At 45.6% G+C, this 57,671-nt stretch carries 62 protein-coding genes, 1 riboswitch and 1 other annotated feature (2 of these 64 cut by a window edge); of the genes, 53 read left to right on the top strand and 9 right to left on the bottom strand.

Going from position 1 to position 57,671, the window contains the following annotated elements:
* Positions 1–243, top strand: partial view of a DNA repair protein RecN gene (gene recN / locus HFE01_RS08580; RefSeq protein ID WP_107733394.1) — the 3' end only. Its footprint begins 1,476 nt before the window's first position; 243 of the gene's 1,719 nt are visible here — the last part of the coding sequence; its start codon lies beyond the left edge, outside the window; the stop codon is at positions 241–243.
* Between the two features lie 21 nt (positions 244–264).
* Here the strand turns inward: recN and HFE01_RS27065 are convergent, their stop codons facing one another.
* Positions 265–444 (bottom strand): hypothetical protein, encoded by a 180-nt coding sequence (locus tag HFE01_RS27065; protein WP_177189509.1) that lies wholly within the window; start codon positions 442–444, stop codon positions 265–267.
* On the opposite strand from HFE01_RS27065, the gene spoIVB reads away from it, so the two are divergent.
* From spoIVB to HFE01_RS08550, 6 genes are all read left to right on the top strand, one after another.
* Entirely contained in the window at positions 367–1,527 is a 1,161-nt protein-coding gene (spoIVB, locus tag HFE01_RS08575; RefSeq protein ID WP_016822280.1) for a SpoIVB peptidase, read from the top strand. The two genes, HFE01_RS27065 and spoIVB, sit on opposite strands and share 78 nt — an antisense overlap.
* Before the next feature lie 216 nt (positions 1,528–1,743).
* Positions 1,744–2,547 (top strand): sporulation transcription factor Spo0A, encoded by an 804-nt coding sequence (gene spo0A / locus HFE01_RS08570; RefSeq protein ID WP_013371763.1) that lies wholly within the window; start codon positions 1,744–1,746, stop codon positions 2,545–2,547.
* A gap of 562 nt (positions 2,548–3,109) precedes the next feature.
* Positions 3,110–3,859, top strand: a complete 750-nt coding sequence (locus HFE01_RS08565; protein WP_107733395.1) for a class I SAM-dependent methyltransferase — start codon at positions 3,110–3,112, stop codon at positions 3,857–3,859.
* 246 nt (positions 3,860–4,105) lie between these two features.
* On the top strand, positions 4,106–5,806 hold the full coding sequence (locus HFE01_RS08560) for a methyl-accepting chemotaxis protein (protein ID WP_107733396.1): 1,701 nt from the start codon (positions 4,106–4,108) through the stop codon (positions 5,804–5,806).
* A 169-nt stretch (positions 5,807–5,975) separates the two neighbouring features.
* Entirely contained in the window at positions 5,976–6,479 is a 504-nt protein-coding gene (locus tag HFE01_RS08555) for a hypothetical protein (RefSeq protein WP_107733397.1), read from the top strand.
* A gap of 359 nt (positions 6,480–6,838) precedes the next feature.
* Positions 6,839–7,243 (top strand): hypothetical protein, encoded by a 405-nt coding sequence (locus HFE01_RS08550; RefSeq protein ID WP_107733398.1) that lies wholly within the window; start codon positions 6,839–6,841, stop codon positions 7,241–7,243.
* A gap of 121 nt (positions 7,244–7,364) precedes the next feature.
* On the opposite strand, the gene HFE01_RS08545 is transcribed toward HFE01_RS08550, so the two are convergent.
* Positions 7,365–8,141, bottom strand: a complete 777-nt coding sequence (locus tag HFE01_RS08545) for a sporulation protein (RefSeq protein WP_031461691.1) — start codon at positions 8,139–8,141, stop codon at positions 7,365–7,367.
* Positions 8,142–8,310: 169 nt separating this feature from the next.
* Positions 8,311–8,907 (bottom strand): thymidine kinase, encoded by a 597-nt coding sequence (locus tag HFE01_RS08540; protein WP_026065459.1) that lies wholly within the window; start codon positions 8,905–8,907, stop codon positions 8,311–8,313.
* A gap of 207 nt (positions 8,908–9,114) precedes the next feature.
* Here HFE01_RS08540 and HFE01_RS08535 point away from each other — a divergent pair, with 207 nt between their 5' ends.
* The 6 genes from HFE01_RS08535 to lipB all read left to right on the top strand — a co-directional run bounded on the left by HFE01_RS08535 (position 9,115) and on the right by lipB (position 15,274).
* Positions 9,115–9,348: a hypothetical protein gene (locus tag HFE01_RS08535; RefSeq protein WP_017427510.1), complete on the top strand. Its 234-nt coding sequence runs from the start codon at positions 9,115–9,117 to the stop codon at positions 9,346–9,348.
* 121 nt (positions 9,349–9,469) lie between these two features.
* Complete coding sequence (gene lpdA, locus HFE01_RS08530) at positions 9,470–10,891, top strand: dihydrolipoyl dehydrogenase (protein WP_031461689.1); 1,422 nt, start codon at positions 9,470–9,472, stop codon at positions 10,889–10,891.
* A 140-nt stretch (positions 10,892–11,031) separates the two neighbouring features.
* The gene (locus tag HFE01_RS08525; RefSeq protein ID WP_013371751.1) at positions 11,032–12,060 is read left to right on the top strand and encodes a thiamine pyrophosphate-dependent dehydrogenase E1 component subunit alpha; all 1,029 of its coding nucleotides are present in this window, start codon (positions 11,032–11,034) and stop codon (positions 12,058–12,060) included.
* Positions 12,061–12,062: 2 nt separating this feature from the next.
* Entirely contained in the window at positions 12,063–13,049 is a 987-nt protein-coding gene (locus HFE01_RS08520; protein ID WP_107733399.1) for an alpha-ketoacid dehydrogenase subunit beta, read from the top strand.
* Positions 13,050–13,138: 89 nt separating this feature from the next.
* Positions 13,139–14,533, top strand: coding sequence for a dihydrolipoamide acetyltransferase family protein (locus tag HFE01_RS08515; protein ID WP_107733400.1), 1,395 nt, complete (start codon positions 13,139–13,141; stop codon positions 14,531–14,533).
* A gap of 45 nt (positions 14,534–14,578) precedes the next feature.
* Positions 14,579–15,274 carry a lipoyl(octanoyl) transferase LipB gene (lipB, locus tag HFE01_RS08510; protein ID WP_107733401.1) on the top strand — a complete coding sequence of 232 codons (696 nt, stop codon included), beginning with the start codon at positions 14,579–14,581 and terminating at the stop codon, positions 15,272–15,274.
* 126 nt (positions 15,275–15,400) lie between these two features.
* Here lipB and prli42 read toward each other — a convergent pair whose 3' ends face one another.
* Complete coding sequence (prli42, locus tag HFE01_RS08505; protein WP_016822268.1) at positions 15,401–15,505, bottom strand: stressosome-associated protein Prli42; 105 nt, start codon at positions 15,503–15,505, stop codon at positions 15,401–15,403.
* A gap of 85 nt (positions 15,506–15,590) precedes the next feature.
* Here prli42 and HFE01_RS08500 point away from each other — a divergent pair, with 85 nt between their 5' ends.
* A complete protein-coding gene (locus tag HFE01_RS08500; protein WP_107733402.1) occupies positions 15,591–16,724 on the top strand; it encodes a tripeptidase T in 1,134 nt (377 codons plus the stop codon).
* Positions 16,725–16,792: 68 nt separating this feature from the next.
* Here the strand turns inward: HFE01_RS08500 and mciZ are convergent, their stop codons facing one another.
* On the bottom strand, positions 16,793–16,936 hold the full coding sequence (mciZ, locus tag HFE01_RS08495; RefSeq protein WP_016822266.1) for a Z-ring formation inhibitor MciZ: 144 nt from the start codon (positions 16,934–16,936) through the stop codon (positions 16,793–16,795).
* 133 nt (positions 16,937–17,069) lie between these two features.
* Here mciZ and HFE01_RS08490 point away from each other — a divergent pair, with 133 nt between their 5' ends.
* The 7 genes from HFE01_RS08490 to HFE01_RS08460 all read left to right on the top strand — a co-directional run bounded on the left by HFE01_RS08490 (position 17,070) and on the right by HFE01_RS08460 (position 22,691).
* Complete coding sequence (locus HFE01_RS08490) at positions 17,070–17,681, top strand: NUDIX domain-containing protein (RefSeq protein WP_107733403.1); 612 nt, start codon at positions 17,070–17,072, stop codon at positions 17,679–17,681.
* Between the two features lie 4 nt (positions 17,682–17,685).
* Positions 17,686–18,882, top strand: coding sequence for an endonuclease Q family protein (locus tag HFE01_RS08485; protein WP_107733404.1), 1,197 nt, complete (start codon positions 17,686–17,688; stop codon positions 18,880–18,882).
* 200 nt (positions 18,883–19,082) lie between these two features.
* Complete coding sequence (gene spoIIM / locus HFE01_RS08480) at positions 19,083–19,736, top strand: stage II sporulation protein M (RefSeq protein ID WP_016822263.1); 654 nt, start codon at positions 19,083–19,085, stop codon at positions 19,734–19,736.
* A gap of 101 nt (positions 19,737–19,837) precedes the next feature.
* Positions 19,838–20,335 (top strand): ferric iron uptake transcriptional regulator, encoded by a 498-nt coding sequence (fur, locus tag HFE01_RS08475; RefSeq protein WP_016822262.1) that lies wholly within the window; start codon positions 19,838–19,840, stop codon positions 20,333–20,335.
* 167 nt (positions 20,336–20,502) lie between these two features.
* The gene (locus HFE01_RS08470; RefSeq protein WP_017427515.1) at positions 20,503–20,745 is read left to right on the top strand and encodes a YqzK family protein; all 243 of its coding nucleotides are present in this window, start codon (positions 20,503–20,505) and stop codon (positions 20,743–20,745) included.
* 104 nt (positions 20,746–20,849) lie between these two features.
* Complete coding sequence (gene xerD / locus HFE01_RS08465) at positions 20,850–21,788, top strand: site-specific tyrosine recombinase XerD (protein WP_167437958.1); 939 nt, start codon at positions 20,850–20,852, stop codon at positions 21,786–21,788.
* A gap of 78 nt (positions 21,789–21,866) precedes the next feature.
* Positions 21,867–22,691: a purine-nucleoside phosphorylase gene (locus HFE01_RS08460; protein ID WP_090890146.1), complete on the top strand. Its 825-nt coding sequence runs from the start codon at positions 21,867–21,869 to the stop codon at positions 22,689–22,691.
* 123 nt (positions 22,692–22,814) lie between these two features.
* On the opposite strand, the gene HFE01_RS08455 is transcribed toward HFE01_RS08460, so the two are convergent.
* Complete coding sequence (locus HFE01_RS08455) at positions 22,815–24,026, bottom strand: O-antigen ligase family protein (protein ID WP_025365148.1); 1,212 nt, start codon at positions 24,024–24,026, stop codon at positions 22,815–22,817.
* Between the two features lie 201 nt (positions 24,027–24,227).
* On the opposite strand from HFE01_RS08455, the gene HFE01_RS08450 reads away from it, so the two are divergent.
* The 20 genes from HFE01_RS08450 (at position 24,228) to ytfJ (ending at position 43,711) form a co-directional block, all read left to right on the top strand.
* A complete protein-coding gene (locus HFE01_RS08450) occupies positions 24,228–25,868 on the top strand; it encodes a glycosyl hydrolase family 28-related protein (protein WP_107733406.1) in 1,641 nt (546 codons plus the stop codon).
* Between the two features lie 223 nt (positions 25,869–26,091).
* A complete protein-coding gene (locus HFE01_RS08445; protein ID WP_016822256.1) occupies positions 26,092–27,285 on the top strand; it encodes a D-alanyl-D-alanine carboxypeptidase family protein in 1,194 nt (397 codons plus the stop codon).
* Positions 27,286–27,381: 96 nt separating this feature from the next.
* Positions 27,382–27,735: an anti-sigma F factor antagonist gene (spoIIAA, locus tag HFE01_RS08440; RefSeq protein ID WP_107733407.1), complete on the top strand. Its 354-nt coding sequence runs from the start codon at positions 27,382–27,384 to the stop codon at positions 27,733–27,735.
* Positions 27,732–28,187: an anti-sigma F factor gene (gene spoIIAB, locus HFE01_RS08435; protein WP_013310781.1), complete on the top strand. Its 456-nt coding sequence runs from the start codon at positions 27,732–27,734 to the stop codon at positions 28,185–28,187. Before spoIIAA ends, spoIIAB begins: the two co-directional genes overlap by 4 nt.
* Before the next feature lie 11 nt (positions 28,188–28,198).
* Positions 28,199–28,954 (top strand): RNA polymerase sporulation sigma factor SigF, encoded by a 756-nt coding sequence (gene sigF / locus HFE01_RS08430; RefSeq protein ID WP_107733408.1) that lies wholly within the window; start codon positions 28,199–28,201, stop codon positions 28,952–28,954.
* A gap of 178 nt (positions 28,955–29,132) precedes the next feature.
* On the top strand, positions 29,133–29,774 hold the full coding sequence (locus tag HFE01_RS08425) for a stage V sporulation protein AA (RefSeq protein ID WP_016822253.1): 642 nt from the start codon (positions 29,133–29,135) through the stop codon (positions 29,772–29,774).
* Entirely contained in the window at positions 29,771–30,193 is a 423-nt protein-coding gene (locus tag HFE01_RS08420) for a stage V sporulation protein AB (protein WP_107733409.1), read from the top strand. The genes HFE01_RS08425 and HFE01_RS08420 overlap by 4 nt, the downstream gene beginning before the upstream one ends.
* Before the next feature lie 26 nt (positions 30,194–30,219).
* Entirely contained in the window at positions 30,220–31,914 is a 1,695-nt protein-coding gene (locus HFE01_RS08415) for a spore germination protein (protein WP_107733410.1), read from the top strand.
* A gap of 110 nt (positions 31,915–32,024) precedes the next feature.
* Entirely contained in the window at positions 32,025–33,392 is a 1,368-nt protein-coding gene (gene lysA / locus HFE01_RS08410) for a diaminopimelate decarboxylase (protein ID WP_016822250.1), read from the top strand.
* Between the two features lie 162 nt (positions 33,393–33,554).
* Complete coding sequence (locus tag HFE01_RS08405) at positions 33,555–33,989, top strand: peptidylprolyl isomerase (RefSeq protein WP_013310775.1); 435 nt, start codon at positions 33,555–33,557, stop codon at positions 33,987–33,989.
* Between the two features lie 255 nt (positions 33,990–34,244).
* A complete protein-coding gene (locus tag HFE01_RS08400; RefSeq protein WP_107733411.1) occupies positions 34,245–35,258 on the top strand; it encodes a 2-oxoacid:acceptor oxidoreductase family protein in 1,014 nt (337 codons plus the stop codon).
* On the top strand, positions 35,258–37,546 hold the full coding sequence (locus HFE01_RS08395; protein WP_107733412.1) for a thiamine pyrophosphate-dependent enzyme: 2,289 nt from the start codon (positions 35,258–35,260) through the stop codon (positions 37,544–37,546). The genes HFE01_RS08400 and HFE01_RS08395 overlap by 1 nt, the downstream gene beginning before the upstream one ends.
* 219 nt (positions 37,547–37,765) lie before the next feature.
* Positions 37,766–38,233 (top strand): IDEAL domain-containing protein, encoded by a 468-nt coding sequence (locus tag HFE01_RS08390; protein WP_016822245.1) that lies wholly within the window; start codon positions 37,766–37,768, stop codon positions 38,231–38,233.
* A 68-nt stretch (positions 38,234–38,301) separates the two neighbouring features.
* A riboswitch (FMN riboswitch) is annotated at positions 38,302–38,474 on the top strand.
* Between the two features lie 330 nt (positions 38,475–38,804).
* Positions 38,805–39,470 (top strand): riboflavin synthase, encoded by a 666-nt coding sequence (gene ribE, locus HFE01_RS08385; protein WP_016822244.1) that lies wholly within the window; start codon positions 38,805–38,807, stop codon positions 39,468–39,470.
* Between the two features lie 74 nt (positions 39,471–39,544).
* Entirely contained in the window at positions 39,545–40,228 is a 684-nt protein-coding gene (ribB, locus tag HFE01_RS08380; RefSeq protein ID WP_016822243.1) for a 3,4-dihydroxy-2-butanone-4-phosphate synthase, read from the top strand.
* Between the two features lie 29 nt (positions 40,229–40,257).
* Complete coding sequence (ribH, locus tag HFE01_RS08375; protein WP_025366264.1) at positions 40,258–40,722, top strand: 6,7-dimethyl-8-ribityllumazine synthase; 465 nt, start codon at positions 40,258–40,260, stop codon at positions 40,720–40,722.
* 173 nt (positions 40,723–40,895) lie between these two features.
* On the top strand, positions 40,896–41,690 hold the full coding sequence (locus HFE01_RS08370) for a segregation and condensation protein A (RefSeq protein ID WP_017427525.1): 795 nt from the start codon (positions 40,896–40,898) through the stop codon (positions 41,688–41,690).
* Positions 41,659–42,267, top strand: a complete 609-nt coding sequence (gene scpB / locus HFE01_RS08365; protein ID WP_019687880.1) for an SMC-Scp complex subunit ScpB — start codon at positions 41,659–41,661, stop codon at positions 42,265–42,267. The genes HFE01_RS08370 and scpB overlap by 32 nt, the downstream gene beginning before the upstream one ends.
* 142 nt (positions 42,268–42,409) lie before the next feature.
* Positions 42,410–43,123: a DUF2953 domain-containing protein gene (locus HFE01_RS08360; RefSeq protein ID WP_107733413.1), complete on the top strand. Its 714-nt coding sequence runs from the start codon at positions 42,410–42,412 to the stop codon at positions 43,121–43,123.
* Between the two features lie 99 nt (positions 43,124–43,222).
* Positions 43,223–43,711: a GerW family sporulation protein gene (gene ytfJ / locus HFE01_RS08355; protein ID WP_016822238.1), complete on the top strand. Its 489-nt coding sequence runs from the start codon at positions 43,223–43,225 to the stop codon at positions 43,709–43,711.
* Positions 43,712–43,802: 91 nt separating this feature from the next.
* On the opposite strand, the gene HFE01_RS08350 is transcribed toward ytfJ, so the two are convergent.
* Positions 43,803–44,525 (bottom strand): protein-glutamine gamma-glutamyltransferase, encoded by a 723-nt coding sequence (locus HFE01_RS08350; protein ID WP_107733414.1) that lies wholly within the window; start codon positions 44,523–44,525, stop codon positions 43,803–43,805.
* Positions 44,526–44,736: 211 nt separating this feature from the next.
* Here HFE01_RS08350 and HFE01_RS08345 point away from each other — a divergent pair, with 211 nt between their 5' ends.
* The 6 genes from HFE01_RS08345 (at position 44,737) to HFE01_RS08320 (ending at position 50,464) form a co-directional block, all read left to right on the top strand.
* Positions 44,737–45,999: a D-alanyl-D-alanine carboxypeptidase family protein gene (locus HFE01_RS08345; RefSeq protein WP_107733415.1), complete on the top strand. Its 1,263-nt coding sequence runs from the start codon at positions 44,737–44,739 to the stop codon at positions 45,997–45,999.
* A gap of 64 nt (positions 46,000–46,063) precedes the next feature.
* The gene (locus HFE01_RS08340; RefSeq protein ID WP_044785216.1) at positions 46,064–46,807 is read left to right on the top strand and encodes a nucleoside recognition domain-containing protein; all 744 of its coding nucleotides are present in this window, start codon (positions 46,064–46,066) and stop codon (positions 46,805–46,807) included.
* Between the two features lie 7 nt (positions 46,808–46,814).
* The gene (locus HFE01_RS08335) at positions 46,815–47,345 is read left to right on the top strand and encodes a spore maturation protein (protein ID WP_014599983.1); all 531 of its coding nucleotides are present in this window, start codon (positions 46,815–46,817) and stop codon (positions 47,343–47,345) included.
* A 78-nt stretch (positions 47,346–47,423) separates the two neighbouring features.
* Entirely contained in the window at positions 47,424–48,182 is a 759-nt protein-coding gene (locus HFE01_RS08330; RefSeq protein ID WP_013371714.1) for a pseudouridine synthase, read from the top strand.
* Between the two features lie 109 nt (positions 48,183–48,291).
* The gene (locus HFE01_RS08325; protein ID WP_013371713.1) at positions 48,292–49,008 is read left to right on the top strand and encodes a response regulator transcription factor; all 717 of its coding nucleotides are present in this window, start codon (positions 48,292–48,294) and stop codon (positions 49,006–49,008) included.
* Position 49,009: 1 nt separating this feature from the next.
* A complete protein-coding gene (locus HFE01_RS08320; RefSeq protein WP_016822235.1) occupies positions 49,010–50,464 on the top strand; it encodes an ATP-binding protein in 1,455 nt (484 codons plus the stop codon).
* Positions 50,465–50,668: 204 nt separating this feature from the next.
* Here HFE01_RS08320 and serA read toward each other — a convergent pair whose 3' ends face one another.
* Positions 50,669–52,261 (bottom strand): phosphoglycerate dehydrogenase, encoded by a 1,593-nt coding sequence (gene serA, locus HFE01_RS08315; RefSeq protein ID WP_013371711.1) that lies wholly within the window; start codon positions 52,259–52,261, stop codon positions 50,669–50,671.
* A gap of 262 nt (positions 52,262–52,523) precedes the next feature.
* Positions 52,524–52,774: a binding site (T-box leader), on the bottom strand.
* Positions 52,775–52,960: 186 nt separating this feature from the next.
* Here serA and HFE01_RS08310 point away from each other — a divergent pair.
* Together HFE01_RS08310 and HFE01_RS08305 are read left to right on the top strand one after the other, a co-directional pair.
* Entirely contained in the window at positions 52,961–53,548 is a 588-nt protein-coding gene (locus HFE01_RS08310) for a type II CAAX endopeptidase family protein (protein WP_107733416.1), read from the top strand.
* A complete protein-coding gene (locus tag HFE01_RS08305) occupies positions 53,545–53,886 on the top strand; it encodes a hypothetical protein (RefSeq protein WP_017427534.1) in 342 nt (113 codons plus the stop codon). Before HFE01_RS08310 ends, HFE01_RS08305 begins: the two co-directional genes overlap by 4 nt.
* Before the next feature lie 149 nt (positions 53,887–54,035).
* Here HFE01_RS08305 and HFE01_RS08300 read toward each other — a convergent pair whose 3' ends face one another.
* Entirely contained in the window at positions 54,036–54,962 is a 927-nt protein-coding gene (locus HFE01_RS08300) for a polysaccharide deacetylase family protein (RefSeq protein ID WP_107733417.1), read from the bottom strand.
* A 93-nt stretch (positions 54,963–55,055) separates the two neighbouring features.
* Between HFE01_RS08300 and HFE01_RS08295 the strand changes: the two genes are divergently transcribed.
* The 4 genes from HFE01_RS08295 to ypeB all read left to right on the top strand — a co-directional run.
* Positions 55,056–55,433, top strand: a complete 378-nt coding sequence (locus tag HFE01_RS08295) for a hypothetical protein (protein WP_013371707.1) — start codon at positions 55,056–55,058, stop codon at positions 55,431–55,433.
* Between the two features lie 196 nt (positions 55,434–55,629).
* Positions 55,630–56,244: a genetic competence negative regulator gene (locus HFE01_RS08290; RefSeq protein WP_107733418.1), complete on the top strand. Its 615-nt coding sequence runs from the start codon at positions 55,630–55,632 to the stop codon at positions 56,242–56,244.
* A gap of 84 nt (positions 56,245–56,328) precedes the next feature.
* Entirely contained in the window at positions 56,329–57,024 is a 696-nt protein-coding gene (gene prsW / locus HFE01_RS08285) for a glutamic-type intramembrane protease PrsW (protein ID WP_016822228.1), read from the top strand.
* A 263-nt stretch (positions 57,025–57,287) separates the two neighbouring features.
* Positions 57,288–57,671: the beginning of a germination protein YpeB gene (gene ypeB / locus HFE01_RS08280; protein ID WP_107733419.1), read on the top strand. Its footprint extends 1,002 nt past the window's final position; the window shows 384 of its 1,386 coding nt (coding positions 1–384); it begins with the start codon at positions 57,288–57,290; the stop codon falls past the right edge of the window.

Here is a 57,671-nt window from a genome sequence, read left to right as displayed (position 1 = left end):
TTGTCTTCCGTTTGTCAGGTGTTTTCCATTACTCATTTGCCGCAGGTGGCGTGTATGGCAGATCATCAGTACCTGATTGAAAAAAATGTGCATGACGGACGAACCATGACTCAAATTGAGGGACTAACGGAGGAAGGTCGGGTTAAGGAATTGGCACGGATGCTGGGCGGCGTAGAAATTACCGAAAAAACATTGCATCACGCACAGGAAATGCTGAATTTGGCGGAAGGAAAGAAAGCCTGAAAAGAGCGGCTGGCGTAATGATTAACAGTTATAAAAGCCTGGGGGCAAGGTTACCTTATAGGTACGCAATTGGCGACCACCTTTACTCGTCAAGCGAAAGAAGCAAAGGGAGCGTGACAGCCATTGAATTTTTTCTCCAGGATCAAATTGCTCGGTCTTTTGCTTGTTTTTCTTATGTGTTCTCTCGGTAACGCTCAGCATGTGCAAGCAGCGCTGCCTCTACAGGCTTCTTTGGATTTGTTCGGCTCTAAAAGCATGAAAACAACCCAGGAAAGCGTTGTTCCCGATTTGAAAGTATACCCAGGGGGCCAGACGATCGGGGTCAAAGTAAAATCTTCAGGAGTGCTTGTCGTTGGTCACCATATCATTCAGGAAAGCAATGATCGTAAGGTGTCACCTGGTGAGACAGCTGGTATTCGCCTAGGGGACCGTATTACACACATGAACGGCAAACCCCTCAATAGTCTCGCCAGGGTAGCGGAAGCTGTGGACGAGGCAGGTAAAAACAAAAAGCCGCTTGACATCACGCTTTGTCGAGGCGAACAGACGATCTCCACCAAGTTAACCCCAGCATATGATCAAGAGGATAAAGCGTGGCGGCTCGGGTTATATATTAGAGACTCGGCTGCAGGCGTAGGTACATTAACGTTTTATGCACCGGATCAGGGGGTTTACGGGGCCTTGGGTCATGTAATTACTGATATGAATACTCAAACTCCCATTGTCGTGGGCAGCGGAGAGATTGTGCAATCCAATGTGACGTCAATTGCGAAAAGCCAGAGTGGGGAACCCGGAGAGAAACGTGCTCATTTTCTCAAGGATCATCGGATCTTAGGAAATATTGAACGAAATACGAGCTTTGGAATATTTGGGAAAATGTCAGATGAGCCGCAAAATGGATTGTATTCGACGCCCATTCCGGTGGGACTTGCGAATGAAGTAAAAGAAGGACCAGCAGAAATTTTGACTGTACTGGAAGGTCAACAAATTCAGCGTTTTCAGGCAGAAATTGTACACATTTCTCAGCAGGATAAACCAGCAACCAAAGGGCTTGTGATTCGGGTTGTAGATCCAAAGCTATTAGATAAGACCGGCGGAATCGTGCAAGGAATGAGTGGTAGTCCGATTATCCAAAATGGTAAGCTGATCGGAGCTGTAACGCATGTATTTGTTAATGATCCTAAATCAGGTTACGGATGTTTTATCGAATGGATGTTGCGTGACGCAGGAATCATGCATAATAAACTGAGCTTGAAGTCATCCTCTAATCTTAAGGCGAGCTAGTGGCCTTAAGATTTTTTTGTCGAAAAGGAGAGGAATAACTCAGATTTGCAAGATAAAAATTCAATTATAATTGAATTTATAAAAAAAATAAATAAAAATAATTTTCGACAGAAGGAATTCATAATTCGATGTCGAAATCATATACTCCGACAAGAAATATTTATTTAATGGAAACAGATGTCCCAATGGAATAACACTCACTAAGGAGGAAGTACATTGCAAAAAATTGAGGTATTGTTGGCTGATGACAACCGGGAATTTACGAATTTGCTTGCTGAATATATTTCCGATCAGGAGGATATGGAAGTTACAGGAATCGCCTTCAATGGTGAAGAAGTACTCCAACGCATCGCAGAATCCCGCAACATACCTGATGTACTTATTTTAGATATTATTATGCCTCATCTGGATGGTCTCGGTGTATTGGAGCGTTTGAGAGAAATGAACCTGACTCCACAACCGAAAATCATTATGCTGACTGCATTCGGTCAAGAAAATATTACACAAAGGGCCGTTCAACTCGGGGCATCTTATTATATTTTGAAGCCGTTTGATATGGAAGTGCTTGCGAACCGTATACGCCAATTGGTAGGACCGCAATTAGTCAGCAACAGCCCGGTAACCGTTTCATCTATGCGGTCCAACGTTGTGCCTATGGGTAAGACGAAAAACCTGGATGCCAGCATCACTGCTATCATCCATGAGATTGGTGTACCAGCTCACATCAAGGGTTATCAATATCTACGTGAAGCCATTACGATGGTGTACAATAATATCGAAATTTTGGGAGCCATCACTAAAACTCTATATCCGGCAATTGCCGAAAAGTTCAAAACGACGGCATCCCGCGTAGAACGCGCCATTCGTCATGCTATTGAGGTAGCATGGACCCGTGGAAATATCGACAGCATCTCTCACCTGTTCGGCTACACTATTAATATCAGCAAGTCCAAACCAACGAACTCAGAATTTATAGCGATGGTCGCAGACAAATTGCGGATTGAGAATAAAGTGTCCTGAAAGGATCAGGATGATTAATGGATTCCGACTTTGACATTTGTCAGTGTTAGAATGAAGGGATGGCTAATAATGTCCCCAACAACCGTCCTTATACGAATAAGCTTTTGAATTGTAAAATCAGCAAATACCGCTTATTTATTGGTTCATCCATGACCGATAAATAAGCGGTATTTTTTACGAACAATTTTGAATTTTAACCTAACAATCTATTTGCCTCTACCTGTACTGCTGTCTGCTACCCTTAAATTAAGTCTCTAACACTAAGCAGGGCTTTAATTCTAGTGGATATACGCTTTCCCTATAGGGAGAAGGGGGCAAAGAAGTTTAGCGACTAACCATTCTTGATTGGTATGCCTGATTAGAAATATAATAAAAGCAAACTTTCAAATGAGGTGAATCGGATGTCTTTCCATATTGTTCGAAGTATTTAGTTTCCGGGCTGGAAAAAAACGCGTACCAGCTGTTAAGGGGGGAGTCTACCCTGTTGACTACAAAACTAAAATTTTGAATAAATTCGGTTTGCCATTCTGTAGTTTATTATCTTATTTGAAGGTGGATAAAAATGAAATCAATTGAATATAAAGAGTTTTATGATAAGGTTGGAAAAACTAACGGATGGAATTTCAGTAATGTGAAATGTATCTCGGAAGGAGTAAAATGGGACTTCTACAATGAAGTATCAAAGACGTGCGAGAAGTCGGACATATTGCTTGATATCGGCACGGGTGGTGGGGAAGCTATTTTAGCAATAGCAAATTCTGCATTACTTTTAGTCGGGATTGACCAATCTACTGGAATGATTGAAACGGCAACAAAGAACTCTATCAAATCTGATATAGCGAATGTTCGTTTTCTTCAGATGGATGCTGAAAATCTGAATTTTCCCAAGGAATTCTTTAATGTAGTCTCTTCTCGACATTCGTGTTTCTGTGCAAAAGAAATAGTTAAGGTGTTAGTTAAGGGTGGTATATTTTTAACACAGCAAGTAAGCGAAAATGACAAATTAAACATTAAAGAAGCGTTTGGAAGAGGGCAGGCATTGGGTAATAAGAAAGATTCGTTGAAAACTCAATGTATTACAGAACTAAATGAAGCGGGCTTTAACGACATTCAGTCATTCGAATTTAATGCAACCGAATATTATCAGACTCCTGCAGACTTAGTTTTCCTTTTAAAACACACTCCCATTATTCCTGACTTTGGACAAAAACAAAATGATTTTGAAATACTCCAACAATTCATTCTGGACAACCAAACTCCAAAAGGAATTAGGACAAATGCAGAGCGATTTATGATTGTGGCTAGGAAGTAAAACATAAAGGGATACCCGCTTTGGGGTATCTCTTTTTTGCTTGCAATGCTTCAACAGATGAATTAGATGGTTGAAAAATAATACTCTCACGCGGCTTATAATATGCCTCAATCAGTTATATAACAATCACGAAGAAAAGTTTTCCTTTTGTAAACAGTTCTGAAATTCTCTTTAATTTTGATATAAACAATGTGTCGATTCTTGTCGATATAATATCTATTATATAGAGAACTAAGGAGCGAATATATGAAATTTAACATTCGAACAAAATTGTTATTGGGTTTCCTTGCGGTAATAATCCTGTTGGTTGTGATTAGTACAGTATCGATCTCGAGAATGAAAAAATTAGGCGATACTTCAATGGAAATTGATAGCCATTGGATGCCAAGTGTGACCATCCTCGGAACACTAAATGGTGATGTATCTGATGTAGAGCGGCTTTCATTAAATATTATTGTAGAACGTGACCCGGAGGAAATGGAGAAGGTTCAGGCCGAATATGATAAGGTTTTAAAAAAAGTTGAAGAAGGCCGAAAAACTTACGAAAAATTAATTGCTACCCCTAAGGAACGTGAAATGTATGAAAAATTCTCCAAAGCGTATACAGAGTATTTGGATAAGTTGCCAGAAGTGATTGCAGCCGGGAGAGCTAATGATTACACTCAGTCAAGCATCCTTCACCAGGAATCCTATAAGTTATGGTATAGTTCAAACGATATGATCGCTCAGCTTATTAAGTTGAATGCAGATGGATCAAAACTGACTACAAAAGAAGCTGTTGATAACTTTATTTTAGGTAGACAATTAGTAATTGTTTTGAGCATTGCAGCCGTTATCCTAGCATTGATCATGGCGATCATTATAGCCCAAATTATTTCTAAGCCTATTTTGCGCATCAGTCGTGCTGCTGAAAGCATTGCGTCCGGTGACCTTACTGGGGAAGCTATTGTCGTGAAGGGCAAGGATGAGATTAGCACGCTGACGCGTTCCTTTAATACTATGGTTGAAAACCTTCGTCAACTGATTCAGTCTGTAAGTAATACGACTGAGTTGGTTACCACTTCCTCGGAAGAATTGACGGCCAGCGCAGAGCAAAATAGCCAAGCAACTGCACAAATCACCGAAACAGTGCAAGAAGTAGCTACAGGGACGGGCGATCAAGTAGATATGGTGACCAAGTCATCCCAGGCTATTGAGGAAATGTCCATTGGTGTGGAACAAATTGCAATCCGTGCGCAAAATGTTTTTGCATCAGCTCAGGATGCAGCTCACAAATCAGCTGAAGGCAATCAGTTGATCCAGCAGGCAGTTGTCCAGATGAATAGCGTGAATGACTCTATGAATAGCTTGGCTGATCTTATGGCTGGATTGGGAGAGCGTTCAGATGAAATTGGGAAGATTATTGATGTCATCACCAATATTTCAAGTCAGACCAATCTTCTTGCCCTGAACGCTGCCATTGAAGCAGCCCGCGCAGGAGACCACGGTAGCGGCTTTGCTGTAGTTGCAGGTGAAGTGCGTAAGCTGGCTGAACAATCGGCTCATTCTGCTCAACAAATTACGGAGCTGGTGGGATTGATACAGAAGGACACCTCGCATGCTATTGAGGCGGTAGCATCCAATGGGCGAGATGTCATGACAGGTCGGGAAGTCGTGCAAAATGCAGGTGCATCCTTTGAGCTTATTCAGGAAACTGTTAATAAAGTGGCCAGTGAAATTGAAGAGGTCTCTGCTGGATCGGAGCAAATGTCTGCAAGTACCGATGAGATTGTTGGCTTTGTTAAACAAATTTCAGCGATTGCTGAAGAGGCTGCAGCCGGGACACAGCACGTATCTGCCGCGACTCAAGAACAACTGGCATCGATGGAGGAAATTGCTTCCTCTGCAAGAAATCTGTCCAAAATGGCAGAAGATCTACAAGGACAAATTGGTAAATTCAAGGTATAAATCGTATACCGTTTCTATATTTCAGGGGAAAAAGCCGCTCTATTGTGAGGGGCTTTTTTCCTATTCATTTTTAATTAATATATTGCGATTTTACCGTGGAGATATGCGGGGTCTGTAATTGGAAAGATATGATATAATGGTGGGAAATTCTTTGAGTTGGAGTGATATCATGGACAATAAGACTGAACTTAAAGCAAGTGACCTGCGTCAGTTAGCGATAGACAAAATCATAGCTGTACCATTTTTGAATGGTTTTAAATATCTGAAAAGCAGAAAAGTTTTGAAAAAAGAAAACAAGGAATTTTTATTTGAAATTTGTTTTGGCGCGATCAAATATAGTGCATTAAAAGTTTACATTAACGTGGAATCTAAAAGTATAAAAAAGAAGTATAGTACAGGGGCTTGTTTTCACAGTGAGTTGATCGCTTTAACCAAAAAATATACGGGCAACAGGGATTACCTTGTATCCACAGAAGCAGAAAGAGAACGAGTGATCCAAGAGATTACTGAAGATATCTACACTTTTGCGCTGCCCTTTTTCAAGCGATTTGAACATGTAGAAACACCAGCAGAACAAGTACATAAGTCAGGCTTTTTACCACATCGCAAACGTTTTGATAAATTTAATCCGTTGACGAAAAGATTCATTGATTTTTATTATCAAGGGGAGTAATGTAGCCATCTGAGACATTTTTGTGCTCATCATCGGGAAGTAGATAAGCATTATGATAAGGAGCACGATGTCCATAGAGTGGATATTATCGTTTTTCAAAAGGATGATGTACAATTTGTAAAAAGGCTCAAACTACTCCTCGGCATAACATGTTTTACCTAACATGATCAATGTCTCGTTAAGAGGCGAGTCGGATGTTTCACTGGAGGGTAGATTTTTACATGGGTAGCAATCGAATGACCAACATAGAGGCTGTATACACGGATATATACAATCATATGTTATAGGCTAAGTCATCGTATTGAACGGGCTAGTGGTATGGATGCAAAAGATTCTAAAGCAAAGGCGGGGATGAGAGCATGTGGAATAGTCTGACTTGGGTGATCGTCGGCGTGTTGTTAGTGGCGTTGGGTTGGATTGTTATGGCATGGCGTGGACGTAGCAGCAATAAACAAGCGAATGAACATCGGGGCAATAATGTCATTGAATTTCGTCCTCGTAAGCCTGCCCGACAATCCCGCACCGCAAATGAAATGAAGTCTAAAATGTCTTCTGAAACACGCACAAATACAAAAGTGGCAGATATTAAGACTCAAGCTGGGTTTGGACTGTCTGACTCAATCCAGAGCACAGGCAAGCAAAAATGCTCCTTTTGTAAAAAAGAAGAAAAATTAACCTTTTATGCTGATGATAATGGTTCGCTATATGGAGTATGTAAAGAGTGTAAGCATAAGGCGGAAAGACAGGATATGCTGCCACTTTAGTCTATGCAAACTATTGAGGACCATCATTAAAGAATTCTTATAATTCATAAAAACTCCCAGCCATATGTAAATAAATTGGTTGGGAGTTTTTTGTTAGTATTTTGCTATATTTACTACATTGTTAGCGAAGTTGCCTGTCAATCAATTCCTCTAGCGCATCAGCTATATGATCTGGTCCATAGGATAGTTCTTCCCTGCTTAAGCTCAACCAGGCATGACGCTCATCCATATCGAAGGCAGTCTCAAGCCAACCGGACAAGCCTCTGCCTCTACGATCTACTTCTACAAGCACATGTACCCCCTCGGGTTCCAACTGCATAATCAGCTCTAGCTCCTCGATATCCCGTGCATACTCCGAGCCAGGCGTAAACTCAAACTCCTGCACAAATGGAACACCGCGTCCAAGCTTGGGGTGACGTTCGCAGGTGGAGGAACGGAATCGGAAGCCTAACAGGTGAACCGCCTCAAACACCGTACTCATATAAGGATGCGGCTCGATTTTAAGTGAATCACGATCGGTCGGGTCCAAAGCCATGCCAATATCCAATGCTGTTTCCAGCCAGACAGGCTGTTTGGCATGAGTAACAGGGGTTTCCAAAGGCAATCTGAAGGAAAAGGGGATTTCAAGCTCCTGTCCTTGCTTTAGATGAAAGCCATCAGATACCTTGATCCGCGCAATGCAGCAGGTGGTGACGGTTTTTTTATCATCGTGCTCTACGATATATTCAGTCTTGAGCTCAATATCAATTTTGCCGATTTCCTGATCAATTTTACCGCCCTTGATACGTATGATGCCGCTAAGTTCTTCTCCAGGCACATATACAGTTTGATCCACTAACGTATCGACTTTGGCTGAACCGATTCCTGCACTTGCTAAGATCTTGTTAAAGAAACTCATCATTCCGTCCCCCCGATAATCTTATGGTTATGGTAAACACACGAAAACTAAAAACCTGTACAGCTTAACCGGATATACGGGGAAATAGCTTAAACCGTTCCAAAAAAATGCAAGAAAAAAGTAATGGAAAACAAGTAGGCTCATAGAGTTTGCTGACCCATGTAGCTTACTAATCGCAGTTCACTTTATGGGGAGGTATAAAACATTTACGACAACGAGGCTCATAAGCCTCAGAGTCACCGATCATCACGATAGGTCCTACAGTGGAAGGTTTTCCATTGACCATACGCTGTGTAAATACTGCTTCCGAACTGCCGCATACAGCGCAGAAGGAAGTCAGCTTTTCGATGTCATCCGCCATAGCGAGCAGACCACCGACATAGCCAAACTCCTTGCCTCGGTAATCCAGATTCAGCCCATCGGCAATGACATGCTTTCCGCAATAAGCTAACTCTTGTATGAGCGACATAATATGTCGACTGAAAAACTGGACTTCGTCAAAGGCAACCACATCGGCATCTTTCGTTTCTTGCAAAATATGCTGAACGAGCTCATCCGTAAGTTTTCTTGGAATAGAGATAGCGGGTAGCCGATATCCGATCCGACTTACAATTTCGTCCTCGGCATAACGGTTATCTTCAGCTGGTTTGTAAGCGACCACCTTGCGATGCCCGTATTGGATTAGTTTCTGACAACGGCGAATTAATTCGCCGGATTTTTCACTGAACATGGGGCCTGTAATTATCGTAATTCGTCCTGTAGGCAAAGCGAATTCCCCTCTCTTAACATGTACATTACGCTGTAAATCTTCATCTCCGAAAGAAAACGCCATTATAGATTACCATAACGAGCCACATACAGACTAGAGAAAATATATTGTTTTTCGACATGTTTTTGTATGTCTATTCTTAAAACGTAAATGTGGTCGTCATTGCTCTGCCGCCGTGGGCATGATATGGTGAAGCGTAGTGGAATGAAGGGAAGAGTGGAAGGCATGGACGAAAAAAACACGGATTATAGTGCCAAAAGAAGAGCATTACTGGAACAAGGACTGATCAGCCCGCAAGCTCTGGAGCTAATCATTGAGCTGGAGACAGAGCTAGATCTTCTGAACAAGCAAAATGAATCGTTCCGCAAGGCGTTACGAGCCAAATCAGCACAAAGTCCAAGAATGTCTACCAAATTACGAGATGCGCTGTATGAATGATATGGAGAGATATCTAGATTAGGTAGATGATTTGCAGCCTATGCCTAAACGCTATATTTTGTACAGTGAAATAAAGAGAGTACAATAAGCTATATATAATCAATGTTAATGGAGGAGAAACATGACTATACATTGTGATGTCGCTATTTTGGGTGGAGGAACCGGAGGGTATGTAGCAGCAATTCGCGCAGCTCAGCTCGGCAAGGAAGTGGTTATCATCGAAAAGGACAAGCTTGGCGGAACCTGTCTGCACCGAGGTTGTATACCAAGCAAGGCTTTGCTGCGCAGTGCGGAAGTATATGCAACGATTAAAGAAAGTGCGCAATATGGTATCGAGACATCGGGAGCACAGCTTGTATTTCCCAAGGTTCAGGAACGTAAGGAAGCCGTTGTGGAGCAGTTACACCAGGGCGTTCAATTTTTGATGCGTAAAAATAAAATTACGGTGCTGAGCGGTAAGGGACGCGTGATTGGACCGTCTATATTTTCTCCTAAAAGCGGAGCAGTGGCTGTGGAGCTAGAAGATGGTGAGATGGAGACGATTGTTCCTACACATCTCATTATTGCAACAGGATCACGTCCGCGTGTGCTGCCTGGATTGGAGCCAGATGGCGAATTTATTCTGAGCAGTGACGAAGCATTGACTATGGAGAAGCTGCCAGCATCTCTGATTATCGTAGGTGGTGGTGTCATTGGCGTGGAATGGGCTTCCATGCTGAATGATTTTGGCGTGGAGGTTACAGTGGTTGAGGCCGCAAATCGACTTATTCCTACGGAGGACGAGGACGTTTCGCGTGAAATGCAGCGCTTGTTAACCAAGCGTGGTGTCAAGGTGCTGACGGGGGCACAAGTGTTGGCCGAAACCTATGGCAAGGATGAGGAAGGCGTACAGATTGACGTGCAAAAAGGAGAAGAAACCGAAACTCTCAGTGCTTCCAAACTGCTCATTTCTGTAGGTCGTCAGGCGAATGTGGAGAATATCGGGCTGGAAAATACAGATATCCGCGTGGAGCGTGGCTTTATCTCGGTTAATGAGCATTTGCAGACAAATGAGCCACATATCTACGCCATCGGGGATTGCATCGGCGGCTTACAACTGGCCCATGCAGCAAGTCATGAAGGTTTGCAGGCAGTTCATCATTTGGCGGGCGAAGAATTTCACAGCGTACCCAACTATATGATTCCGCGGTGTATTTACACACGTCCTGAAGCCGCAAGCGTCGGCTTGACGGAGCAAGAAGCCCGTGAACGTGGACACCAGGTGAAAACAGGGAAGTTCCCTTTCCAAGCGATCGGGAAATCGCTAGTATACGGTAGTCGGGACGGCTTCGTTAAAGTGGTGGCGGACCAGACAACTAATGATATTCTCGGTGTACATATGATCGGTACGCATGTAACGGATCTGATCAGCGAGGCCGCTCTTGCGCAATTGCTGGATGCTACGCCGTGGGAAGTCGGACAGCTTATTCATCCGCATCCAACGTTGTCGGAGATTTTGGGAGAAGCGATGCTGGCCGTTGATGGACAAGCGATAGGCATATAAACGTTTCAAATAAATCGGTACTTTTCTTTTTGGGGCGAAAAGGATTATAATGGGGTTAGTCAGAGTTTAGTACCAGGTTTTAAGACAAGATGGTACTAGGTGCTGAAAGTAGGATGTTTGATATTTAAGGAGGTGCCTCAATGAGTTCTAAAGGCGCTGTAGACGCTGGCTTCAGACATGAACAGCTGGGACTTACTCACGGACAAGTAATTGATATGTACAGATATATGTTGCTCGCAAGAAGATTTGACGAGCGCAACATGCTCCTGCAACGGGCAGGAAAAATTAACTTTCACGTTTCCGGTATTGGGCAGGAGGCGGCACAAGTAGGTGCAGCTTTTGCTTTAGATCGGGAAAAGGACTATTTCCTTCCCTATTACCGGGATTACGGATTCGTGCTTGCAGTCGGCATGACACCGCGCGAATTGATGTTGTCGGCATTTGCCAAGGCAGATGACCCTAATAGCGGCGGTCGCCAGATGCCGGGGCATTTTGGTAGTAAACGACTGCGTATTGTGACAGGCTCCAGCCCAGTGACGACACAGGTTCCACATGCAGTCGGTGTAGCGCTGGCCGCCAAGATGCAGAAAAAGGATTTTGTATCGTTTGTTACGTTTGGGGAAGGCTCCAGCAATCAGGGGGATTTTCACGAAGGCTGTAACTTTGCGGGTGTACAGAAGCTGCCAGTCATCATTATGTGCGAGAACAATCAATATGCGATATCGGTTCCGATTCATAAGCAGTTGGCAGGCAAGGTAAGCGACCGAGCATTGGGTTACGGATTCCCTGGTATTCGTGTCGATGGTAATGATGCGCTAGCCGTATATGCCGCAGTGAAGGAAGCACGTGAACGTGCTGTCCGCGGTGAAGGTCCTACGCTAATCGAAGCCATGATGTACCGTCTGTCCCCTCACTCCACTTCGGATAATGATCTGGCTTACCGGACCAAGGAGGAAGTGGATGAGAACTGGGCCAAGGATGGCGTAGCCCGCATGAAGAGTTACTTGATTGAATGCGGCATTTGGGATGAGGCCAAAGATGCAGATCTGTCGGCCGAACTGCTGCTCGAAGTCAAGGAAGCCATTGAATATGCAGATAATGCGCCTTTTCCTAAGCCCGAAGATACGCTACTGCATGTGTATGCTGATAGCGATGGGGAGGGTCGGTAATTATGGCGATGATGGAATATATTGATGCGATACGTCTTGCTATGAAGGAAGAAATGGAGCAGGATGAAACGGTTTTTATATTAGGTGAGGACGTCGGCGTAAAAGGCGGTGTTTTTACAACGACTAAGGGGCTCATGGACCAATTTGGTGAGCAACGTGTCATGGATACACCATTGGCAGAGTCGGCGATTGCAGGGGTTGCAATTGGTGCGGCAATGTACGGAATGAAGCCGATTGCCGAAATGCAATATTCGGACTTCATGCTGCCAGCGACGAATCAGATTATTAGTGAAGCTGCTAAAATCCGCTACCGCTCTAACAACGATTGGAATTGTCCGGTGGTGATCCGCGCACCTATCGGTGGCGGTATTTTTGGTGGTTTGTATCACTCTCAGTGTCCGGAATCTATCTTTTTTGGTACACCGGGTCTAAAAATTGTTGCTCCATTTACACCTTATGACGCCAAAGGATTGCTGAAAGCAGCCATTCGTGACCCTGACCCAGTGCTGTTTTTTGAAAATAAAAAATCCTACAAGCTGATTAAGGGTGAAGTGCCTGAGGATGATTATATCGTTCCAATCGGCAAGGCTAATCTACTGCGTGAGGGTGACGATATTACGGTCATCGGTTATAGCCAGCCATTGCATTTTGTTATGCAGGCAGCTGAGGAATTGGAGAAGGAAGAGGGCATTACCGCACATGTTGTGGATTTGCGCACACTCCAGCCATTGGATCGCGAAGCCATTATCGAGGCTGCACGACATACAGGTAAGGTCTTAATCGTTCATGAGGACAACAAAACGGGCGGTATCGGTGCCGAGGTATCAGCTATTATTAATGAAGAGTGTCTGTTCGAACTGGATGCACCGATTGAGCGTCTGTGCGCTCCTGATGTGCCAGCCATGCCGATCAGTCCACCAATGGAGAAGTTTTATATGTTAAACAAGGATAAAGTGAAGGAAGCCATGCGCCGTCTCGCCATGTATTAATATAGAGCAGATTCGGGCGAAAGTATTCCAAAAGAGTAGTGGGGCAGCGATAAAACGCGCCCTTCTATGATGTTAAGGAGTTGAAAAAAATGTCAGACCAAACACAATGGAACGACGTGACCATGCCGCAATTGGCTGAATCACTCGTATCGGCAACAATTGCCAAATGGCTGAAACAACCTGGTGACCCAGTAGAGCAATTTGAGCCAATTTGCGAGGTCATTACAGATAAAGTGAACGCTGAAATCCCATCCACATTGGATGGCATTATGGGTGACCTGTTGGCGGAGGAAGGTCAGACGGTAGCGGTAGGCGAGTTGATTTGCCGTATTCAGACGAAGTCGGCTGCACCTACAGCATCAACAGGAGGAGCGGCACCAGCGGCATCAGCATCTCAAGGCAACGTACAAGCACAATCCCAGCAGAGTGCTGGATCGGATCAGTCCATGCGCGGACGTTTTTCTCCAGCAGTTCAAACTCTGGCTGCTGAGCACAATGTGGACCTAAGCAGGGTGCCAGGCACAGGCATGGGGGGAAGAATTACTCGCAAAGACGTGCTGAATTTTGTTCAGCAGGGCGGCTCAGCTCCAACTGGAGTGACTGACCAAACGACTGGGACGACCCAAGGTCAAGGATCTCCTTTTGCAGGAATACAGCAGTCCGCCGCTCAGCATAGTGCACCAGTTCAAAATATGGACCCTACAATTCCGGTGCGCAACAGCGGCATTCATTTAACGGAAGCACCGAAAGTTCCTATGATTGAAGTTGAGGGTGGGAACAATAACAGATCCGAGTATTTTATTGATGTTACACCTATTCGTAGTGCAATTGCCCGTAATATGCGGCAAAGTGTTTCGGAGATTCCTCATGCCTGGACGACGATTGAAGTGGATGTGACCAATCTGGTGATGCTCCGCAACAAGATCAAAAACGAGTTCAAGCAAAAAGAAGGCATCAATATTACGTATCTGGCTTTTCTCATGAAAGCAGTCGTGAATGCAATCAAAGAATATCCGATCATGAATTCGGTGTGGGCAGTCGATAAAATTATCATCAAAAGAGACATCAATATTTCGTTGGCCGTAGGCACGGAGGACTCTGTTCTTACTCCTGTTATTAAAAAAGCCGACCAAAAAAATATTGCTGGTTTAGCTCGTGAAATTGACGATTTGGCACGTAAAACTCGCGAAGGTACACTCAAACTGGACGACATGCAGGGTGGAACGTTCACCGTCAACAACACCGGTTCCTTTGGTTCCATTTTATCTTATCCGGTGATTAACTATCCGCAGGCTGCAATTCTTACCTTTGAATCCATTGTCAAAAGACCAGTGGTCATTGATGATATGATTGCGGTGCGCTCGATGGCTAATCTGTGTCTGTCGCTGGATCATCGTATTTTAGACGGAGTGATTTGCGGACGATTCCTGCAACGGGTTAAAGAAAATCTAGAAGGCTACACCTTGGATACGAAGCTGTACTAATCATCCGAACAGTTAGGTAAATGGACGGAGAGGAAGTGACAGGCCGTGAACAGACGACCGCTTGATGTAACCTATACGAATAGGATGGAATATGCCCATGCTTGGGATGTTCAGAAGGAGATTGTGGGAAAGCTGGATGCGGGGGAGGCGAGAGAAACGCTTATGCTTCTCCAGCATCCGCCAACCTACACCATTGGTTCCCAGAGGCATCCTGAGCATCTGCTCCTCACACCAGAGCAACTGAAAGAGCAGGGCATCAGCGTCTTTCAAATTGATCGTGGGGGAGACATTACATATCATGGACCAGGGCAACTTGTCGGATATCCCTTACTTGTGCTTGGCAACCGAGAGGCGTTAAATCTGCACGGATACCTTCGAAGTTTGGAAGAAGTGATCATTCAGTTGCTGGCATCTTATGGGATTGAAGGGAGTCGTAAGCCTGAATATACGGGGGTATGGATCGGGAATCTTAAAATTGCGGCCATTGGTGTCAAATTTAACAAGTGTAAGCACCGTCGGGGCTTCGTAACCAGCCATGGCTTTGCCTTTAACATCAAGTCAGGAATACAGCATGAAGGTTTTGAAGGCATTGTTCCATGCGGAATTCAGGAATACGGTGTGACATCATTAGAGGACTGTACACAGCAGTCTTTTTCGGTAGAGCAGATTGCGAGGGAAATTGTGCCGTACTTTGAACAGCAATTTTCATTTGCTGCGCAATGGCAGACGCATTCCTTCTAATAAAAGGTCAGGCGGGCAATTGTGTGATTGACACGGGAGCCCGCCTGTTTGTTTGCTTGTGCAGCAGCTCGTCCACACATAGCTTGTAACGGATCTTGGGTAGCCCAAACTTGAGCGGTGTAGTTGTTATAGTGGCATAATAAACGGCTCAATCACCATGAACAGCGTAGAACCAATCATAGCTGCGAGCATAACGTAGACGAAAAAACGAACCCATTTTTTGTTAGACATGTGTAACTCCTTTAGGATAGGTTTAAGTCATAGATAAGAACATCTATCCGTATTGTAACGTAATCGGGAAAGAGAGGAAAGTTTAATGACAGTAGAGATAGTAAAAGATCGAATCGTACAGGAATTTATGGAACTCGTACAGGTGGACAGTGAAACAAAGCATGAACAGGAAATATCACGTGTTCTGAAAGAAAAGTTTAATGCACTTGGACTGGAAGTCGTAGAAGACGATTCCCGCGAAAGAACGGGACATGGTTCGGGTAATTTGATTGTTACCTGGAAAGCGGAAGGTGTGGAGCAAGCACCCAAAATATTTTTTACCTGTCACATGGATACCGTAACTCCAGGTAAGGGTATCAAGCCGCAGTTGGGTGAGGATGGCTGGATTCGCAGTGATGGTTCAACAATTTTGGGTTCGGACGACAAGGCTGGGATTGCTGCTTTGTTCGAGGCGATTCGTGTCGTGCGCGAGCAGAACATTCCCCATGGTCAAATTCAGTTCGTGATTACGGCTGGAGAGGAATCTGGTTTGATGGGTGCACGGGCGATGAAGCCGGAAGTGCTGGATTCTGACTTCGGATACGCTTTGGATTCGAACGGTGAGGTGGGTTCTATTTGTATAGCTGCTCCCACACAGGCACGTATTGAGATGAGAATTACTGGGAAGTCTGCACATGCGGGAGTCAATCCTGAAGACGGCATCAGTGCCATTCAAGTCGCTTCTAAAGCAATTTCTAAAATGAAATTGGGACGCATTGACAAGGAGACGACCGCTAACATCGGCAGTTTCGAAGGCGGCGGGGCGACGAATGTGGTCTGCGATTTTGTATTGATCCGTGCGGAGGCTCGCAGTATTGTACAGGAAAAGGTTAATCATCAAATTCAGCATATGCGTGAAGCGCTCGAAACCACTACGCGTGAATTTGGTGCCCAGGGAGAGTTCCGTAGTGAAGTCATCTATCCAGCATTCAGCTTTACGGAGCATGATGAAGTTGTACAGGTTGCTCAGCGTGCTATTCAAGGGCTGGGACTGGCAACATCAACCTTCCATTCGGGTGGCGGCTCAGATGCTAATGTATTCAACGGGCTTGGAATTCCAACGGTGAATTTGGCGGTGGGCTACCAGAACATCCACACAACAGAGGAAAAGATCAAGGCCGATGATCTAGTGAAGGTTGCTGAAGTAATCGTAGCTCTGATCCAAGAAACTACAAAGTAAGACTTACTTTTTACATCTACAATATACGAAAAAGGGTTCAGGCTAAAGAAAGGAACGGTGTTCCTCCTTTAGATCTGAACCTTTTTTGGAACAATTAGCGAAGCAATAGTAGCTGTAGGTCCATATTCCTTTTGCCATTGACGCAGGAGGGCTTGAATCTGCCAGGCTTTGCCGACGATATGGAGAGTGGTTTCAGTCCGGTAGCTTTTCATGTTCTGAAATCTCCTTATAACAGAAGTTTTGATATACTACCCCCAGCATATGTTCCAAGTGGACAAGTTAGACTAATGTTGGAGATAATTAATAATGAAAGAAAGATAGAAGACGAAGGAGGAAACATGCCTGATGAACGACCAAACGAACGAACAAGTGAACAATCCAACAAGCCATGCACTTCGCAAGCCTTATTCCAATCCTGCGCTGGAGGAAAAGACCGTATCCACACAGCCTATCTTTGAAGGAAAGGTCATTACGGTACAGGTAGACACGGTAGAGCTTCCCGACGGCTCAACTGGAAAGCGTGAAATCGTCAAGCATCCAGGTGCAGTGGCAATTTTGGCTCTGCACGAGGGGAAAATGCTGGTGGTGGACCAGTACAGACAAGCTATGGGGCGCTGTGAGGTTGAAATCCCCGCAGGCAAGCTGGAGCGAGGTGAAGACCCGATGGAAGCAGCGGGACGTGAATTGAGAGAAGAAACAGGCTATACAGCCAAATCGTTGAAGCTGCTTCACTCTTTTTATACTTCTCCTGGCTTTGCGGATGAAATCATACATTTGTATGTGGCCGAAGAACTGGAGCGAGGTGCGATGGAACCAGATGAGGATGAATTTCTGGAGCTATTTGAGGTGACGCTGGAAGAAGCACACACACTTATTCGTGAAGGGCGCATTAGTGATGCCAAAACGATTCTGGCCGTCTATGCGTGGCAACTCCGCCAACAAACAGGGAGCTTCTAAGCGGATGGACACCAACATAATAGAACTTAACAACTACTTTGCAGACCTGCATATTCATATTGGCAGAACGGAGAATGGAGCTCCAGTCAAAATTAGTGGTAGCCGTGACCTAACGTTTGCCAATATAGCCAAGGAAGCCTCCGGTCGCAAAGGGATTGGGCTCATTGGGATTATTGACTGCCATGCCCCTAATGTACAGGAGGATATTCGTCGCTATTTGTATACAGGTGAAATGGAAGAAATCAGCGGTGGTGGTATCGCATACGGGGATACAGTGATTCTACTTGGCACGGAGCTGGAAATACGGGCTGAAGGTCGTCCCGAAGCACACGTACTGGCCTATTTTCCTGATCTGGCGGCGATGGAGGATTTTACCCAATGGCTGACGAAGCATATGAAAAATGTCAATCTCAGCTCACAACGGATCTACGCACCGCCACGTGAGTTGCAGCAGCAAATTTACGGACGTGGAGGCATTATGGTGCCTGCGCACGTGTTCACTCCGCATAAGGGCATTTATGGCAGTTCTGCAGCCCGTATGGAGGAACTGCTGGATATGGAGTTCATTAGTGGGGTGGAACTGGGGCTGAGCGCAGATTCATCTATGGCAGGCTTGATTTCGGAACTGGATCGCTTCAGCTTCCTCACGAATTCAGATGCCCATTCACTTGGGAAAATTGGACGAGAATACAACAAATTATCACTGGCGAAGCCAAGTTTTAATGAATTCAGGATGGCTTTGGAGCGACGTGAAGGACGACGTGTGTGTGCCAACTACGGTTTGAATCCCAAACTTGGAAAATACCATCGCTCTTACTGTCAGAGCTGCGGTACGATTATTGATGAGCAACAGATGGCGGACGAACGCTGCCCTAACTGTGGCCATACCAAGCTGGTGCGGGGTGTGCTTGATCGAATCTGGAGCATCGCCGACCGTGAACAGCCCGTAATTCCCTCCCATCGTCCTCCGTACATTTACCAGATTCCGCTGGAATTTATTCCAGGCTTGGGTAAAGCCAAGCTGAACCAGCTGTTAGCAGCCTTCGGAACAGAAATGAATATTTTACATGAGGTTACGCAGGAGGAACTGTCAGGGGTCGTCGGTAAAGTGTTGGCAGAGCAGATTGTGCTTTCACGCGAAGGACGCCTGGCGCTTGTATCCGGTGGTGGTGGAACATACGGAAAAATAGCAAAATCCTAGTAAAGTTTCCTAGTCAAGTCTTGTCTCCGTAAAAGGCATATCAGCGTCTGCTTGTTCATAACCATAAAATATCTCTGCCGTTGGCTTGGCGCATCATTCGTGATGTTAGATTTGCAGCGGAAGCTGCCCCATTCTAGCCATCAGCCGTCGGATTACGGTTGTTTTTTGGACAAACAAGCAGATGAAAGGGGCAGGACTCGATGCAATGGTTTCGTCATACGTTAAAGGATCAGACGTCATATTACGTTTTCTTGGCTGTGCTGTTTCTTGTAGGAGTTGTCTTTGGCGCACTCATGGTAAATGCACTCTCCCTAGAACAGTTACAGGATTTGTCCCGTTACCTGAAGGATTTTTTTGTGACGGTCAACCAAAACAAGCAGGGCTTTGCTGATTCGCAGGCGGCCTCAACCTTTTGGGACAGCGTATCTCTACATCTTAAATGGGTGGGCCTCATTTGGGTATGCGGGCTTTCGGTCATTGGACTCCCAGGTATTCTTGTGCTGAATTTTCTCAAGGGTGTGCTGATCGGATTTTCTGTAGGTTATATGGTAGGGCAATATTCGTGGAAAGGACTATTATTTTCATTGGTTTCCGTTGCCCCACATAACCTGCTCGTGATTCCGATACTGCTCGTCTGTAGTGTGGCTGCGATGACTTTTTCCATTCATATGATCAAAACTAAAATACTTGCTACTCGGCCATCAGACGGGATGTTGCGTCCGTTGCTTTCTTACGCAGGATTGACTGCTGTGATGATGGTGCTGCTTATCGGCAGCGCGTCCTTTGAAACTTGGGTCACCCCGGTTATGATGCAATGGGTCACTCCTATGCTGACGGCTTCCGTGACATCTTGATCTCATTTCAAAATGTTTGACTTTATTTGTATAGACCCCCTATAATAATAGGAGTGAAAAAAAGTGCAGTAGGCAGTAGCTTTGCAGGGGGAGGGAGACACATGGAAGCACGGATCGAAAAAATTAAGCAGCAGTTGCAATCCCAGGGCTACAAACTAACGCCTCAGCGGGAAGCCACCGTCAGAGTTTTACTTGAGAACGAAGATGATCATCTGAGTGCGGAAGATGTATTTATGCTCGTCAAAGAGAAAGCTCCCGAAATCGGTCTGGCAACCGTATACCGTACCCTAGAACTGCTAAGTGAACTGCATGTCGTGGAGAAAATTAATTTTGGCGATGGCGTTGCGCGGTATGATTTGCGCGGCGATACAACCAAACATCACCACCACCATTTGATATGTGTGCAGTGCGGCAGTGTAGATGAAATACTGGAAGATTGGCTTGGACCGTTAGAGGAGCGTTTGGAACGGGAATATAATTTTACTGTAGTGGACCATCGTTTGGACTTCCACGGTATTTGTTATCGTTGTAAGGCGAAGAACGATACGACCGCCCAAAAATCCTTGGGTAAAACCAAGAAAAACAAATCACAGGATTAATAAGCTGACTACCCAAGCTCTCACCGACGAAGACGCGTTCGGGAGAGCTTTTTTGGTTCGGAATTTGCTGTATGGGATCATGTGGTATAAAACAGAATAGCTTGTCATACCCTTCCATAGAGAGCCCTAAATAGGGACTACATTTTGGGAAAAGGCGGCTGATCCACATGGTACTATCATTGCGGAGAGGGCTACAATGGCTGCGCTTGCTGATCTTGTTCGGGGTGTTGGCATGTATGTTCTTTTATAGCCTCAGGCTGTTTACAGATTGGATATCACCTGTAGATCATTACCGAATACCGGAAGGACATGCAGTTAAGGTATTTGGCGGACAAACAGTGAATGATGGGTCCGAGCAACGAGTAGCGGTGTTGGAACGTTTACGTTTCTTTTATTGGTATGGTGAGTAGTTTATGTAATCATCTTAATGAGATGATGATATGAAGGTCGCACACGAAGAAGCAGGCGCAACAACGGAATCGCTGTATGCAGGACAAGGAGAGTTTTGGAACTCATGAAAATGTATATTCAACCTTTCGTTCAATATATGGAAGAGGAAAAGGGATTGTCACGCAGCACATTGGAAGCGTATCAACGGGACGTACAGCAGTTTACTGAGTTTGCAGAAAGCTGTGGTCTTGAGCAGCCGGATAATGTACAGCGGTCACATCTAGTGCTGTATTTGGGGCGTCTGAAGGAACAGGGAAAAGCCGCGGCGACAATTTCACGTAGCGTCGCCTCTATACGCTCCTTTTTTCATTTTCTCATTCGGGAGGGAATCGCGATCCATGATCCTTCCGTTCTGGTGGAACTGCCCAAAGCCGCTAAAAAGAAGCCCTCGGTGTTATCGCAGGATGAAATAGATCGTTTGCTGGCAGCGCCGGATGTGAGTGCCCCGCAAGGGGGACGAGATAAGGCGATGCTAGAGTTGCTGTACGCGACGGGCATCCGCGTATCAGAACTGATTGCCCTGAACGTCTGTGATGTGCGCATCGATTTGCGCTTTGTGCACTGTGGCGGCGAGGCGGGCAAGGAGCGTGTTGTACCGATCAGTCGTGAGGCATCACAGTGGGCACAAGCCTACTTGGACGAGCAGCGTCCAGCGTTGCTGCGACCCGGGCAGGGTGAAGAGGCTCAAGCAGAGCAGGGAGCCTTGTTCTTGAATGTATCGGGTCAGCGGCTCAGTAGACAGGGCTTTTGGAAAATAATTAAGAAGTACGCTCAGGAAGCAGGCATAAGCAAGGATATCACGCCCCATACGCTGCGACACTCCTTTGCGGTACATATGCTGGAGGGCGGAGCGGACTTACGCTCTGTACAGGAAATGCTGGGTCATGCTGATCTGTCAACGACGCAGGTATATGCGCAGACAGCTAGACGGAACATGAAGGAAGTATATGAATTGCATCACCCGCACGGCGGTAACCGCACTTCTCATGAAAGCAATGATTAAACGTAACGTCGCTTTGCTGTCATAGAAATTGTGATAATGACTATAACTTTACGATTGTACAAGTCAGGAGAGATATGAATGTCAACAGCCAACCAAGCTACAATTCAGGAAGCAGCAGACTATATCCGTGCTAAGAGCGGAATAAGCCCAGAGATTGGTCTTATTCTGGGATCGGGCCTCGGTATTTTGGCCGATTTGATTCAAGATGGAGTTAGTATTCCTTATCAGGATATTCCCCATTTTCCCGTATCAACGGTAGAAGGCCACGAGGGGGAGTTACTGTTAGGCACAATTGAAGGTCGCGCCGTTGTCATGATGAAGGGGCGCTTTCATATGTATGAGGGCTATGGTCCACAGCTGACAGCTTTCCCTGTTCGGGTAATGAAGCAGTTGGGGATTCAAAGCCTGCTGGTGACGAATGCCGCAGGTGGTGTAAATACTTCCTACAAAGCAGGCGATCTGATGGTCATCTCGGATCATCTGAATTTAACCGGACAAAATCCGTTGATTGGCCCGAACGATGCTGCTCTGGGTGTTCGTTTCCCAGATATGTCGGAGGCGTACAGCCGCCGCTTACGTGAAATTGCCAAACAAACGGCTACCCGACAAGGCTTCAGCCTGCAGGAAGGTGTATATGCCGGATTGCTGGGACCCAACTATGAGACGCCTGCTGAAATCGTTATGCTGCGTACACTGGGAGCAGACGCAGTAGGGATGTCGACCGTGTCTGAGGTTATTGTAGCTCGTCATGCGGGGATTGAGGTACTAGGCTTCTCCTGTATCACCAATATGGCTGCAGGCATTCTCGACCAGCCTTTGTCTCATGGTGAAGTGATGGAGACGGCAGAGAAGGTACGTGAACAATTTTTGAAATTGGTACTGGCGATTATTCCACAAATGTAGATGGAGTATAATTTTCCATTCGAAACGGTGGGCATCTCCAAAGAACCCCATATCCGAGCGCCTTTTAATGGCGTGGGATACGGGGTTCTTTTTACATACCATGGTTGAGCTGAGTATGATCGCCTAGTGAAGAGGGCGCGTGCTCCAAGTAGCTGTATTCGCTTTTTCTGCTACAGTTAGTCTATGTCGCTCTTGCACCTTGATCACAATGACCATGAAAATAATCCAGTAAATGGCTAATGAGTTTAGAAAACGGCTATCCGTTATATTGTTCAATACGATGAACAGGAAAAAAACAGCTGCCGTCAGCCATGTATACATATCTGTTTTGCCGATTCTGATTTTAAATAAGGTAGTTACGACGAGTATAACCGTTGCGAGTAGTCCTATAAGACCCACATCGATCCACAGATCTCGAAAGCCGCTATGGCTGCTTGTCAGATCAAAGCGGATGCCGTTCGCATAAATGCTGGGCCGGGCTGCCCAGAAGGAACCATAACCATGTCCGAACCAGTAGTGGCTCTGAATAGCACCATCAATTCCCTGCCAAATTTCCGTTCTTCCGGTTAAGGTTGTTGTTTTTCCGAATTCCGAGGCAATCGCATCTCCATAGGTAAAGGTAAGTGCCAAACCCAACAGAACAAGTAAGCAGGAACAGCTAACAAAGAACCCCCGCAACGCGATGCTTCGAATTCTTTTAAATAACAATATAAATAAAATAAATACGAAGAGTGAAGATGTCAGCACCAATGAGGTGGTAGACTGGCATTCGATGAGCAATAAGGCATTGAGTAAGATGAAGCCAGTATGTAAGGCTTTGCGTGTGCCCCTGAAAAAATATATGACATGTGAAACAAAACTTAACAGCGAGAGGGTTCCAAGTGTATTTTTATGACCAGAGATTCCCTTCCACAGTCCAGTATGCTCTACGCCGCCATGAATGGCAAAGGAAGGAACGAGTACGACGGCAAGTAGATTGAGTACGCTCAGGATACTTAATGTAACGACTAAGAGGCGTATGCAGCCCTGTGCTGTATAATGGGTGACCAGATAGAATCCAAAGGTAGAGAAGGCAAGAAATTTAACAACCATTAGTACAGAAGAAGTTTGCTCTTGTTCAGCCCATAAACAGGAAGCGGCGATGTACATCATAAGTAAGGTCAGCAACGGATTATCAGCTAGGATTGCGATTAATGACTTGAGTGAAGGCAGAAGCATGGTGTAGCTGAACAACAAGATAAGCAGGGAAATCGTGATCACTCTGGGAGACAAACCCTGACAGGCAAAGGGAATCGAGAAAGCCAGTAAACCGGCTACTGTGAGTATGTGTTTCACGGTTTCACCGCCTAGATACGTTATGTATCTATAATATACAAAATGTATCTTCTTGTACAATCATAATAAAATATTTATTTTCATTTTTCGCGACCTAGAGCAAGCCTTATTGTGCATATACTCAGTCCATGCTAAGAAAATGAAGAATTCTTCGGTATAGTTTGAAAGTATTTTCACGTTTTTAACAATGGGGGTGTTTGGATGGCGGATTTTACAGACCGTTTGAAGTTGAATTTGAGTGGAACGGGCAAAGAGTTAACGCCTCAGCAATTAAATGACAATTTTAAAGCCATTGAAAAAGAATTCCTGGAACGCAGTGTAAACGTAAGCTGGTTTGGAGCTGCTGGTGATGGTATTCAGGACGACACGGCAGCTTTGCAAGAATTGATTAACAAGACTCCCGATTACTCCATTCTTCACATCCCCAGTGGTCGATACAAAATAACATCTACCCTTCAGATTCGCAAGCAGGGTATGCGCATTTTTGGGATTCATAAGGGCAGATACCGACAGGGTAAGGGAGTTACTTCGATTGAATATTATGGCACGGGTCCTTGTTTCCAAATTGGAGACGAAAGTCTGCCATCGTTTAGTGGCTTTCAAAATGTGCAGTTCCATGACTTATCGATCCGGTACGAAGGGACCGGCAGAGCCACCTTAAATAATCCGTTTTCGCAGTCAGTGAAGCGCGGGTATTATGGCAAAGGGACTATGGGCATTCAGGACTGGAAGGGCGGCGGCGTTGTCCTGGATAACGTGTTGATTGAGCATTTTGAAACGGCTTTTTGGGGCTATGAAAGTGATGTGAACTTATTTAAATGCACGGAGATAAATTACAATAAAATAGGGATTCACTTGCAGAACAGAAGTTCACAGTTTACAAGCATTGCGCTTTTTACGCTCGGGAACGATACGGCGCTGGATCTGAATAGTTCTAACGGGGCGAGATTCATGGCTAGTCAGCACATTAAGGATGGGAGCTCCAGTGATATTCCCATTTTAATAAATGATTTTATGAATGCAGAATTTTTAGGCTGCTGGTTCGAAGGACTAAGCAGAGAACACAAGATGACAGTACCTTCTTTTATTCAAATTGGTGCTACGAAAGAAACCAAAAATGTTGCCCTGCGCGACTCTATTTTGGCGATAGCAGACAAATACGATGACACCCAATCGGTGTGCAATTATTTTGTGGATGTGGTCATTGGCAAAAAAGTTTTGGTGGACGAGGTGGGCGGATATCCCCGTAATCTCAAACAGCTTATTTGTTTCTCTGGCAGCTCCTCCACACAACAGGTGACACTTCGCTCACATTTGGATTTTAGCTATAGCAATCATCGTTATGACGAGAATCATGGGACAGGGCAAGCTTTGTTGCTCGTAGAAAAATATTCGAATAACGGTATAGAACATTTGAATGAAACCTTTGTCAAAGCCTATCTTGGTTCAAGGCAAAATATCCCTGCAGGTAACTGGCAGAAAGTAAGGTTTAATCAAATCAATCATGATGAGTTGACCGAATTCGATGGTTCGAATAGCCGATGGCGAGCCAAGCGAGCTGGGAAATACAGAATACAAGTCTACATTTCGACCGATCCCCAAATAGATAGTAACCGGACACGGCTGGCACTTCACTTGAATGATGAGCAGCTAACCGGAAGTTCTGCCTATGCTTATCTCGATGACAGGGTGATTGGCGGACTGAACTATGGTGCATTGAGTGGAGCAATGGAACTTAGACTCGAAGCGAATTCTTTTATTGATATACGGGTGTTTAGTCAAAATGCAGTGGATATTTTACCGGGTGGGGGTATTACCTATCTTACCGTTAGCCGGATTTAGACGATTTTTATAGGTCATTTTTACAGACGATAGATGTTATGTCGTATATATATCGGGAAATACGCACCATGCTGGCTCAGCTTGGTGCTATTTGATGTTTTTATTCATATGGAATATTTTTCTTTCATTCTGACGACAATGGTTAGCAGCACGCGAATAGACCGGAGAGATCAGTAAATGGGCTCCGGCTCTTTACGCCAATATGTTGAGGAGGGGACCGATTGTGAAGAAAAAAGTGGTGGCGTTCATCCTGGCTTGTCTGGTAGCCTTGACTGCCGTCCCTGTCGGCGGTTGGGCCGAAGAAAGCAGACCTGAAAGCAAAACCAAAGTAGGTTCAGCAGCTGAGCTGGCTCCCGAGGCCCTTTCAGCGATCTTGATGGATGCAGATACAGGCACAGTCATCTATGAAAAAAACAGTCGTGAAAAGCTTCCTCCAGCAAGCATCACTAAGATCATGACGATGCTGCTAACAATGGAGGCCATTCATGATGGCAAGCTCAAGCTGACCGATAAAGTGCGGGCCAGTGAGTATGCGTCTTCAATGGGAGGCTCGCAAATTTTCTTAGAGCCGGGAGAAGAAATGACGGTCGATGAGATGCTGAAGGGAATTGCGATGGCTTCGGGCAACGACGCCTCTGTAGCGATGGCTGAGAAAATTGCAGGTTCTGAACAGGCTTTTGTCGAGATGATGAACGCCAAGGTGCAGCAGCTTGGACTCAAAGATACGCATTTTGCCAATTGTAACGGTTTACCCGTAGAAAATCACTATTCCTCTGCGCATGATATTGCGGTTATGAGCCGGGAACTGTTGAAATATCCGCACATTACGAAATATACGGGAGCCTATCAGGACTATTTGCGCAAATCCTCGGTCAAGCCCTTTTGGCTGGTGAATACGAATAAGCTTGTTCGCTTCTATACCGGAGCAGATGGTCTGAAAACGGGCTATACGTCAGAAGCAAAGTTCTGTCTTTCCGCTACGGCGAAGCGTGATGGCTTACGTGTCGTAGCTGTCGTACTCGGTGAGCCGAACACGAAGATACGCAATAATGAGGTTTCTTCCATGTTCGACTATGCATTTTCTCAATATACAATGAAATCCATATATAAGCCAGGCGAAAAGCTGGGCAGTGTAAAAGTTGAAAAAGGTGTATTGCCAGAGCTGGAAATTCAGGCTGACCGTTCTTACAGTGTGCTGGTGAAAAAAGGCGGCAACAAACAAACGCTGCGTCACGAGCTACAGTTGACCCCAAGCCTTAAAGCTCCTGTCCGGGTGGGTGACCCCGTTGGTAAGCTGGTCGTCTATCAGAATGGACAACGTCTTAAGGAGTTTAATATCACTTCGCCTGTGGCTATCGAGAAGGCCGGCTGGTGGAAATTGTTTAAACGTACCATGTCGAACCTATTTTCTTTGTAGATTTAACGGGGTTTTCTTCTAGTTTTGTCGGAGGGCAGGAATCGTCTGCGACTACGTAGAAATCCTTGTCCAAGACCGGGAGGAGAGTGAGTAAGCATGAACCTGCAAATTGAAATGGAGCATCACCGGGGAGTACTTATTGTAAGGCTGTCTGGTGAACTTGATCACCATACGTCGGATATGGTCCGTATGCAAATGGATGAGGCGATTCAGCGCCGGCAATGCGAGCATATCGTGCTCAGTCTGAAGAATCTTCAGTTTATGGATAGTTCCGGCCTTGGCGTTATCTTGGGACGATACAAACTGATCAAGCAAAAGGGCGGGAAAATGGCAGTCTGTGATGTCAATCCGCCGGTACATCGACTGCTGGATATGTCAGGCTTGTTTAAAATCATGCCCATTTATGACAACGAGGTAAATGCGCTCATGGAACTGGAGGTTGTGTCATGAGAGAAGGCACGGGGAACAATTTCATGAGCTTGCAGTTTGCCGCAAAATCGGAAAATGAAGCATTTGCCCGCGTGGCTGTGGCAGCCTTCATTTCCAGGCTTGATCCCACGATGGATGAGCTTAGCGATTTGAAGACCGTTGTGTCTGAAGCGGTGACAAACAGTATTATTCACGGCTATGACAGTGATCCGTCAGGTGTCGTAACGATTAAAGTCGGAATTGAAGCGGACGTGATCACGTTGGTCGTTGAGGACGCAGGACGGGGAATTGAGGATCTGGAGCTGGCCAAGCAGCCTCTCTATACGTCCAAGCCTGAATTGGAACGTTCCGGCATGGGCTTTACGATTATGGAAAATTTCATGGATGAGTTCGAAGCAGTCAGTGAGCCGGGCGGAGGCACGTCGGTCCGGATGAAGAAAAGGATTGAATCCAAGAAAGCTTTATATAATTAGGAGTTGATCCTATGGAAGCAGGAGGAAAAAAAACTTCGCACAGCTATTTGGAGGATACAGAAGTCAAGCGGCTTATCGCACTGAGTCAATCTGGTGATAATGAGGCTCGTGAGACACTGGTCAATAGTAATATCCGGCTCGTCTGGTCTGTCGTGCAGCGCTTTATGAACCGGGGGTATGAACCTGACGATCTTTTTCAAATTGGTTGCATCGGATTGTTAAAATCGGTGGATAAATTCGATCTCAGCTACGAAGTCAAATTTTCAACATATGCAGTACCAATGATTATTGGTGAGATTCAACGCTTCCTTCGAGACGATGGTACACTCAAGGTTAGCCGTTCCTTGAAGGAAACAGCCAATAAGGTCCGCAAAATGAAGGACGAACTGTCCAAACGGCTCAATCGCCTGCCTACAGTCAAGGAGGTTGCTGATGAGCTGGGAGTGACACCGGAGGATGTTGTTTTTGCGCAGGAGGCCAATAAGCCACCTACCTCCATTCACGAAACAGTGTTTGAAAATGATGGAGACCCGATTACACTTATGGATCAGATTGCCGACGAATCGCAGGAAAGATGGTTCGACAAGCTGGCGCTGAATGAGGCCATTGACGGATTATCTGAACGGGAGCGATTGATTGTGTACCTGCGTTATTACCGGGATCAGACTCAGTCAGAGGTTGCAAGTCGTCTTGGCATTTCTCAGGTGCAGGTATCACGATTGGAAAAAAAGATTTTACAACTGATCCGCGATCAGATTGCCCAATAATGAAGACAGGATTTTAGTGAGTGAAATCCTTATACTAACGCATTCTAAAGAGTATTCCAAAGCCATTTTAATGGCCAGGAGTACTCTTTTTTGCGTGTGACAAAAGACAATACACAGAATAGGTTTGCTTGCTTCGCCCCATACTAATCGGTAATTACGAGGATAAGGAGGGAATCGGATGAATCATAGTCCGGCTCCTATTGTCTACTTGCGGCTCCGCAGCCGTGTGCGTATGATCCAAGGGCAGGATTTACATTTGGGCGATGTAGCCCACCTGCTGACGGAGCCCGAATGGGAAAAGGATCTGCTTGAGCTTGTTCTCAAGCGGCCGCAGAAGCAGGACGGTAACCTGATACTGGTGGACATGCTACAAATCATATCAAAAATTAGAGATCATATTCCGGGAGTCGTAGTTGAATCTCTCGGGAAACCGCATGTACTTGTGGAACTCGTGGAAAGACCCCGTAAGCCATCCAAAATACTGTTCGTGTTAGTATGGTTGCTGCTGTTTTTTGGCTCTGCGCTGACGATTATGAACTTTCATGCTGACGTTAGCATGATGGAGGTACAGGTTCGGATTGTGGAGATGATTACGGGACAAAAGGATGAGCATCCGTACTTGTTCCAAATTGCTTACTCGATCGGCATCGGCTTTGGCATGATCGTATTTTTTAATCACTTGTTCAAGAAAAAATGGAATGAGGAGCCGACCCCCCTGGAGGTGGAAATGTATCTGTATCAGGAAAATGTGGATCAGTATGTTGTTGCAGAGGAGTATGAAAAGATGGCTCGTTTGCAGACAAAGGATAAGAAACCATGATATTTGTACAGGGTGCACTTCAGATTATTTTGGGTATCGCTGGGGGGCTGGCGGTAGGTAGCGGTGTGATTGCTTTTTTTATTGTGCTGGATATCATGCCGCGATTAGCACAACTCACCCGGACGTATAAAAAATCACGTGCATACGAAAAGGCGATGATTTTAGGTTCAGTGGTGGGAACCGTGGCCGATTTTTGGAACATTTGCTTGCCATTACCGGGCATGTTTACATGGATACCCGGGCTATTTTGCGGAGTGTTTATTGGCTTGCTCGCCGCGGCTCTGACAGAGGTGCTGAATCTCCTGCCCATACTGGCCAAGCGACTCCATATGACTGTATACATGTTCGGTCTGTTAATGGCAATGGTGCTTGGCAAGGTAACGGGTTCCTTATTTGATTGGTTTGTATACAACCGTTAATAGCGAAGAAGAAGGGGGCAAGAGATATGGATCACAGAACGGATCAGGATCAGCAGGAGCATTATCATGGAGACGGAGCAATAGGAAGGGAAAATAAGACTGATGGGGAAAGTTCGGGCTCCTGGAAGCAAAAGCAGGAGCAGGAAGCCGCTCGTCTTAAGCACAAAAAAGAAAGCGAGCGTTCTGATAATGTAGAGGAATCCATTCGTTATTGGCAGGTTGAGGATGATATTTCGCCAAAGATGAAGGAAAATCGTGAAACTCTTAAAATGGTATTGGGTTTGGGAGAAACCTTTGATGTTGTGTTCAGGGAAATGACAACAGGTGGCCGCCATATTGGGTATCTGTTCCTGAATACCTTTGCCAAGGATCAGATCATGCTTGAGGTGCTAAAGCGGCTTACCTATCTGACGCCGGATGACATGACTTCAGCTGGACTCCAAGCGTATTTTGAAAATTTTATTCCACATATACAGGTGGAGAAGACGGATAAGATGTCCGTCGTCATAAACAAGGTGTTGACGGGAATGAGTGCTCTCTTCATGGAAGGCGAGCGTTTTTCTGTTATTCTGGATACTCGTAATTACCCGGTACGGAGTCCAGAAGAACCTTCCTTGGAGAGAGTCGTGCGCGGTGCACGCGATGGTTTTACGGAAACGATGCTTACGAATGTAGGTTTAGTGCGTCGGCGTTTGCGAGACCCCGGACTTAAATTTGAGGCTATGCAGGTCGGACGCCGAACCCGAACAGATGTATGCTTGGGCTACATTGATGATATTGTGGATAAGGTCATGGTGGATACGGTACGAGACAAAATTAAAAATGTTAATCTGGATGGTATTCCTCTGGCCGATAAGCAATTAGAGGAGACAATTATCAATAAAGGTTGGAATCCATATCCATTAGTACGATATTCAGAGCGACCAGATGTTGTGGCTTCGCATATTATGGAAGGAAGGCTCGTTATTTTCGTTGATACCTCACCCAGCGTAATGATTTTGCCTACCACTTTTTTTGACCTGTGCCAGCATGCAGAAGAGAATCGGCAAACCGCTTTTATGGGTAGCTATTTACGCTGGGTGCGTTTTTTAGGCATATTCGCCTCAATGTTTCTGCTTCCGATGTGGCTGCTAATGGTCATCAATCCCGAGTTAAAACCGGCGTTTCTCGATTTTATTGGTCCTCAGAAGGAAGCTCATCTTCCGCTGATTGCCCAATTTATCATTGTGGAACTAGGGGTCGATCTTATGCGAATGGCAGCTGTGCATACCCCGACACCACTGGCTTCCGCTATGGGATTGATTGCAGCCATTCTGGTTGGTGATATAGCGGTTAAGACAGGACTGTTCGTAAATGAGGTCGTCTTGTACATGGCTGTTGCTGCCATAGGGATGTTCGCAACACCGAGCTATGAGTTGGGACTGGCGAATAGACTGATTCGACTATTCCTGCTGGTTGCTGTTGCTATTTTTCACGTACCAGGCTTTGTCGTCGGCACGACACTGATCATTTTGATGCTGACGCTGCATCGGTCATATAATTCTTCATATTTGTGGCCGTTCATTCCTTTTAATGCTAAAGCGTTAGCTTCCATCTTGTTCCGTATGCCTGTACTTGATGCGCCTAACCGCCCGTCATTTAATAAAACGAGGGACAATACGCGTATGCCCCATACGGATGCCAACACAGATTCGAACTCAGGCAATGGACAGGAGCATTAATATAAATGATCTGCATAAAAATCCATTGTTCTTGATGTTTTTTTTGCTATACTGGTGTAAACATTCGATGGAATATGACTAGCTTGTTCCAGAAAGAGAGGCGCCAGAACATGTATTTGCATGGAAGCAGTAAAATTAACAGCAATGGACATTTGGAGATTGGTGGATGTGATACCACGCTTTTGAAAGAGCGTTTTGGCACGCCGCTATATATTGTAGACGAACAGTTAGTCCGCCGGCGTTGCCGGGAATTTATAGAAGCATTTCGTGAGACCGGTTTAAAGTTTCAAGTGGCTTATGCAAGCAAAGCATTTTGTGTTATGGCCATGTGCGCTTTAGCTGCTGAAGAAGGAATGTCGCTTGACGTTGTTTCCAGCGGAGAGCTGTTCACAGCGCTGCAAGCAGGATTCCCGGCAGAACGAATCCATTTTCATGGCAATAACAAGACGCCGGAAGAAATTGAAATGGCGTTAGAGGCGCACATTGGCTGCTTCGTCGTTGATAGCAAGATGGAATTGCATTTGTTACAGGCTCTCGCCTCTGAAAAAGGACAACAGGTCAATATTTTACTGCGGGTTACGCCGGGGGTTGAAGCGCATACGCATGAATATATGGCCACAGGTCAAGAAGATTCAAAATTTGGCTTTGACATTGCGAATGGTACAGCCCGTCAAGCGGTGGAACAGGCTATCAAGCTGGATCATCTTAATCTGCTGGGAGTACATTCTCATATCGGTTCGCAAATCTTCGAAGTCAATGGCTTCCAAATGGCTGCCGAGCGGGTCGCAGCTTTTTGCAGAGAGATTAAGGAGCAGCTTCAGTTTTCCTTCAAGGTGATTAATCTTGGTGGTGGATTTGGCATCCGTTATACAGAGGAGGACACACCGCTGAAACTATCCACCTATGTACAGGCTATCGGCGAAGCGGTGAAAACTCATTTTTCAGGACTTTACGATGAGCTTCCAGAAATTTGGATAGAGCCGGGACGAAGTATTGTAGGTGATTCAGGTACAACCTTGTATACGGTAGGAAGCATCAAGGATATTCCGCAGGTTCGTAAATATGTTTCCGTAGACGGCGGAATGACAGATAATCCACGTCCTGCACTGTATCAGGCCAAGTATGAAGCGATGCTGGCTAATCGAGCACAAGATGCGAACGAAGAAACAGTGTCTATTGCAGGCAAATGCTGTGAGAGCGGCGATATGCTTATTTGGGATGTAGAACTGCCTCGCCCGAATAGCGGAGACTTGCTCGCTGTAGCCTCAACCGGAGCTTATAATTACTCCATGGCGAGCAATTATAACCGGATACGCCGACCAGCAGTTGTATTTGTCAACAACGGTGAGGCTGAGCTGGTAGTGCGTCGGGAAACCTACGAGGATATTGTTCGCAACGATGTTTTGCCACAGCGCTTGGTTCGTGATCAAGCCAGCTCAGTGGTTCAGCCCAATGCCAAGATTACGGTTTCGTCCTGATTGTGGAATTCTAAAATCAAGCAGGCCATTGCGTCGGTAATCATAGACCGGGGACAATGGCCCCTTTTTTTGGACAAGGCTTTGCTAAGCGCGCCAATTCATAGTAAACTGGAACTTGATGTTATTTAGTTCTCAAAACAGGTTGAAAAGGAGATACAAACAATGAAAAAAGGTAGAATAGATCTTGAAAACGGCGGTATCGTCGAAATTGACTTTTTCCCAGAAGAAGCTCCAAACACCGTTGCTAACTTTGAAAAGCTGGCAAACAGCGGTTACTACAACGGATTGAGCTTCCACCGCGTCATCCCGGGCTTTGTTGCTCAAGGTGGTTGTCCGATCGGTAATGGTACAGGCGGTCCTGGCTACACCATTGACTGTGAAACAGCTACGAATACAACCAAGCATGCCAAAGGCGTTCTGTCCATGGCTCATGCAGGTCGCAACACAGGTGGCAGCCAATTCTTTATTTGCTACGCTCCACAGCCGCATTTAGATGGAGTACATACTGTATTTGGTAAAGTAACCAAAGGTATGGAATTCATTGATGCTGTAAAACAAGGCGACAAAATGAAAGAGGTTAAAGTATTTGACGTGTAATTTACGATTACATGTATGATATGAATTCCTTTAAATAGCGTTGCATCTAAGCCGTTCTGTCTTTGGACAGAGCGGCTTTTGTTGTCTTTTGTTTGACGGTTTGCTGATTTTTACAATCACGTAGGTATTACAGTGCGTAAGATCACATTCGAAAAGTAAGTGTTGTGATAGCCTTTTCATAAGAATGCATTTTCCATTTATTTTATATGAGTATTCAAGCTCAGTAAGAGTTGGAAAAGAAGGGGGCTTATCACATTGTCTATTTTAACGCGCACAAATCGACTCGGATTTTTTGAAATCCGGCTGGAATCCATTGGTGGACTCGGCGCTAATCTGGCTGGCAAAATGTTAGCCGAAACCGGGGTGCTTGGTCTAGGGCTGAATGCTTCAAATTTCTCATCCTATGGTTCGGAAAAGAAGGGAAGTCCGGTTAAAAGCTTTGTTCGCTTTTGTGAGCCGGAGGTGGATATTCGGGATCACAGTCCGATTGAGCAACCGCATGTGGTAGGCATTTTCCATGAAACATTATACAAAACGGTAAATGTGATCAGCGGACTGCCAGCGGATGGGATTGTAGTGGTCAATTCCACACGTCCGGCAGAAGAAATACGGGCTGATTTGGGACTGGTATCCGGTACATTAGCAGTGGTCGATGCAATGGGGATCGCACTGGAAGAGCGAACCAAATTGAATACGTCCATGCTGGGGGCCTTGTTCCGTGTCTGTGATTTCTTAGATCCGGAAGCAATGAGATCGGTTATACGCAGTACCTTTGAAAAGAAAAATCCACAGTTGGTAGAACCTAATCTGCGTACGTTTAACCGTGGATTTGAGGAAATGGAACTACACGTATATCCGGTTACGGATGACGCGCAGGATCGGGTTTTTGAACGTCCGCAGCCTTTGCTGGGGTACGAAACGCAATTACTGGGAGGCGTTATTGCGACTCAGGGAAACAGTATGACGAGAGATGTTAGTGGTTCACGTCAGGGTTATGTGCCTGAATATGAAGCTGATAAATGTACCCATTGTGCCAAGTGTGATTCGATCTGCCCGGATTACTGTTTTGTATGGGAAGAGCGAGCAGACAAACGCGGAAGAATGATGCCGTTTTTGCAAGGGATTGATTACCAGTATTGCAAAGGATGTCTGAAATGTGTAGATATTTGCCCATCGGGGGCGTTAAGCTCGCGTCGCGAGCAATGGGGCTGGGCGGAGCAGCATCGTGTTGCCCACCAATTTCCGGTATATGAAGGAGGGCGTGCGTAATGGCAAAACTGGAGGAGGAACTCAAACAGACGGGCGCCGCACAAGTGACAACGTTCGAATCCGGTAATGAAATGGCAGCTACGGCGGCTGCGCAGATCAATTATCATATGATGGGATATTTCCCGATCACTCCATCGACCGAGGTAGCGCAGTATCTGGATCAAATGAAAACGCGTGGTCAGCATAATATTAAACTGGTTGCAGCCGATGGAGAACACGGATCGGCAGGGATTTGTTATGGAGCTGCGGCAGCTGGAGCGCGGGTTGTGAACGCCACCAGTTCGCAAGGTTTCCTGTACATGCTGGAGCAGTTGCCTGTTCAGTCAGGTACCCGTTTCCCTATGGTTATGAACCTGGTGACAAGAGCTGTCAGTGGTCCCTTGGATATTCGGGGGGATCATTCGGACCTGTATTATGGTTTGAATACAGGCTGGGTCATTTTGACGGCAAGTACGCCGCAGGCTGTGTATGATATGAACATCATAGCCCTGAAAATCGCAGAGCATAGCGATGTACGGTTGCCTGTAATGGTCGCATACGACGGTTTTTATACATCTCATCAAAAACGTAAAGTGCAATATTTTGCCGATGCAGAGACCGTGCGCGATTTTGTAGGCCCCAATCCGAACCTGAATTATCCGAATATTACGGATTTTGATCATCCTGTCACTGTGGGTGCGCATATGAACGGTGATGACCTGACGAATAATCACGTTCAACTGTCCGAAGCGTTGAGGCTTTCAGAAGGAGTATATGAGCAGGTAGCAGCAGAATATGCTGCTTTATCCGGTCGGGAATATCCGATTTTGGACCTGTATCATATGGAGGATGCTGAGGTTGCGGTATTTCTGCTGAATTCGGCGGCTGAATCGGCCAAGGATGTGGCGGATCAACTCCGTGCGCGTGGCATTAAAGCTGGTGTGATTCGTCCGAATATTATCCGGCCGTTTCCAGCCGCACAACTGCGGGAGGCGTTGCGCCATGTCAAGGCGTTGTTGGTGGGTGAACGTGCAGATTCGTACGGATCAGATGGCGGTAATTTGACGCACGAAATTAAGGCGGCGTTGCAGGAGGACCCACTGAATCAAACCCTCGTATTGAGCCGTATCTTTGGCTTGGGAGGAAAGGATTTTTATGCGGAAGATGCAGAGGCGTTCTTCCAGCTTGCGATTGAGGCGGCAGAGGCTGGACGAGCGGAGAAGCCCTTTGATTATTACGGGATTAATCCGGGTTCAGCGGACAAGGTGATGCCGCAAGTCATGCAGCCACCACGTGGCAATGCATACCGTACGGGTCTGATTCAGGTTACGCCGGACGAGGCAACCGGGAAGCTCAAAGTCAAGGTACCACCTCTGCGTTCGTTAACAACCAAACCACGCCGTCTTACTCCGGGTCATGGGGCTTGTCCTGGTTGTGGAGCCTTGTCTGCACTAGAACTGTTTTTTAAAGGGATTGAAGGCGACATTGTTGTACTGTTCCAGACTGGCTGCGTATATGTGGTGACGACAGGGTACCCATACACATCACACAAGCAACCGATGATCCATAATCTTTTTCAAAACGGGGCCGCTACCCTTTCAGGAGCGCTGGAAGCTTATATGGAGATGAAGCGACGTAATGAAATTGAGATGTCGGATGATCCGACCTTTATCATGATCAGTGGTGACGGCGGGATGGATATTGGTATGGGTTCTGCGATTGGTGCGGCTCTGCGTAACCATAAACTGATCATGCTAGAATATGATAACGAGGGATACATGAATACAGGCTCTCAGCAATCGTACTCCACTCCAATGGGGCATATGACGAGTACGTCGGGTGTAGGGAAAATGCAAAAAGGGAAACAAGGGCATCATAAGGATACTGTGCAAATTATGGCCGCCTGTAACATCCCGTATGCCTTTACAGCAGCCGAAAGTCATCCGCAGGATATGCTGCGCAAAGCCGCCAAGGCTCAATGGTACGCCAACAACGTGGGTACGGCATATGGTAAAATTCTGTGCGCCTGCCCACTCAACTGGAAATCCGAAGACAGATTGGGTACTAGCATCGTGGGCGCCGCAGTCGAGTCTTGCTTCTTTCCCTTGTACGAAATCGAGCAAGGGAGCACGACGATTACGTACAATCCGGAAGACAAGGGAAAACGGATTCCAGCCGCAGAATGGCTAAAATTAATGGGTAAAACGAAGCATCTTCTCAAAGAGGAAGCAACGCTGGCTACCTTTGAGCAGGAGATTGAGCGTCGCTGGACTATCCTGAAAAAGAAACATGAAATTTCGGAGTTGTAATTCTGTTTTTTGCATAATAATTGTGTAACATTGTTAGCCGCTGTTTCGGCACCGGTTCGATTGAGATTCCTAGCGCTTGCTGCGCCAGGAATCTTTTTTTGCGTTTATGGGTTGAAGCATAAAAAAACAGGTAATGATTTCCGATATAGGAGTGGAGGCCTATAGAAGGTATGTTATAAAGTCTTCTTCTGAATTTTAAGATGCAATGAGGTGCAGGTAATGATTAAGCTGAACACAGTTGAAATAATTGAAATTATAAAGAAGCAAATCCCCAAGGTTATGAACATCACGCCAGTGGAACTCAAGTTTACGGATGATTTTGGACGGGCATCGCTGGCGGCAACAGAACACAAATTCACGCTGACGAACCAGCATTATTCTGCCAAGGTGATGGATTGCGTGTTAGAAACACAAGTGCGCCCTATTTTAATGTGTGAAATTATTTATTTTCTAAAATGCGAGTTTATTGATGGGCATGTGGATGTAAGACTGGATTATGAAGCATGTTCTGAGGGAGAGCGAGGACCTGTTGCTTCAGCTGTCATTACCTTTGATCATGATACGCAGCTTGGAGTCGACGAACTGGCCGATCTGATTGACCTGGCGCTTCATATGAATGATAAAACCTGGTTTGAGGAACTCTCCACTCAATATGTCAAAAGCAAAGCAGGAGCTTCGATTAGATAACTTGCTTTTTTTAGAAGTCGGTGCTAATATACGTAACAAGTTTAATGTTAATTCAATTAAATAAGAGCAAGATCCTTCGGGGCGGGGCGAAATTCCCCACCGGCGGTGATGACATGTTTGTGAATCGCTTCTGCGAACACAGCATGGCTTAGTCCGTGACCCGGATGCTGAACAATCAGCAGAAGGTGGACCTGGTGCAATTCCGGGACCGACAGTATAGTCTGGATGGGAGAAGGATACGAAGCGCATGTGCATGACGTGACATGTGCCAATTTTTAGCATACGTAAAAGTACGTACGGCTTATTTCGTTGTAGGACAGCATCGGACGACAGCTTTTATTAAGCTTTCTTTTCGATAGTGTTCTGAGCGTAATTGGCTGTATTGTCATCATGCTTTCTTTTGGCAGACCTATGATTTCATGTCATTTTAATACATGTATGAACTGCGCTTGTATACTACATATGTGACTCTCATCACCCCCATGACGGATTGAATCCTGACTGGGGGTTATTTGCGCTTACAGCTGATGAATTAGGGATAAACTGAAATGTAGTGGAAAGGAGTGAAAGCATGTTTACCGGATTGGTCGAGGAAGTGGGTCGCATTCAAAGTATTTCCAAAAGTGGTGAAGCGATGGTGCTGGGTATTTCGGGTTCTGTGGTATTGGACGATTTGAAAATAGGCGACAGTGTCTCGGTGAATGGTGTTTGCCTGACGGCAATACAGATTGGTACTAAAGATTTTAAGGTTGATGTGATGCCTGAGACTTTTCGCAGCAGTAATCTAAGGGAACTCAGATCCGGCAGTCGAGTCAATTTGGAGCGGGCGATGGCGGCGAGTGGAAGATTCGGAGGACATATCGTACAGGGACATGTGGACGGGACGGGTACGATTCGCGGAGTGACATCAGAGCAGAATGCGGTAGTGTTCGAAGTTGAGCCTTCTGATCAAGCATTATTTAAATATGTTCTTCTCAAAGGGTCAATTACAATTGATGGTATCAGCCTCACAGTCGCGCAGCGGACGAGAAATAGCTTTGCTGTATCTATTATCCCCCACACCTTAGCCGAAACGGCCTTACAAGCCAAACGTGAGGGAGATACCGTGAATATTGAATGCGATATATTGGGCAAATATGTGGAGCAACTTTTACATTACAGAGGTTCAGCGTCGATGGAGAGAGCCGATCAAGCCCCACTTAGTTTGGACTATTTGGCGAAACACGGCTTTGCCTGATACAGCCTGTTACAGAATAATAGAAAAATTGGTTCAGGAGCATTCGTGACACAAGACATAAGGAGGAGAGGGTTATGGATAGAGGCATCCAAACAAGTGCAACGACAAACATCATGGAGCAGGATGAGTTGCACCACGACGAAGAGATTCGATTGGATTCCATCGAAGAAGCATTGGAGGATTTAAAGAACGGCAAAGTCGTTATTGTAGTGGATGATGAACAGCGGGAAAATGAAGGCGACTTTATCGCTTTGGCTGAAAAAGCATCGCCCGAGGTGATCAATTTCATGATTACAGAAGGTCGCGGATTGGTCTGTGTGCCGATCACACAGCACCGAGCCAAGGCATTGGAATTGCATCCTATGGTAGAGCAAAACACAGATTTTCACGGTACCGCCTTTACGGTATCGGTAGATCATATGAAGACAACAACGGGGATTTCAGCGGCCGAGCGCTCTTTGACTGTTCGTGCCTTAGCCGACGAAGCAATCACGGGCAGCGATTTTCGCAAACCTGGTCACATGTTCCCGCTAATTGCTCGCGATGGTGGGGTCTTGCAGCGTGCCGGTCATACTGAAGCGGCTGTCGATCTGGCCCGACTCAGCGGCTTTAAGCCTGCCGGGGTCATTTGCGAAATTATAAAGGAAGATGGTTCGATGGCCCGCTTACCTGATTTGGTCGTGATCGCCAAGCGACATCAATTGAAGCTGATTAGCATTCAGCATTTAATCGACTACCGTCGTCGTTTGTCATTGTAAATAATTCAAAAAAAGAGAGGTTGATAAGCATGGCACGTTTTCTGGAAGGTAATCTCGTATCGAATGGTTTAAAGTATGGTATTGTGGTGGGCAGATTTAATGAATTTATTACAAGCAAACTGTTGAGCGGTGCACTTGATGCACTTCAACGACATGGTGCACAGGAAGATGAAATTGATGTAGCGTGGGTGCCGGGTGCATTTGAAATCTCGCTTATCGCACAAAAAATGGCCGCAAGTGGAAAGTATGATGCTGTCATTACGCTTGGCACGGTTATCCGTGGTTCTACTTCACACTATGATATCGTCTGCAATGAAGTGGCCAAGGGTGTGGCGGCAAGCAGTCTGAAAACGGGTGTCCCTATTATTTTTGGTGTAGTGACTACGGAAAATATTGAGCAGGCCATAGAACGGGCAGGTACAAAGGCTGGTAATAAAGGTTGGGATTCTGCGCTGGCTGCGATTGAAATGGCCAATCTCGGTAAGCAGTTCTAATGATATAAATGGCTGAAAGAACGGCATAAACTGCAAAGTGGAAAAGGGATTAGATTGTTAAGCAAGGCGATGACGTATATACTACAGAAAGAGGGATTGATAACGTAGAGCATAAGTGCTAATGGGGAAAGGTATTGTTGAATGATGATTGGAGTAAGGCAGGGGGAAGCACATTGACAGTCGTAAATTACAAGCTGGAAACATTCGAGGGTCCGCTGGATCTACTGTTGCATCTGATTGATAAAGCCGAGATCGACATTCAGGATATCCCGATTAGCGATATTACTGATCAGTACATGGCTTTTTTGCACAGTATGCAGGAGCTGGAGCTGGACATTACAAGCGAGTTTCTAGTGATGGCGGCGACGCTCTTATCCATTAAGAGTAAATTGTTGCTTCCCAAGCCACCTGTGATGGAATATGACGATTTGGATTTTTATGAAGAAGAAGACTATGATCCACGCGAGGAACTGGTTCGCAAGCTGGTGGAGTATCGTAAATACAAAGGGATTGCTCGCCATCTGAGCGAACGGGAGTGGGAACGTAGTCTGATTTATGGCAAGGAGCCGGAAGATTTGAGCGCATTCCTGCCAACCGAACCCGCAAATCCGGTGCATGGGCTGCATGCGAGCGATTTGGTCGCGGCCTTTCAGCGTGCATTGCGCAAAGCTGAACGACGTACGACGGTAACCCGTGTTCATCGGGACGAAATTTCAGTCAAGGACCGTATCCGGCAAGTTATCGGGGCGTTAGAGAAGGTGGGGAATGGAGGACGGCTGCTGTTCTCCAAGCTGATGCATGAGGATATGTATCGGCATGAGGTGGTTGTAACCTTTTTGGCTATCCTTGAATTGATGAAAATGAAGCAAATCTTCTGTTATCAGGAGAAGCTTTTCGATGATATTGTAATGGAGTGGAGAGGGGATTTACGGGTTAATGGATTATCTGAAGCTGAAATCAATTATTGAGGGGCTACTGTTTCTCGCGGGAGAGGAAGGGTTGTCCACCAAGCAGATCGCCGACATTGTAGAACAGCAGCAAGAGCTGGTTGAAAAGTGTCTGGAGGATATGAAACAGGATATGGAGCAAGGAGGAAGAGGTCTGCAGCTTGTCCGTATTGCTGGTCATTATCAGCTTGCAACTTTATCCGAACATGCACCTTATTTTGAAAAGCTCGCCTACTCTCCGGCACGTGCCTCATTGTCTCAAGCTGCTTTGGAGACACTGGCCATTGTGGCCTACCGCCAGCCCATTACAAGAGTTGAAATCGAAGAGATTCGAGGTGTCAAATCCGAGCGGGCCATACATACACTGGTCAACAAGGAGCTCATTGAAGAGAAAGGTCGAGCTGAGGCCATCGGACGACCAATATTGTACGGAACGACGAAATCATTTTTGGATTATTTCGGTCTAGGCTCTCTTGAAGATCTACCGCAACCGGAGCAGTTCGAGGATTCAGACAATTTAGAAGAAGAGACACAGCTATTGTTCGAGCGTCTGGAGAGTAGCCAGCCTACGGAGAACGATTCGGATCCGGAATCTTAAATTCAAAAAATTCAAAAGACAGCCAGTCCTTACGTCGTTGAGGGCTGGCTGTTTGGCATTTTAAGATGCATGATTTTCCGCTGAAAGGTCATACTATTTTTGCCATGATATTCTATAGCAAAAGGGTAGGGAGGACTCGCCAGTGTGGAAATGGATCAGTATCGCCATCATCATCGTTATATTCATTGTACTGGCTATTCTGCTCTCTCGTATTCGATTGAAGCTGGAAATTGCCAAGCATGACAATGATGATCGGGCGCATCTAGAGATCAGATTTCTATACGGCTTGATCAAAATGGATTACGATATTCCAGCCATTCTCATTACAGGTTTGAAAAAAGGGCTTCTCTATCGGCTTGACCGCAATAAAAATATACATAAAACGGATGCTTCTGTGGATAGCGGAAATATTGATACCGAAAAAATCAAGCAATTTATACATGATATCCGGATTTTGCTCAAGGGTACACAATCCTTACAGCGATGGCTGAGACATACATTGGCTCATATAACAGTGTCGAAAATGGAGTGGTCTACCAATATTAGTCTGGCTGACGCAGCTTATACAGCGACCTCAACTGGTATGTTGTGGGGGTTAAAAACGAGCTTGATCGGTTTTGCTTCCAGCATTGTGCGCATGGAATGTACCCCAAAGGTGTTTGTGGTGCCTTATTGGGTGGACCGGCTACGTTTTACTACCATCTTGAATTGTGAAGCAAAAATATCGTTCGGTTATTTAATCTTTTCCATGCTCAGATTAGCTTTCCGCATATGGCGCGTTCCGGGAGGCATAGAGGCATGGAAGCGGGTTATTTCCAAAGCTCCTGAGAATCATCAAGCCAGTAGTGAAGAATAAACAGTGTAGAGGATTTGACATACATATTTCCTGAACCTTTGCGCACAATAGCGAAAGAAAAGCAGTCTACGCTTGAGATAAGCAGAGGAGGAATAAAACATGTCAGATCATCCGATTCAAGGGCTCATGCAAACCGCGATGGAGAACATCAAGGCCATGGTGGACGTGAATACGATTGTGGGAGACGCAGTGGAAACACCCGATGGTTCCGTTATTTTGCCAATCAGTAAGGTAGGATTTGGCTTCGCAGCCGGCGGAAGTGATTTTAACGTAGATGAAGAGTCGCTTCATACTTCCTCATCGGGTAATCATAGTGGGAAGGAAGTACATCCTTTTGGTGGCGGTAGCGGTGGTGGTGTATCTATTCATCCCATTGCCTTTCTAGTTGTCGGCAAACAGGGTGCACAAATCGTTCCGTTGGACAATCAAACGCATCTGTTTGAGAAAATCATCGACTCCACACCATACCTGATCGATAAGGTTCAGTCTATCTTCCAGAATTCAGGCAGCAACATGCAGACTCCACCTCCACAGGTACCTGCAAATGCTAATACGGATCAAAGTCAATCTGGACCGGCTTACTTGTAAAAGTTATTGAAATTAAAAGTGTTCTCTTAAGAAGGTATCCCCAAGCCAAAGAATGGCCTAGGAATACCTTCTTTTTAGTATGCATTCGGCCCTATTCCTGAATATACTGCCTTCCGCCAATGACAGCATGTATACAGTGACTGAATTCTTGGTAATAAAATGTATTCACTGATAGTTCATTTTCTCGGTTTTCTTCGGGTGCGAACTGTGATAGGTAAACGAAGTCTGGGTAGATCACTTCATTTGTCAAATAAGCAGATACCGTGGCATCGGGGCGACGATGTTGATTAAGAGAATCAATAATACCTTGAGCCGGCAAGATGCCAATCCCATGGCCATAGAATGAATCTTCCTTCAATTTGACGACATTTTCTCCCTTCCATTCCAATGAATCGGACGACACATCTGGATTGTTGAAATACAGGATGTCCCCAGGTACTGCTTTATGGCTGCCTTGCTGTTGTATAAGCCTGAGATCACTGTCATATTGCCAATCATACAACAGCATATCTGCAAAAATCTGATTAAACTCACTTTCTAGAATGGAATCCAGTACTCCTTTGTACAACACAATAACCATTGCTGTTGCACATTCAAAAGCGTATTGTTGACCGTTTATAAAGATATCTCTGATCCCCTGCGCCGGAGTGACGCCTGCTTTGATCCGAAAACCGCCTTTTTCCGTTAACTCCCAAAATTGCGGGTTGCAACGCGCGGTAGCAAAAGTGGCAAAGGATACACCACTTTGATGTAATGCTTGTGCGGACTCTACAATCCGCGATCTTAAAACCATTTCAAACTGTAATCGCTGCATGTTGTCCCCCCCTCGATTTCATATTTAACGTTAGTAACTAATATTATATGTGTTTAGGATTGCAAGTTGCTTGGTTAACGTAGAAAGAAAGCAAAACAGGAGCGGCTAATGACTGTCCTGTATAAGGAATTTTCTGTTATAAAGGTGGACATACTTTGAACAGCTTGGACATAGAATGGTACAAGACTTGCTCAAAACCGGAGGAATCCAAATGTTTAAAAAAAAACAACATATCCATGCGGATCACATCCATTATAAGAATAAGGCACGCGCATTTGTTTTGCCGCTAGCGCTTATGCTTATTTTGTCATTGCCGTTTACATTGCTGAGTCCACAGCCTGTTCTGGGAGCAATGAAAACAGAAGCAACACCGCCCACGTTAGGAACTCATGCCCAGGCTGCTTCTTTAATTGATGTCACTTCAGGACGGATCATATATTCAGCCGAAGGTGACCGGGAGCTCCGTATAGCTAGCCTAACCAAAATTATGACTGCGATCGTAGCCATTGAACATGGACGCTTGCAGGACCGAGTAAAGGTGAGTTCAACGGCGTATGCCAAAGAAGGATCTTCGCTTTTTTTGCAGATGGGTGAACAAATGACGCTGGAAAATATGCTGTATGGCTTAATGCTCCGTTCGGGTAATGATGCAGCTTCTGCCATTGCCGAGCATGTGGGGGGAACAGAAGAGGGATTTGTCCATTTAATGAATGACAAGGCGGTTCAGCTTGGGCTAAACCATACACATTTTGCTAATCCTCATGGGCTGGATACCGACGGACATTATTCCTCAGCCAACGATATGGCCCGGCTCACCGCTTATGCGCTGCATAATCCAACTTTTGCCCGTATCGTAAAAACAGAACTGAAAAAAGCACCGAACCCCAACGATTCCTGGGACTACTCATGGCATAATAAAAACAAAATGCTGCGGCTGTATGAGGGAGCTGACGGTGTAAAAACAGGCTTTACTAAAAAAGCGTTTCGCTGTCTAGTCAGCTCGGCCACACGTGAGGGGCGTCAGCTGGCTGCTGTTACCTTGAATGACGGGGACGATTGGAATGATCATGCCCGTATGCTTGATTACGGCTTCCGCTATTATCCCCTCATTCCGATTACGGACAAGCAGCAGCCTATTGAGGGTTACCCCCTCTTGACAGGTGCGAGTTTTTCTTATCCTTTACATGAGGGTGAGAAGACTCAATTGCACAAAAGACTGGTATTGTTTAAAAATTCCGCTTCGGCAGGTAGAGCTGACGTGTCTTTTGGTTTGCGAGGACGGGTCGAATTTTTACTGGAAGGTAAATTGATCGGTTCCGTTCCTGTATATGAAAAAGGTAGTAAGCTGCCTGCTCAAACTACTGTGCAGCCACAGCAGGAGGCTCCGACTGCACAAGCTCCTGCAAACCATACTCAGCAACGAGGTTGGACGAGCAAATGGAATGAAATTCTTGAAAATCTGTTTGGAGCATAAGGCAAGTAGGTTTGATGCTATAAAGCTGCGGTGTCACATCATTGGGAAAAGGGGGGAATCAGTCATGATTCATCTCATATGGGTGGCTTTGATTTGTATAGGATTTGTATTTGCAGCCGCACAGGGAAATATAGAGGTGGTGACGAAGGCAGCTTTTGACGGGGCAACTACGGGTGTTACAGTATGCTTTGGACTGATAAGTGTGCTGGTATTCTGGATGGGTATGATGAGGCTGGCTGAAGACGGTGGGCTCTTACAGAAAATATCTAAGCTGCTTTCTCCTTTGGTCGCCTTTCTCTTTCCTGATGTTCCTCGTAATCATCCCGCTATGGGCTACATTTTGTCCAATATGAGCGCCAATCTACTCGGACTGGGGAATGCAGCAACACCAATGGGGATCAAGGCGATGCAAGAGTTACAAACACTCAATCCTGATAAGCAAACCGCTACACCCGCCATGTGTACGCTGCTTGCGCTGAATACAGCCAGCATTACGCTTATTCCTACAACGTTGATCGCCATTCGGCTAAATTTTCACTCCGCACACCCGGCTGAAATCGTCGGAACGACACTGGTGGCGACCGCAATAGCTACCTTTGCCGCCATTGCGGCGGATCGTTGGTATCGTAGTCGAGAATTGCGTCGCCGTCCTCCAGCGAATCCACCGTCCCAGACTTCCTTGGCGCCACGTACCTCGCCTGCACCAACATCTGTAGTTTCTTCACATGTACCGCCCGTATCTTCACCTGCCGTACCGCGAACGGGAATCACAGCTACCAAGGGCAGGGACACCACTTGGAAAGGATGAGGGAGGCATGTTGAATTTTATTAACCTCGTATCGACTTGGGCCATCCCGGTTATTCTCGCTTTTATTCCTTTATATGCATATGCCAAAAAGGTCCCTGTCTACGATTCTTTTGTAGATGGAGCCAAAGACGGCTTTTCTACCGCCATCAGCATTATTCCTCATCTTGTAGGCATGATGGTGGCGATTAGCATTTTTCGAGCATCCGGCGCTTTGGACTATGTAATATCCTGGGTAACCCCGTGGATTAAAAACTGGGGCGTACCTGGCGAGGTGCTGCCTTTAGGTTTGCTTCGTCCATTGACGGGCACGGGTTCACTCGCGTTCACGACGGATTTAATTCGCACTTATGGTCCCGATTCCATGATCGGTCGGATTGCTTCAACGATTCAGGGCAGCACAGATACTACGCTGTATGTATTAACTGTATACTTTGGTGCGGTAGGTATCCGCAATGGACGATATGCCTTGAAAGTGGGACTATTTTCAGATGTGGTTGGTTTTGTGGCGGCTATTGCCATTTGTTTGCTTGTATTTTGAATTTTGCATCGTTTTTTGAACGGGGGTTGTGATTTTGCTCATGGATGGGTATCATTAGCATGAGGTGAATTAGCGAACATGGAAAGATTGCAGAAAATATTGGCCCAAGCCGGTGTAGCTTCCAGACGTAAATGTGAGGAGCTTATTCAGGCGGGCAGTGTGGAAGTTAACGGGGTTACCGTAACTGAGCTGGGAACGAAAGCAGACCCTGATCAAGATATGATTACAGTAAAGGGACGCCCGATCAAAACTGAGAAAAAAATCTATTTGATGATGAACAAACCCAAAGGGGTCATTACAAGCGCTTCCGATCCGGAAGGTCGCAAAATTGTGTCTGACTATCTGAAAGGCGTCAAGGAACGCGTATATCCGGTCGGACGTCTCGATTACGACACTGAAGGGTTGCTTTTGCTTACCAATGACGGAGAGTTCGCCAATCTGCTCACCCATCCCAAGCATCATGTGCCGAAGACGTATGTGGCTACAGTCAAAGGCGTTCCGCACGGTACTGAGCTGGATAAGCTGAAAAAAGGAATCGTGCTGGAGGATGGCATTACTGCACCGGCCGAGGTAGAATATAAGGATGTAGATCCGGACGGTAAGGAATCTGTGATCCAGATTACCATTTATGAAGGCAGAAATCGCCAGGTAAGACGGATGTTTGAGGCCATTTCGCACCCAGTTATCAGACTCAAGCGGATTGCCTTTGGGGATCTATTGCTGCAAAACTTGAAGCGTGGTCTCACCAGACCCCTAACCAAGGACGAAATCAACCGTCTCATTCAACTTGCCAAATCAGACAACACGAAAAAGAAACGGACAGGACGGGGGTCATAACCCCGGCCTTTTTGGTGTAAAGAGGCTGTTGGATGAGAGTAAAGTTTGACCAAGCACGGGAAAATAGTAAAATAGAGAGAATGCTTTTTTTAGCGAAGGGGCTGGGAATATGTCAGAACAAAGCAACCGCATATTAATTGTAGATGATGAAGAACGCATTCGCCGCCTTCTGCGGATGTATCTGGAAAAAGAAGGATACGAAATTGAAGAAGCTGAGGATGGTGAGATTGCTCTCCAAAAAGCGACTGCAAGCGATTACAGTATTATTTTGCTCGATGTGATGCTTCCGGGTATGGACGGGATTGAAGTGTGTACACGTCTACGTCAAACCAAATCTACGCCTGTGATTATGCTGACAGCCAAAGGTGAGGAAGTGAACCGCGTGCAAGGCTTCGAAGTTGGAGCTGATGATTATGTGGTCAAGCCCTTCAGCCCGCGAGAGGTCATTTACCGGGTAAAGGCAATTTTAAGACGATCGTCGGAGACGGCTTTTTTAACGAAAGAGGCTGTGCCAAGCAATAGTATTGTTTTTCCAAATCTTATTATTGAGCATGATGCCCACCGGGTAACTGCAGGCGGAATTGAAATCAGTCTAACGCCTAAAGAGTACGAGCTATTGCATTATTTGGCGGTGTCGCCAGATAAAGTCTTCTCACGCGAAGAACTGCTGAAAGATGTTTGGAATTACGAATTCTTTGGTGATCTCCGCACTGTGGATACGCATGTGAAACGGCTTCGTGAAAAGCTGAATAAGGTATCGCCAGAGGCAGCGGCTATGATTACGACCGTATGGGGCGTAGGTTATAAGCTGGAGGTTCCAAAATAACGTGAACTTCTGGAGATCGCTGGTAGGCAAGCTGTGGATCACCATCATTTGTCTTGTAGGTTCTGTGCTTATTTTTCTGGGGCTTTTTTTATTGCCATATATCAATAGAAATTTTGCGGCGCATGAATCGACGGAAATCAAGCATTTATTCACCTATACATGTATTGTCGGATTTTTATTGACGACCTTTTTTGCTCTATTTCTTTTTACTAAAATCACACAGCCTATGCAGCTGTTGATTCAGGCGGCGAATGCCATCCGTGAGGGAAGGTATGATACTCGGCTTTCGCTGGTGACCAGCGATGAGATTGGAGAGCTGGCGAAAACTTTTAACCATATGTCTACGGAACTGGAAGCGACGATCCGCAGTCTGAATGAGGAGAAAAACCATTTATCCAGTGTACTGCGAAGTATGTCTGATGCCGTAATTACCTTCGATAGAAGTGGACAAATCATCTTGACGAATCCGCCTGCACAAAGTTTGCTGGATATTTGGAAAAAGCTGGAGTGGCAGGAGCGTGATTTGGAGGAATTCGGAGCTTCTGTGCCTGAGCCTTTGTTGCCTTTGTTCCATACGGTTATGGACAGAGGCGAGGATGTCGGAGACTACATCCATGTCAAGAAAGGCTCGTGGTCAGTACAAATGGCGCCGCTGTATACAGATAACGCTATTCGTGGTGCAGTAGCTGTACTTAGAGATATTACGGAAGAAGTAAAACTTGAGAAGATGCGCAGTGATTTTGTAGCCAACGTATCCCATGAAATCCGTACACCCTTATCTATGATGCAGGGATACAGTGAGGCTTTGCTGGACGGCATGGCAGGTTCACCGGAAGAGTCCGAGGAGCTAGTACAGGTCATCCATGATGAATCATTACGTATGGGAAGGTTAGTCAAGGATCTGCTCGACTTGGCCCGAATGGAGGCAGGTCATACAGATATGTACCGTCAGGAAGTGGATGTGAATGAACTGATCGAGCGTGTTCACCGGAAATTTACGGTTCGTTCCAAGGAACGAGGACTGACACTCGATTATTATGAGCCAGGTCAACGCTTAGTGTTGCCTGAGGCAGATGAAGACAGACTGGAGCAGGTGTTGACCAATTTGCTGGATAATGCGTTCAGACATACGCCCTCTGGGAAAAAAGTTACCATTGCGGCGGATCAAATTCTGGGAGAACGGAATGAGTTAATCCGCATTCGGATTAAGGATGAAGGTGTGGGCATTGCCAGTGAGGATCTACCTTATATTTTTGACCGCTTCTACAAGGCAGACAAGGCCAGAGTACGTGGTGAAGACAAAGGGACTGGGCTGGGGCTTGCTATTGTTAGAAACATCGTAGAGGCTCACGGAGGCTCTGTCTCAGCTTCTAGCGTACTAGGAGAAGGGACGGAATTTACTATTTTGTTGCCGATCTCCAATAAAACAAGGCTGGGCTCTGTAACAAGCTTATAACGACGGCTCATATACCCCAGTTTGCAGGCATCCTCGGAAGAGGGTGCTTTTTGTTGAAAAATCAACATTTATCTTGTTCAACGTGGAACATTCTGTTTCAAGATGGATGCTTCTATGTTAGATAAGGGTATAAGAAAAGGCGCCTCGGTAGCCGACGCCTCTCTTTATAAATAAAACCAAGGAATTTCTCAACACTGACTGGAACTAATCCAGTACTACTTCTTGGGCAGTATTCAGTTCTGGTAAGCCTACGAGTTGAATCAGCACGTCTTTAGGCACAGCTTTGTCAACGGTCAGGATCATGATGGCTTCACCGCCAACAATTTTACGACCTACTTGCATAGAAGCAATGTTGACGCTGTTCTCCCCAAGCAAGGTGCCGACACGGCCGATAATGCCGGGTTTATCATTGTGTGAGATAAGCAGGAAATGAGCCTCCGGTGCCACATCTACCGGGAACTGGTTCAATCGAACAATACGTTCACCATAGCCTGCTAGCAGGGTGCCGGAAACACGTTGTTCTTCGCCGCTTTGTGTTTTGAGCGTAACGGTAATCAGGTTGGTGAAGCCCTTGGTGGCAGGCGCCTGAGAGACGATGAGATGGACGTCACGTGTTTTGGCAAGATGCACAGAGTTCACGATGTTCACATCGCTGCCCAGATGACGGCTAAGTACACCTTTCAAAATATAACGTGTGAGCGGCTGTGTATCCACAGAAGACAAATCGCCAGCATAATCTACCTGAATTTCACGTACAGCCTGATTGGTGATCTGAGCGGCAAAGCTGCCCAGCTTCTCTCCAAGCGAGAAATATGGCTGCAATTGCGTCATGACATTGGATGGTACTGGAGGCATGTTGACCGCATTTTTAAACGGCTCATCACGTAAAATATGCAGCACCTGCTCAGATACGTCGATCGCCACGTTCTCCTGTGCTTCGACGGTCGATGCACCCAGATGTGGTGTAACAATAATTTTTGGATGGCTCAGGAACGGATGATCCTGTGCTGGTGGTTCCGACTCGAATACGTCAAAGGCTGCACCGGCAACGATACCTTCATCGATGGCTTCAACAAGAGCCATTTCATCGATAACTCCGCCTCGGGCACAGTTGATGATGCGCATTCCTTTTTTCATCACTTCAAACTGCGGACGAGCAATCATATGCTTGGTTTCTGGTGTTAATGGCGTGTGTACGGTCATGAAATCTGCGTTGCGGATAATTTCGTCCACGCTGGCCAGCTTGATGCCCAGCTTCTCAGCGCGTTCTTCAGTCAGAAACGGATCATAACCAAGGATGCTCATGCCAAATGCTTTGGCGCGTTTAGCCACCTCACTGCCGATACGTCCCATGCCGAGAACTCCAAGTGTTTTGTTACGTAGTTCGACACCGAGGAATGTTTTACGATCCCATGTACCACCGATGGTTTTAGCGTAAGCCTGTGGAATATGGCGAGCCAGTGCCATCATCATGGCAAAAGTGTGTTCACATGTCGTAATTGTATTGCCGTCAGGAGCATTAATAACGATAATCCCGCGTTGTGTTGCTGCTTCAAGGTCGATGTTGTCCACGCCGACCCCGGCACGTCCGACAACCTTGAGGTTTTTACCTGCCGCCATGATGCGTTCGGTTACCCGGGTTTGGCTTCGGACGAGTAATGCGTCATAGTCACCAATAATTTGAACCAATTCATCCTCACTGAGACCTGTGTTCTTGTCCACCGTGACATCGTCTGCATCCATCAGCTGCTGAATGCCCAGGTCACTGATTGGATCGGATACTAACACTTTAAACATTTGGTTTCCTCCTCAAAGTTAACTTCTTTTATGGACAGGATGTACTTCGAACTGAAATACATTCCATAAAGAACATGAAAAAAACTTGAAATGCTTCTAAAAAGTACAGGAGAGCGGTCTAAATACTAGTGTGATAACGCATTGACGCAGAAAAGGAATAAAATAGTATTTTGCACCAAACTGATAACCAAAGGCCTTATGTGGAGTTGCTTTACGGTTTTCGGGCATCAAAAAAACTCCCGAATCACATACTATCTCCATAGTAAGGGACGAGAGTTATCGTGGTACCACCCTAATTCGCAGCCATTTCGCAATGGACTGCCTTCAGCGGTCATATAATGACCGAAAGGATAACGGTTTTCTGCCGATTGCATCTAATGTCGGAAAATGATTACCTAGACCTCGATGCAATAACTCAGGAGCGCTGAAAGTAGTTACTTCGCCACCGGCTTCCACCAAAACACCGGTTCTCTGAGGACGAAATCAATACCTTTTCTCCATCATTGTTGTTGTCGCTAATAATTTTTTCATAATGTATCATGGCTTACATGGGCATGTCAATAGGACATGCGGCATGTGTGGATAGACGACTAGAAACATAGCTACAGAATGCGGAAAAATTAAGATTTAAGTCTTCTTGAATCCGCCCGACTTTTTGGCTATGATGCTAAAGAAGACTAAGCAGAGGACTAACTAACTATGAAAAAGCTTAAAGTGAAATGGAAAAGAGCGCAAATTCATCAATTGAATGACCGCTTGCTGCTTTACAATTTGTATCTAACTCAGGGGCTGACCCTGCTGATTGGCGTAATCTGGACTATATTTCAGAAAAGAAATGTGTTTGAACTGTTTGCATTGCCCAACACTCTACATGTCTTATGGTGGGGATTGGGTTTGGCAGCCGCTATGCTATTAGTGGATTTGCTGCTGTCTCGGATCATGCCTGAGGATGCCATGGATGACGGTGGTATTAACCAAATGCTGTTTCAGAATCGACCGGTTTGGCATATTATTTGTATAGCTGCTATCGTTTCCATCTGTGAGGAACTTTTGTTTAGAGGTGCGATTCAGTACAGCTTTGGTCCTTATTGGACAAGCATTTTGTTTGCGGTTATTCATATCCGATATTTACGGCACTGGATTCCCACGGGCTGGGTTTTCCTTAGCAGTTATGGATTGGGATATATATACGTGCAGACAGGCAGCCTGTGGGCACCGATCATTTGTCATTTTGTGATTGACCTTATATCTGGCTTAGCGTTACGTTTTCGGAGGTATGAAGAATGAATCAGGAACTTAGCAGAGTGCAGACCTATGGTAGCCGCCGAAATGGCCGCAAAGGCAAGGAGGAGGACAGGCCAAAGCCAAAACCGGTTCGCTCCCGTGCTTCACGGCCCATGCCAGAATTGGCAGACGTTGCTGCTGCACCAGAAGTTGCTGTGACAATGGAGGAGGACACTCCTGCCAGTGAGTACCGAACACGGACAGAGATGTTTCCGTCCCGCCGTATTCGGGTGAGTAAGTGGTTTTTGAATTTTTTAAGCACTCTTTTTGTGCTCATTACAGCAGCACTACTATGGTGGGGAATTAAGGGTGCACCACCCATTAGTGAAATGCTTTGGTGATATAAAGGCATTGTGATAGCTTTCGTCTAGTACGTGCGTGCAATATTATGCTAAAAAAGCCTCCAACTCCCACAAAATATGCGGAGAGGGGGGCTTTTTTACATCATTTATTTTACATCATCTACATTTGACCTATGAGCAAGTGATAATTAACTGGTAGGAATCTCAATGCTTTGTGGATCGACAAATTGATAGCCCTTCTGCTCAAGGCGCGTCAATAGACTGTCCAGTGCCTCCGCTGTCCATGGCAGTTCATGCATCAAAATATTGCTACCTGGATGAAGTTGTTCTGTTACATTTTTGAGAAGTGTCTCCGTTTTATGAGGTTGGTTTTTTTTCATGGTCCAGTCCAGAGAACCTACGGACCATGTCATATACAAGAGCCCATTTTCCTTAGCAACCTTGCGACCTACGTCTCCACCAGCACCATGAGGCGGACGGAAGAATACGGGGGCTTGGCCTGTAGTGTCTTTAACGATTTTTTGTACTGTTTCAATCTGTTTTTTAACCTCAGCCTCAGACTTGTTCTTGAGAACGATGTGGTCCCAGCTATGGTTGCCAATGGGCTGTCCACGGTCATGGATAAGCTTGAGCAACTCAGGATGTTCTTTTACACGATAACCGTTTACGAAGAAAATTGCTTTTGCCTTGTGCTTATCCAATATATCTATGATTTTGTTAATCATGACCGCTTCTTTCGGGCCATCATCAAAAGTCAGCAATACCACTTTTTTTTCGACACCTTGTTGATTAGGAATAACATTGTAAGCTTTGTCCAAGTGATACATCTTGTTAGTGGTAACCGCAGTTGTTGAAACTGTAGTCTCGTTGCTCTTAACGGCGGTTTTGTCATTTTGTGTATTTGTTGTACTCACTGATTTTTGCTCATCACTGTCTGCTTGCTTGCTGCTTCCTTTGGGGGAAGATTTACTGCTCTGATCTTTGGCACTGTTACTTAAATCAGAAGTTACTGAATCCTGATGGTTACTGGAATCCGCAGATTCCGGCTTCGTCGCAGTGCAAGCACTAAGCAGCAGACATGCTGTTAGCAAAATGGCTGCTGTTTTTGTACCCATTAATTCATCTCACCTTCCTGTATTTATACCGTATGAGTTTGTCTCTGCTGACGAACACTATGCTTGATTCTACCACAAAGGGAGGTTCTAATTGTGAAAACATCTTCATTTTTCCTGGGAATCGTCTTGGGGGCTGTCGCAAGCTCTCTGATCTCTCGTAACCGCAATGCGTTGGGCTTATCCATGGACATGGGCGGAAAAAAAGGCGGAAATTTGGTACAGAAAGCTCGTACAAAAATGATGGACGCCGCATTTCCAGGCATGGGTGATATTGCGCTGAATACACAAGACACCCACAAGGATCATGATCATCGTTCACAAGCAGATAAAACCGTTCATAACGCCCAAACTGCCAAGAGCAAAGAAGAGAATATGAAGTTGATTAAAGAGTTTATTAGCACAAGTCCCGATGTTAAACGTGAGGTCGAGCAAATACTGAAAGAAACTCATACAGCCGTACCGGGATTGTAACCCGAAACCTCTATTCCGAATCATTTTGCGGCTTTTTTGTTAAAGCCGTTCAAATGATTCTTTTTTTTATCATTTTTATTCGTGCATTTACGATTATAAAATGATAACATGATTACATAGAACCATTTTCATCACAGGCATCATATTTGAATCATAATCTGCTAATAACACTCGGCTGCCAGGAGGAGGGTCCAGTATGAAAATAGAAAGATTAAGTCAGGACAAGATACGGATTTTCCTTACCTTTGACGATTTGAGCGAACGGGGTATCCAAAAAGATGATATGTGGCAAGAAATTCCAAGAGTTCATGAGCTGTTTACTGAAATGATGGATCAGGCATACAGCGAACTGGGCTTCGACGCCACGGGACCGTTAGCGGTTGAAGTCTTTGCGCTTCCTGCTCAGGGAATGGTTGTTATCGTCACTCGGGGAAAATACGATCACCAGCAGTACGGTTCGGGTCCCGATGAGGAGCTTCCAGAGGAAGTCTACGAAATGGAAGTCACAATGGAGCACAGTGATTCCATCGTTTACGCGTTTAGCGATTTCGAAGTACTCATAGAAGCGGCTCATATGCTCCGCAGCAACACTACGGAAGCAGGTAAGCTGTATCATTATAGAGGAAAATGGATTTTGCATTTGGAGCCAGAAGAAGTAGAAGAGTCCAAGCTTGCGGCCTTAATCGCGATTCTGGCTGAATTTGGAGAAGGTTCATCCGTAACACCAGCTATGCTGGAAGAGTATGGAAAGCTGATCATTCCTGAACAGGCAGCTGCTGTCATCTGCACCCATTTTGACAGCCGTTCTTGATTTGGTTTAGAAAGTGATAATGAAGTTAATTTGTCGGCTCTGCGCTGAAAGCAGAGCCGACTCATTTTTATGGAGGGATGATCGGTGCTTCTGTTTTCTGTTTTAGCGGCAGCTACAGCGCCGGGTCTCGCCTTATTGATGTATTTTTACTTAAAGGATCGATATGATTCGGAGCCTCTGCACATGGTTATTAAAGTATTTTTGCTCGGTTTTTTGGTGGTGCTTCCGGTCATGATTTTTCAACGTGGGTTGCTGCTTTGGCTAGGAGATGACACTTTAATTCAGGTGTTCGGTATTTCCGCTGGAGTGGAAGAGTTTTTTAAATGGTTCCTGCTGTATCACATCATCTATAACCATACGGAGTTCGACGAGCCTTATGATGGTATATTGTATGCAGCCGCAGTCTCACTCGGGTTTGCCACAGTTGAAAATCTGTTATATGCCTGGGCGGGGCATGCTTCGATCAGCATGATGTTAATGAGATCGTTGCTACCGGTATCCGGTCATGCGATGTTTGGCGTTATGATGGGCTACTATATGGGGAAAGCCAAGTTTTCGAAAGACCTGAAGAGTAAATATATGCTGCTTCTGTCATTAGTGCTTCCATGGTTTTGGCATGGAGTGTATGATTTAATTTTGACGAAATTTTCACACGACTGGATCTGGTTTATCATTCCGCTGATGGCATTTCTATGGTATGGAGGGATGGCAAAAATCAGTCGAGCGAATAACCGTTCTCCTTTTCGAATGTTAAAACGGGAAGAAAAGGTTAATATGTAACGAAATGGGACACACTGATCTGACAAACCTGTTAGAGAAAGAGGTGTCTTTTTTGCGTATAAAAGTAAGAATTCATTGTAAAAGATGCGGAGAACGCTTTGTACTGAGAGGGCGAATGGAGCAAGGACAGATTCAGACCGGCTTTAAACGCTGTATTTGCGATAACTGTGAGTTTATTGTTGAAGTCATGGAAAACCATGCATAAGAGAGCTTTCTTCTTGTCACACTATCGGTAGTGTATTTGAAGAAAGGAGACTCCCAATATGTATAAACGACTTAGTGCCGTATTGTTCCCGGTGGTTACCCTGATTATGATAGGAGCATTTGTGTGGGGTTATCAGCAAAACCAGATGAGAAAAGAGGTGTCTTCTCAGGCAAATAGCATGTCGATTAAAGCGGAAAATCAATACCAGCGTGCATTTCATGATTTGTCGTTTCATATGGATCAGCTGCATTCCCAACTCGGTAACGCGGTTGCTGTCCATACTACTTCACACGCGATGCACCGCAAATGCTTGATGAACGTGTGGAGGATTGCAAGTGAAGCCCAAAACGAGGTTAATCAGTTGCCTCTCAATGTAATGCCTTTTAATCATGCTAAAGATTTGCTGTCACATCTATCTGCATTCTCGTATCAGACCGCTGTT

It is taken from the genome of Paenibacillus sp. EKM10P (assembly GCF_011800655.1).
In the GTDB taxonomy this organism is placed as follows: Bacteria; Bacillota; Bacilli; order Paenibacillales; family Paenibacillaceae; genus Paenibacillus; species Paenibacillus polymyxa.
This window is presented reverse-complemented; position numbering and strand designations above follow the sequence as displayed.

Excerpts from the sequence above, each read along its gene's own strand:
- HFE01_RS27065 (WP_177189509.1), bottom strand. The coding sequence starts at position 444 with ATGCTGAGCGTTACCGAGAGAACACATAAGAAAAACAAGCAAAAGACC.
- HFE01_RS08565 (WP_107733395.1), top strand. The coding sequence starts at position 3,110 with ATGAAATCAATTGAATATAAAGAGTTTTATGATAAGGTTGGAAAAACT.
- HFE01_RS08560 (WP_107733396.1), top strand. The coding sequence starts at position 4,106 with ATGAAATTTAACATTCGAACAAAATTGTTATTGGGTTTCCTTGCGGTA.
- HFE01_RS08555 (WP_107733397.1), top strand. The coding sequence starts at position 5,976 with ATGGACAATAAGACTGAACTTAAAGCAAGTGACCTGCGTCAGTTAGCG.
- HFE01_RS08550 (WP_107733398.1), top strand. The coding sequence starts at position 6,839 with ATGTGGAATAGTCTGACTTGGGTGATCGTCGGCGTGTTGTTAGTGGCG.
- HFE01_RS08545 (WP_031461691.1), bottom strand. The coding sequence starts at position 8,141 with ATGAGTTTCTTTAACAAGATCTTAGCAAGTGCAGGAATCGGTTCAGCC.
- HFE01_RS08535 (WP_017427510.1), top strand. The coding sequence starts at position 9,115 with ATGAAGGGAAGAGTGGAAGGCATGGACGAAAAAAACACGGATTATAGT.
- lpdA (WP_031461689.1), top strand. The coding sequence starts at position 9,470 with ATGACTATACATTGTGATGTCGCTATTTTGGGTGGAGGAACCGGAGGG.
- HFE01_RS08525 (WP_013371751.1), top strand. The coding sequence starts at position 11,032 with ATGAGTTCTAAAGGCGCTGTAGACGCTGGCTTCAGACATGAACAGCTG.
- HFE01_RS08520 (WP_107733399.1), top strand. The coding sequence starts at position 12,063 with ATGGCGATGATGGAATATATTGATGCGATACGTCTTGCTATGAAGGAA.
- HFE01_RS08515 (WP_107733400.1), top strand. The coding sequence starts at position 13,139 with ATGTCAGACCAAACACAATGGAACGACGTGACCATGCCGCAATTGGCT.
- prli42 (WP_016822268.1), bottom strand. The coding sequence starts at position 15,505 with ATGTCTAACAAAAAATGGGTTCGTTTTTTCGTCTACGTTATGCTCGCA.
- HFE01_RS08500 (WP_107733402.1), top strand. The coding sequence starts at position 15,591 with ATGACAGTAGAGATAGTAAAAGATCGAATCGTACAGGAATTTATGGAA.
- mciZ (WP_016822266.1), bottom strand. The coding sequence starts at position 16,936 with ATGAAAAGCTACCGGACTGAAACCACTCTCCATATCGTCGGCAAAGCC.
- HFE01_RS08490 (WP_107733403.1), top strand. The coding sequence starts at position 17,070 with ATGAACGACCAAACGAACGAACAAGTGAACAATCCAACAAGCCATGCA.
- HFE01_RS08485 (WP_107733404.1), top strand. The coding sequence starts at position 17,686 with ATGGACACCAACATAATAGAACTTAACAACTACTTTGCAGACCTGCAT.
- spoIIM (WP_016822263.1), top strand. The coding sequence starts at position 19,083 with ATGCAATGGTTTCGTCATACGTTAAAGGATCAGACGTCATATTACGTT.
- fur (WP_016822262.1), top strand. The coding sequence starts at position 19,838 with ATGGAAGCACGGATCGAAAAAATTAAGCAGCAGTTGCAATCCCAGGGC.
- HFE01_RS08470 (WP_017427515.1), top strand. The coding sequence starts at position 20,503 with ATGGTACTATCATTGCGGAGAGGGCTACAATGGCTGCGCTTGCTGATC.
- xerD (WP_167437958.1), top strand. The coding sequence starts at position 20,850 with ATGAAAATGTATATTCAACCTTTCGTTCAATATATGGAAGAGGAAAAG.
- HFE01_RS08460 (WP_090890146.1), top strand. The coding sequence starts at position 21,867 with ATGTCAACAGCCAACCAAGCTACAATTCAGGAAGCAGCAGACTATATC.
- HFE01_RS08450 (WP_107733406.1), top strand. The coding sequence starts at position 24,228 with ATGGCGGATTTTACAGACCGTTTGAAGTTGAATTTGAGTGGAACGGGC.
- spoIIAA (WP_107733407.1), top strand. The coding sequence starts at position 27,382 with ATGAACCTGCAAATTGAAATGGAGCATCACCGGGGAGTACTTATTGTA.
- spoIIAB (WP_013310781.1), top strand. The coding sequence starts at position 27,732 with ATGAGAGAAGGCACGGGGAACAATTTCATGAGCTTGCAGTTTGCCGCA.
- sigF (WP_107733408.1), top strand. The coding sequence starts at position 28,199 with ATGGAAGCAGGAGGAAAAAAAACTTCGCACAGCTATTTGGAGGATACA.
- HFE01_RS08425 (WP_016822253.1), top strand. The coding sequence starts at position 29,133 with ATGAATCATAGTCCGGCTCCTATTGTCTACTTGCGGCTCCGCAGCCGT.
- HFE01_RS08420 (WP_107733409.1), top strand. The coding sequence starts at position 29,771 with ATGATATTTGTACAGGGTGCACTTCAGATTATTTTGGGTATCGCTGGG.
- HFE01_RS08415 (WP_107733410.1), top strand. The coding sequence starts at position 30,220 with ATGGATCACAGAACGGATCAGGATCAGCAGGAGCATTATCATGGAGAC.
- lysA (WP_016822250.1), top strand. The coding sequence starts at position 32,025 with ATGTATTTGCATGGAAGCAGTAAAATTAACAGCAATGGACATTTGGAG.
- HFE01_RS08405 (WP_013310775.1), top strand. The coding sequence starts at position 33,555 with ATGAAAAAAGGTAGAATAGATCTTGAAAACGGCGGTATCGTCGAAATT.
- HFE01_RS08395 (WP_107733412.1), top strand. The coding sequence starts at position 35,258 with ATGGCAAAACTGGAGGAGGAACTCAAACAGACGGGCGCCGCACAAGTG.
- HFE01_RS08390 (WP_016822245.1), top strand. The coding sequence starts at position 37,766 with ATGATTAAGCTGAACACAGTTGAAATAATTGAAATTATAAAGAAGCAA.
- ribE (WP_016822244.1), top strand. The coding sequence starts at position 38,805 with ATGTTTACCGGATTGGTCGAGGAAGTGGGTCGCATTCAAAGTATTTCC.
- ribB (WP_016822243.1), top strand. The coding sequence starts at position 39,545 with ATGGATAGAGGCATCCAAACAAGTGCAACGACAAACATCATGGAGCAG.
- ribH (WP_025366264.1), top strand. The coding sequence starts at position 40,258 with ATGGCACGTTTTCTGGAAGGTAATCTCGTATCGAATGGTTTAAAGTAT.
- scpB (WP_019687880.1), top strand. The coding sequence starts at position 41,659 with ATGGATTATCTGAAGCTGAAATCAATTATTGAGGGGCTACTGTTTCTC.
- ytfJ (WP_016822238.1), top strand. The coding sequence starts at position 43,223 with ATGTCAGATCATCCGATTCAAGGGCTCATGCAAACCGCGATGGAGAAC.
- HFE01_RS08350 (WP_107733414.1), bottom strand. The coding sequence starts at position 44,525 with ATGCAGCGATTACAGTTTGAAATGGTTTTAAGATCGCGGATTGTAGAG.
- HFE01_RS08345 (WP_107733415.1), top strand. The coding sequence starts at position 44,737 with ATGTTTAAAAAAAAACAACATATCCATGCGGATCACATCCATTATAAG.
- HFE01_RS08340 (WP_044785216.1), top strand. The coding sequence starts at position 46,064 with ATGATTCATCTCATATGGGTGGCTTTGATTTGTATAGGATTTGTATTT.
- HFE01_RS08335 (WP_014599983.1), top strand. The coding sequence starts at position 46,815 with ATGTTGAATTTTATTAACCTCGTATCGACTTGGGCCATCCCGGTTATT.
- HFE01_RS08330 (WP_013371714.1), top strand. The coding sequence starts at position 47,424 with ATGGAAAGATTGCAGAAAATATTGGCCCAAGCCGGTGTAGCTTCCAGA.
- HFE01_RS08325 (WP_013371713.1), top strand. The coding sequence starts at position 48,292 with ATGTCAGAACAAAGCAACCGCATATTAATTGTAGATGATGAAGAACGC.
- serA (WP_013371711.1), bottom strand. The coding sequence starts at position 52,261 with ATGTTTAAAGTGTTAGTATCCGATCCAATCAGTGACCTGGGCATTCAG.
- HFE01_RS08310 (WP_107733416.1), top strand. The coding sequence starts at position 52,961 with ATGAAAAAGCTTAAAGTGAAATGGAAAAGAGCGCAAATTCATCAATTG.
- HFE01_RS08305 (WP_017427534.1), top strand. The coding sequence starts at position 53,545 with ATGAATCAGGAACTTAGCAGAGTGCAGACCTATGGTAGCCGCCGAAAT.
- HFE01_RS08300 (WP_107733417.1), bottom strand. The coding sequence starts at position 54,962 with ATGGGTACAAAAACAGCAGCCATTTTGCTAACAGCATGTCTGCTGCTT.
- HFE01_RS08290 (WP_107733418.1), top strand. The coding sequence starts at position 55,630 with ATGAAAATAGAAAGATTAAGTCAGGACAAGATACGGATTTTCCTTACC.